Below are 57671 nucleotides of genomic sequence, written 5' to 3' on the forward strand. Positions count from 1 at the left end.
CTGACCAATACCAACGGCAAGCTGGCCAGCGGCGGCCCGCTGGTCATCAGCCGCAGCAACCGGATCGACAACCAGGGCGGGCAACTGGTCAGCCAGGGCCTGTTGAGCGTGCTGACCGGTGGCCTGGATAACCGCAATCGCGGCACCGTCGCGAGTTCCGACAACCTGCTCCTCAACACCTCCGGGGCGGTGCAGAACAGCGGCGACGGCCTGATCTACAGCCAGAACGGCAACCTGCAACTCAACGCCGCGAGCCTGGCCAACGCCAGGGGCACGGTGCAAAGCCAGGGCGCGCTGACCCTGGCGGTGAACGGCGATATCGACAACCAGAGCGGCCGGTTGCTGGCCAGCAACGGCGACCTCGTGGTCACTGCCAACAACCTGGACAACCGTGGCGGAACCCTCGCCAGCCTCAAGGGCGCGCTCGACGTGCGGATCGTCGGGGTACTGAAAAACGGCTACGACCTGGGCAATAACCGCCAGGGCGGCATCGCCCAGGCCGAGCGCCTGAGCCTTAGCGCGCTGGGCGGCATCGATAACTACGGCGGGCGTATTTCCGCCCAGAGCGGCGACGCCCTGGTCACCACCGCCAACTTCGACAACCGCAACGGCGGCCTGTATGCCAAAGGGCTGGTCAAGGTCAGCGCCAATGACTTCGACAACAGCGGCGACAACGACGGCCAGATCGCCGGCAACCGCATCGACCTCAACCTCAATGGGCACCTGAACAACCGCCTGGGCATCATCGAGAGCGACAGCAGCCTCAGCGTGCGCGCGGCCAGCCTCGACAACCAGACCGGCCAGCTGCGGGCCCTGGGCACTAGCGGCAAGACCGACTTGCAGATCGGCGGCCTGTTCGACAACCGCAACGGCACGCTGGAAAGCGCCAACAGCGACCTGACCCTCAACGCCGCGAGCTTGCAGAACCAGGGCGGTAGCGTGCTGCATGTGGGCAGCGGCACCTTCGATATCTCCACCGCCAACCTGACCCAGGCCGGTGGCAGCCTCGTTACCCGTGGCGGGCTGACACTCGCGGCCGACAGCTGGACCAACAGCAGCGTGATCCAGGCCGGGCGCCTGACGATCAATGTCAACCACCTGACCCAGACCGGCAGCGGGCAGTTGCTAGCCTCCACCAGCCTGACGGGCACCGGCGGCAACTGGGTCAACGACGGCCTGATTGCCAGTGACGGCACGGCCAGCCTGACGCTGGGCGGCAGCTACAGCGGCAACGGACGCTACAGCAGCCTGGGCGACCTGGGGCTGGCGGCCGGCTCGGTGGGCCTGGGGCTGGCGGGCAGTGTCGCCAGCGGCGGCACTGCCACGATCAATGTCGGCGGCCCGCTCACCAACTATGGGCGGCTGACCTCGGCGGCGGGGATGCAGCTCAATGCCGGCTCCATCAACAACTTCGGGACCCTGGGCGGCAGTGGCGACCTGCGACTCGGCACGGCGAGCCTGCTGAACCAGAACGGCCTGGTTTTCAGCGGTGGCGACATGAGCTTGAACGTCGCCAACCTGACCAACCAGAACGGCGATCTGTACGGCCTCGGCAACGTGACGATCGGCGGCTATGGCGGCGCGGCCAGGGCCGCGGTGGTGGAAAACATTTCCGGATCGATGGAAAGCCTGGGCAACTTCGCGCTCAACGCCGACGCGTTCCGTAACCGCACCGATGGCGCGGTGGCGTCGGGCAGCCGGAAGCTGAAGTCGGGGTTCATCGCCAACATATGCAATGACTGCAAAGGGGGCAGCTACACCTTCACGCTGTCGGCCCGTGAAATCTACGAAAGCATGGATAACGACACCAGCGCCTCGGCGGTACTGACTGCCGGCAAGGATTTCGTCTTCCAGGGCGGCAGCTTTCTCAACAGCAAAAGCACCATCAGCGCGGGCGGCAATATCAACATCACCGCCGACAGTTTGCAGAACATCGGCGCGCAGAACGGGACCATCGAGCGCACGCGTCTTTACAAGGTCTACGGCATGGGCTCGGGCGCCACCGGGCAGTTTTTCTCCGATGTAGTGATGCCTTACAACCAGCGCAACAACCCCGATTTCCCTTATGTGTATTACCTGGACCTGGCAGACAATATTCATAAGGCGATCCCTAAGTCGACACGTTACAGAGAGGGGGGGCGAGACGGCGAATCGTATGCCGTGGTGTCGCTCAAAGACGCGGACACGGGGGCAACCGTCGATACACGTGGCGTCTATAACATCGTGCTGTCTGGCCTGAAATACGGCTTCGAGAACAACACGCCCTCCCTCTACGACCCGAACAACCTGCTTGAACTGCCGAGTCAGTTGTCCCAGTACACACTGCTCAGCGATGTCGAGGTGGCCAAGGACAGCAGCGGTGCCGCCAGTACGGCAGGCAGCCGCAATGCGGTGATCCAGGCCGGCGGCAACGTTTCGATCACCGCCGCCAAGGATCTGCAGAACAGCGTCATCCACCAGGACTACAGCGTCGCCGGTGGTACCAACAAGGTCGTGGATACCCGGGTGAGCGGTACCGGCACCACGGTGGTCAGGATCAATAGCCAGCTGCCGCCCGACCGGGCCCAGCAACAAGTCAACCCGCTGAGCCTGCCCGGCTTTAGCTTGCCGACGGGAGCAAACGGCCTGTTCCGCCTGAGTGCGCAGGGAGGCGCGGAGCGGCAGGCGACCCAGGCCGCTACCGGCCCGCAGAACTGGACCCTGGGCAGCGCCTCGGTCAGCAGCGTGCAGCGTCAACAGAACCTGCCGGATATCCAGGCGCGCAGCGTGCAGATCGGCGACGCCGCCCAGGTGGCCGCCAGCGATCGGCAATTGACCCGCGTCACCCGCCAGGCCACCGACAGCAGCCTGCGCGCTAGCACCCTCGACGTCAGCGCCCCGGCCGACAACGGCGGCACCCTGGCGTTGCCGGGCCACGAAGGCAATGCGGGGGCGATCACTCAGGTGGCGCCCGTGCAGGTGGCGGGCGCCACCCAGAGCGTGGTCGCCACGGGGCCGGACCTGAGCGTACCGGCACAGCCGCTTGCCCCGCGCGATCCGCTGGCCAGCGTGACTTCGCCGATTGTCGATAGCACGACCGCCACACCCCCAGCGACGACCGCTACGGCGGTGGCCAGCCAGACCGTGGCCCGGGTCCAGGGCCTGCCGGACAGCTCGTTCAAGCCGAGCCCGCAGAAGTACCTGGTCGAGACCAATCCGGTGCTCACCGAACTGAAACAGTTCATGAGTTCGGACTATCTGCTGGCCAACCTGGGCTATGACCCCGACCAGAGCCAGAAGCGCCTGGGGGATGGTTTCTATGAGCAGAAGCTGATCCAGCAAGCGGTGGTCGCCCGCACGGGCCAACGGTTCATCGATGGCCAGACCTCGGACGAAAAACTCTTCAAGTACCTGATGGACAACGCCATCAGCAGCAAACAGCAGTTGGGCCTGTCGATGGGCGTGACGCTGACCTCGCAGCAGGTCGCGGCCCTGACCCACGACATCGTCTGGCTCGAAGAGCACGAAGTGAACGGCGAGAAGGTGCTGGTGCCGGTGGTGTACCTGGCCCAGGCCGAAGGCCGCCTGGGGCCGACCGGTGCCTTGATTGCCGGTAACGATGTGTCGTTGATCGCCGGACAGAACCTCGACAACGTCGGCACCCTGCGTGCGACCCACAACCTGTCCGCCACGGCCGGCAAGGACCTGGTCAACAGTGGGCTGATCGAGGCGGGCAACCGCCTGGACCTGCTGGCGGGCAACGACATCGTCAACAAGGCGGGCGGCATCATCGCCGGGCGCGACGTGACCATGACCGCGATCGGCGGCGACGTGCGCAACGAGCGCAGCGTCACCGCGGTGGACAGCCTGGTCCGCGGCTATTCGCACAAGGATTACGCCGACAGCGCGGCGCGTATCGAAGCTGCCAACGACATGCGCATTTCCGCCGGTCGTGACATCAGCAACCCGGGCAGCGTGCTGCAAAGCGGCCGCGACATGAGCCTGAGCGCGGGGCGTGACGTCAACCTGCTGGCCACCGAGCTCAACAGCAGCCTGGTGCTGGGCCGTAAACACTACAGCAGCGACGTCACCCAGCTCGGCTCCGACGTCAGCGCCGGCCGCGACCTGAGCGTCAGGGCGGGGCGCGACATCAGCGCCATCGCCAGCCAGATCGATGCCCAGCGCGACATCACCATGGCGGCCACCGAAAACCTGACACTGTCCTCGGCGGCCGACGAGCAGCATTCCTACGAAAAGACCAAGAAAGTCACCCGCCAGGAAGACCACGTCAGCCAGGTCGCCACCACCCTCGGCGCCGGGGGCGACATCGCACTCAGCGCCGGCAAGGACATGGCGCTGATCTCCAGCCGCATCACCGCGGGCGATGAAGCCTACCTGGTGGCCGGCGACAAGCTCGAACTGCTGGCAGCGCAAGACAGCGACTACTCGTTGTACGACATGAAGAAAAAGGGCTCCTTCGGCTCGAAGAAAACCAAGCGCGACGAAGTCACCGATGTGAAAAACATCGGCAGCGAAATCAAGACCGGCGGCGACCTGACCCTGGTCAGCGGCGGCGACCAGAAATACCAGGCGGCGAAGCTGGAGAGCGGTGAGGACATCACGCTGCAAAGTGGTGGGCAGATCACCTTCGAGGGGGTGAAGGACCTGCATCAGGAGAGTCACGAGAAGAGCAGCAACAGCCTGTCGTGGACCAGCGCCAAGGGCAAAGGCAACACCGATGAAACCCTGCGCCAAAGTGAACTCGTTGCTCAGGGGCAGCTCGCTATTCGTGCTGCCAACAAGATCAATATCGATATTAAACAGATCGATCAAAAGACCGTCAGCGAAACAATCGACATCATGGTTAAGGCCGAGCCTCAGTTAGCTTGGCTCAAACAGGCCGAAGCCAATGGACAGGTGGACTGGCGGGTGGTCAAGGAAATTCATGACAGCTGGGATTATAAAAACTCCGGATTAGGCGCAGCTCCTGCCCTGATTATCTCCATCGTGGCGAGCTTTTATCTCGGACCATTGGCTGGTTCGTTAGCTAGCAACTTTGCTGTAGGAACCATCAATGGTGGTGGCGATATTGGTGCCGGCCTAAAAGCTGCAACCAGTAAGCAAGCCATCAAGGGCTATGCCACGCAGTGGGTAACAAGCGGAGTCCTGTCTGGAGTAGACAATGCTGTGGGTGGTTGGAATACCGATGGCGCAATGATTCTGAAAGCTGATGGCCTCAACAATCCTGGCTACTCGTCGGGTATGTTGGATTGGAATACGGTCAGTGAGAATGTGCTTCGCAGTGGCGCGCATGCTCTGATCACTGGTGGAGTCAATACGGCGATCAATGGCGGCAGTTTAAAGGACAACCTTGCCACTGCTGCTGTCTCCGAAGGTCTGGATTTAACCGCAGCCTTTGGCAATAAACAGATCGGTGATTTGGCGGACTACCTGAAGGTAAGTCCCGGGTCGGCGCAGAAAATTCTGATGCACGCAGTCTTGGGTGGAGCACTTTCAGCTGCCAAGGGCGGAGACTTTAAAACAGGGGCAATTGCTGGTGCAGCGGCAGAGGGGTTGACGGCAGCAGCTACTGAAGGTCTGGGGAAATATCTGGACTCTCGGTTTACTACCGACGATCAGTTCAAGGTAGGCACCGCGCAGATCATCGGGGTCTTGGCTGGCGCGTTGGCTAATGGTGATCCGGAAACAGCCAGTTGGGTAGCGGGAAATGCTGAGCGATATAATGCCCAAGTCCATCGCGAAGCTGCGGCACGACTAAAAACAGGCTTTGATGCCCTTCACTCCGAGGGTAAATATCTTGACTTGCAACCCCAAGATGTTTTGGTGGATTTGCAAAAAATTGTTGATGGAGAGAAGGATCGCTCTAAACTAAATCCTCGAGTCGTCGAGTTCCTCAACCAGTTTCCACCTGCTCAGTTGCGTGATCTGTTTTTTGAGCCAACAGAAAAAGAGCGGCTTGTGATGTTGGGGATTGAGCTAGGTTTTCCTTCCATTACAGGTAAAGGAAAGGCAGCGGTTACTGTCGGTGAGAAGCTGACGAAGGAAGCGTTAGAAGTAGTTGAGAAAAAGTTTGGAGAGGCTCTTGGGGCAAAAGCTATTAGCGGCGGACTAGGTCCGATGTATAGGAAAGCGGATAGCCCACAACTGGAAAAAATTCTAACGTCATATTTTGGAGCGGATAAGACCGGTACTCGTATAGGGAATGGTGGCTTAGCTGATGCATTGAGATATGAAAAACAGAGTGGAGTACTGTTATCTGATTCAGGGCACGCCCAGAAGGCAGTTGAAATGCAGACCCGACTTAACAATTTTATTAGAAAAGCAGACAATCAACCTCCCGGGTCGTATCCAAACACCCAGAGAGATATTGAGTATGCTCATGAGCTATTGAGGGACTTGAGTAATGCACTTAAGCGCTAAGGTGTTTACTGGTTTTGTGAATTGGCTGCTCTCTTTATGCCTTTTTTCCGAGGATAGACTTCTTGAAGTGCTTGAGGAGTTTGATGGTGTTCAGGGAGTTGTAGAAAGCAATTTATATATATCGGCATATGAGGAGATTGCTCGCTACCTTGCCCATCTTCGATCCCTTGAAGAAATGATTTCCTTTTTTGAGTCGAATAGTGAAATTCTGAGCGAGTTGCCGGGGGAGCAGTATTACTTTGTTGAGGCTGTAGTTGATGTGTATTCTGCCGGTGGACAAAATGTTGCGAGATTGATTAATGCTTCGCCAGAAAGATACAGGGAGTATTTGATTAGGCGCTTTGGGTAGTTAGTAAAAATACATTCCCCGAAAATGACGATGAGTGCCGGTGAGGTTATATTTGACGACTTTGCTGTTGGTACGTCGAGAATTTTTATTGGCTATGGCCCCAGTGGGGGTGCCAAATTAGTGGGGCCGCTTAAAAAGCTTCTGGAATATACTCAGTCTCAAGGAGGCAAGACTATCACCTTTAAAGGTTATTATGCGTCAGAGGAAGGTGCAGCATTAGGGGCGGGAAAAGTAGGGGAGAAGTTCTCCTTGAGTTTCCCTGCTACCAAAGAAGGTCTTAGAGATTTCTTGAAAGGGCTAAAGCAGTGAGTCGTCTAAAGACAGTGAGCAAGCATCTTGGAAGTCTCAATATGTCTGGTTATGGAGACTACATATCTCTCAGTAATGACCCTGATTTGGGTGTGGGGGTATATAGGATCAATCTGGATGGATGTGTCTTGAAACTTTTTGAAAAAGGCTTGGTTATAAAGTTTTATGAGAAAAGTATGCGTATGTTTTATTCCGATATTTCAAAAATTACTAGCCATCTCTCTGCTGCTGTATTTTCAAAAGCTTCGGCAGCCAAAAATGTGAGTATTTCAATTCCATTAGAAATTCATTTCTCGGAGGAGGTTGTGGTTTTTGATGTGCAGTTATTGGTTTGCTCTAGGGTGTTAATTGTTTTGAATGAGCTGTGGCGAGGTTCGAATAATTAAAAAGGCGAGCCTGCTAGGTTAAAAGATGCAAGTGCCGTAGGGGAGGTAGTGCAGGTGCACTTTGCTTTATTTAGATATGATGCTGAATTTTGAAGAGGTTAAGTCCTTGCTAGGGTTAAGGCTTTATTTGCTGAGGCATGAATCGTTTGACTAAGTGTGCTGATTTTTTTTTGGAGTTATGTGCTCTTGATAATTCGATGAGTCCACCTGCTGAGACTACAGAGAATCCTGTTTGGGAAAGAGTTTGTACAGCACTTGAAAATGCGTTTGATAATGGCGGATTTGTCTATCTTAGAGTAGTTGGTTTTGGGGCTTCCTTTGTCAAAGAGTTGTGCATGAAGTCTCTGTCTGGCCAGTATAGGTTAATTGTTCTAACAAATTCTTCTGATCCTAAAGCTGAGCTGCAAGAGTGGTGGGAGCCGGGAGATTCTCCATTTCGTGGGTCCGTTCGTTTTGGTGATGATGATTGGGATGCCCGAACAGTGTGCTCAGATCTTTCAGTGGCGCGGGTTATATTTAGAGAGCTTTTCGATTGTGGTGATCTGCGTACAGGATTGCTACATATGCGTTCTCAGTGGGATCCAAAGCCTTAATCATTAAGTTAAATAAGTATCCCCCAGCATTGCCGGGGGATATTTGCTGTCTAGACTAAAACTACTCTTGTAACCGTCGTCCAGTCACATCCATCAAATCGCACCCATCGCGCAACAAAATGGTGCAGACCAGTGCCAGCTCTTGAAGAGCTACTGGTTTAATGTGTGGTAGTTCAGGATCCGCAAAGTTTTCCAGCAATTGAGTCACCGCACGAATACGGTAGGCCGCTGCATCGTGAAGCACATCGACAGGTGCCTGGGTGTCGATCAGCAGGTGGGGGATGTTGCAGTCGTGGCCGGTAATAGGCATGTAGCGATTCATGGTTTCTATCCTTGTGCCTGTCTGAGTATCGCTACTCATTCGTCGCCAAACGAATGGGTGGCGGCTGTACGCAGGTTGGCGAACCGGCGACACAAGAAACCGGCAGACCCTAAGGTCTCCCACGCACAGCTGCCATAAAGCAAGGGCTGCGCTCGCAGCAGCGTATTCTGCCTGATTGCAGAATACGTAGCCTACTTGTGTCTCTCAGGTCGCCAAACCCGGTCGCCCTCTGGGCGACCAAACGACTGTAAGCCGCGCTGTGGTTGGCAGGAATAAGGCGAGTGCACGTCCGGCTGTAGGGTTTTTCTGATTAGTTAAGCGAGAGGCGACCCAATCTCCCCGCATATCAGTCTTACTGGCCGGTTGCTAAACCTTGCTGTCCTAACAGACGAGTCGAAACTACAAGACTTTCTGAAGCGAAAAGTCAGCACTTTCTGCAAGTCCTGTAAGACTATTCGCGGCCACTCCTAAGCATGCAAAACCCAACTCGGCAAATGACCGTTTCCGGATAAAAGTTGAAGGTTTTTCGACTAACGCGAGCGGAGCGAAGTTCTTAACATCCCGTCCCACCTTGTAATGTCAAAGTGAGATGAATGAAGTGCGTACTCTATTGCTAAAACTGGCTCTGCCAGTCTCCGTTGTTTTGTCGGGCCCGGCCTTGGCGGAATCTTTTACCTTGAGCAGTGCGACTATCGCTCAGGGCAAATCCATGAGTCGTGCGCAGGAGTTCCAGGGCTTCGGTTGCAGTGGCGGCAACCAGTCGCCCCAGCTGTCCTGGAGCGGCGCGCCGGCGGGTACTGAGGCCTTCGCGGTGTTTGCCTATGACCCCGATGCGCCCACCGGGAGTGGCTGGTGGCATTGGCAACTGGTCAACATTCCCAAGACGGTAACCACCCTGGCGGCTGGGGCGGGGGCTGCGGACAAGGCGGCGCCGGCCGGTAGCACCAGCCTCAAGAACGACTACGGCGCTTTCGGCTTTGGTGGCGCTTGCCCGCCTGAAGGCCATGGCGCCCACCGCTATCAGTTCACGGTGTTTGCCTTGTCGAAAAAACTGGAGTTGCCCGAGGGCGCTTCCGCAGCGCTGACCGGGTACATGGTGCGGGCTAACTCCATTGCTTCGAGTACGATCGAAGCACTGTATGAACGTAAGTAATTCCCAACTTTGATCTGATATTTCTGATGTTGCTATTTCAATATTCCGAAGCTGCGCAGGGCTTGTTATCAGAGTCCACATCGCTTTCGGTGGGATAGTAGAAACATATATATCCCTCGGCCTTGCCGGGGGATTTTTTTGGCCGGGGATTATGTGTAAGTGGTTTTCCCAGCTGTGTTGCTGACTCTTCCGAGTAGAGGCGAACCGGGTTTGCCGACTTTGAAGTAGACGATTGACTGCGGGTGGAAGGCGCTGAACCAAAGATGCTGGGTTTCAAGCAGTAGGGAATATCGGTCAATCACTATAAATGACCCTTTTGAAAGGAATTGATTTCAGCATGATCAAGGATGCACCCGCTTCGAGGTTCAGGATTCTGGCGCTGCATGGCCGGGGTAGTAATAACGATGTCACGAGGATGCAGTTGAAGAACCTCGGATTGAACGAGTCCGAGTACGACATTTTTTATTTGAACGGGCCGCTTCCCAGCCACCGGCCAGGACCGGGAATAGAAGAGTTCGAAGACTTGATTGCCGGTCCCTGGTATTCCTGGCTCCCCACCGACGATGGCGAACCGGCCCAGGCCCTGGCCGATGCCCTCTGTGATGCGGTCCTGCATGTACTCTCGGTCCTGGAAAAAGAAGGCCCGTTCGATGGCATTTTCGGTTTCAGCCAGGGCGGGGTGATCGCCAGTCTCGTCGATGGCTTGCCGGCGGACGCGGCGCTGATGGCGGCCTTGCAGAAGCGCACGGGGCGCTTGATCTCGCCGCGGCGGGAGAATGGCGCACTGTTTCGCGCCACCCTGATTGCCTGCGCCGGCGCCTCGTTGTCGCTGTCCGAACTGCGTTCGAGGGCCGGTCTTGGCCCGGTGCCGGCGCCGTCTCCCCAGTCTCGAAGCATTCACCTGATCGGGCGCGAGGACGACTACAAGCCCTGGTCGGAATCCCTGGCGCTGAGTGCCGCGGCGCGCGCGGTCTTCTACCTGGACGGCGGCCACGCCATCGAGCCGGTGCCACGCAATGACAGCGCGATTCGTGACCTTTTTCGCCACTACCTGAAGGGCACCGCTAACGCCTCTGAGCGTTCGCTTGCGCTGCCCGAGCCGCTCTGGCAGCGCTCCAGCGTTCTCAGTTCCCGGGCGATTGCCCGCGATGTGCAAGTGGCCACGGTCGAGATAGAGACCCAGGGGCTGCCGCAGACGCTGACCGGCCTGCTGGCGGCGCAACCCGCCGATGCGCCGCTGTTGCGCCTGGCCCGGGAGCGCGACGCCAGTGTGTGCACCACTTATGGCCAGATGCTCGGGTTCTGCCAGCCGGGCGGCGACGGTGACCTGCGGCGGCTGGCGGTGCAGGCCGGCGAGGTGGTCGCCTACCTGGCGCCCCCTGGAGGCAGCGCGGTGGCGGCCACGGCCTTCCTGTCCATCGCCTCGCAGACCTGTGCCGTCCCGCTGACCCCGACCATGAGCGAGGCCGACACCCTGCTGGCGCTCGAGCAGTACGGAGTCAAGCACATGGTGCTGTTCGAGGAGGTCGCCGCCGCCGGGGTGCGGGCCGCCTTCGACCGCTATGCCGGCAGCGGGCAAGCCCGGCTGCATCGTGCGCAGCAGATCGGGGCCGGCTCGCCAGGGCTGTTCCGCTACCTGGAGTCGGTGCCGGGCTTCCGGGACCTGCCGGCCCTGGTCAACCCGCCGACTGCGCACTGCCTGTTGCTGCGCACCTCGGGCAGCACCTCGGTGCCCAAGGTGGTGCCGCTGCGCCAGCGGGACCTGGTCTGGAACGCCGCCGTCCTGGCCGATGGCATCGGCATCGGTGCCCGCGATGTGACGTACAGCGTCATGCCCCTGGACCATATCGGCGGGCTCAGCGCGTCGCTGCTCTGCAGCGTCGCGGCGGGGGCGTCCGTTACCTGCGAGGGGCTGTACGACCCGCAGGGGATGGTGCAGGCGCTCATGCATTCCAATCCCCGGCCTACCTGGTATTCGGCGGTGCCGACCATCCACAACGCCACGCTCCGTTATCTCCAGGAACACTCGGCCACCTACCTGGACCGCCAGGGTCGCTGGCACGACCACGGCCTGCGGGTGATCCGCTCCGGTGCCGCGGCGCTCAAGGAGCCCGATCGCCTGGTGCTGGAGAAGGTCTTCGGCTGTGAGGTGGTCGCAACCTACAGCATGTCCGAGCAGATGCCGATTTCCCAACCACCCCGCAACGCCGGGGCGTGGCAGCACCGCCAGGGCTCGGTCGGCGTGCCCGTCACGGCCTCCCTGGCGGTGGTCGACCCGGTCACCCTGCGGCCTCTGCCGTTCGGCGAGGCGGGCGAGATCGCGATTTCGGGGCCGACGGTGTTTACCGGCTACCTACACGACCCGACCGCCAACCGGCAGTCGCGCTTCCTGTTGCCATCGCCGGCGGACGGCCAGCTGCGGGACTGGTTCCTGAGCGGCGACCTGGGCGAGATCGACGCCAGCGGCTCGCTGGTGTTGCGCGGACGCCTCAAGGAACTGATCAAGCGCGGCGGCGAACAGGTGTCCCCCTTCGAGGTGGAAAACCTCCTGGTGCAACATCCCTGGGTGGAGACGGCGGTGTGCTTTCCGGTGCCGTCCGAGCTGTATGGCGAGGAGGTCGGCTGCGCGCTGGTCCTGGCGCCGGCTGTCGCGGGGCAGGTGACCCAGCAGCAGGCGGTCAGGGAAATCCGCGGGTTTCTGCGGGAGAAGGGCCTGGCCGCTTTCAAGTACCCGGCGTGGCTGAAGCTGGTCGCCGACGACGACTTGCCCAAGACCGCCAGCCGCAAGTACATCCGCAATGGGCTGGCGCAGGTCCTGGGCATGACCGCGGCGCATGCCGAGCCAGACTCGATCCCGGCGCCTGCCGCGGTATCGCGTACACAGCCGGCGGCGGCCGCGCAAGCGCTGCGCGACGCCCCCAGGGTGGATTGGTCGACCCTGGCCGGATTGCGCTTCCTGCTCGCCTGCTACGTGATGTTCATGCACATCGGTTCGGACGAGTCGTGGGGTGCCGTTGCCAACCTGCGCCAGTTCCCCTGGCATGTGCATGCGTTCTTCGTCGTCGCGGGGTTCTCGCTGGCGGTCTTCATGCCCGCGCTGATCACGCGCAAGGCGGCGTTCTTCTGGTCCCGGGTGTCGGCGATGTATCCGCTTTACGCCTTGGCCCTGTTGTTGGCCTTGATCAATCTGTTGCCTGGTTGCCAGCCCTCGACCTTCTCGGTGGTGTTTCACTGGAATGCGCTGCCGCAGGACATGGGGCGGCTGTTTTGCGAAGGCACGCCGCTGCTGCAGGATTCGTGGCTGGCCAACCTGTTCTCGACAGTGGCGATCCATCTGGCGGGGCTGTCGGCCACGCCGCTGTGGGGCGCTTCCTGGTTCATGGGGTTCTACCTGTGGTTCATCTCGATGTACTTTCAGTGCCTGGTGGTGTTCCCGGTCCTGTACAACGCGCTGTACAAGAGCCGCGGCAACACCCGGCGCCTGCTGGTGCTGACCGCCGCGGGCCTGGCGCTGAACGGGCTGATACTGCTGGGCTTCTGGTACGGCTATGCGGCGGATGCGACTGGCTACGGTTTCTTCGACCCGCTGAGCGGCGACAGACTGATCCCCAGCGCCAGCCAGATGGCCATGGCGGACAAGGACAACGCCGTGATGCTCGGCTTCTACCTGTTCGCCCCGTTCTGGATGGTGTATTTCGTCGCGGGCATGTGCGCAGCGTTCCTGTATGACGCCATCCGGCCTGCGGAACAGGCGCGTGCCTATCGCTGGGGGTATGTGGCCGACGCCATCACGCTGATCGTCATCGCGCTCAGCGTGGCCCATGTGCTGCAGGGCTATATCCCGCATGGAGCCGGCATCGCCCAGGCTTCCCTCGAGACGTTTTTCCTGCGCCCCGAGGCGGCCGACAACTTTGCCGATCCCGGCATCGTCAACCGGATCTGGGACGAAATAAACTCGCGGCTGTTCGCGCCCATCACGCTGCTCTGGGTGTTCGCCCTGAGTACCGGGCAGGGCGTGACCGCGAGGCTGCTGCGGCTCGAGCCCATCTCGCAGACGCTGGCGCCCACCGCCTATGCGTGCTTCCTGTTCCACCAGGTCGTGGGCCAGTGGTACTACGCCGTCACCCGGCACGGCGAGTGGTGGAACTGGTGGAGCTATCGCAAGGACTTCTACTGGTTCAGCCCGCAGCCGGTGCCGGTGGAATGGTACGAGTACTTCTATGTGGTCGGCCTGGTGGTGATCTTCGGCAAGCTGGTGCAACCTCTGGACCCTGTTATCCGGCGTGTGGTCGGCCTGGGGCTGGCATCGCTGAAAAAGGCCGGGGTGGCCGCGGAGCAAGATACCCTGGGCGCGATATTGCAGCTCGTCGAGCGCAGTACCGGGATGGCGGCGCAGCCTGAGTGGAGCCTTGAGGAGTGTGGCCTGGCGTCGCTCGGCGTAGTCCAGTTCACCAACACGCTGCGGGCGCAGTTCTCCACGGCCAACCGCAAGATCACGCTGTCGGTGCCGGACATCATGGCCGCGCGGGATATCCGCGCGATCGCCTTGATCGTGGACGCCGCCAGAGACGCGGCGCCGCAACCGCAGGAGCCGGTGCTGCAGGCGACCTGAGGCGGGTTCGAGCACCGGTAACCGGCCCGGCCTTCATCGCGAAGGCCGGGCCCTGGCCTTTATCGCAAAGGGGGAATGCATGCGGGAAATAACCAGTCTGGTGAAGGAGGCGCTGCGCCAAGGCAGGCCACTGCCATTCTCGGCGTACCTGTCGTTGAAGGAGCAGCGCATTCTCAATGCGCCCATTGCCAAGCCGCTGCTGATCCTTGTCCTGGCGGGGGTCAAGAAGCTGGGGCGCGAGGATGAGATCGTCTGCCCTGCGGGCAGCTTTCTGTTTCTACCGAATACCGCGTCCATCGACATGCGCAATATCCCGGGCGAGGAATACTTCGCGGTGCTGATCGAATTCGATCTTGCCGACTTCGACTCGTTCAGGCACACCCGGAGCGGCGAGGGCAGGCATTTTCAGGGGCCGATCGAGGGCGCCCTGGCGAAGATGCTCAAGCAGTTCGTCGAGTGGTCGCTCTTTGCTCCCAGGGAGCTGTGGCGCCTGCGCCGCCAAGAGCTCCTGCAGCTGTTGTATCTGTCCGGGTATACCGAGGTGAGCCGCCTGGTCGGGCATCCCGCGCTCGGCCATCAGTTGCATGAAATCATCAGCGAAAATATCGCCGAGGACTGGCGTGTCGAGCGCCTGGTCGAAAAGCTCGCGGTCAGCGAGTCCACCCTGCGCCGCAAATTGAAGGCCGAAGGCAGCAGCCTGCGCTCCGTGCTCGACAGGGCCAGGCTGGGCCATGGCCTGTTCCTGGTGCAGACGACCCTGGAGCCGATCGGACGCATTGCCGAGCGTTGCGGCTACCAGTCGCAATCGCGCTTTACCGACAAGTTCAAGCAGCAGTTCGGCATCACCCCCAGCGAGCTGCGCAAAACCCGCCTGTCCGATTAGGGCGCCCGCCCGCCTGCCCATTGCCGCCCGGGGGCAGGGCCGCCACCTCCCTCCCACCTGTGCGGGTCGCCGCGCTGCGGCGCCATGCGGGCGCTGCTTGCCATTCATCGCGATCCCCCGTTTGTGAATGAAGCTTTTGTGACAAAAGTTCGGTAGCACTTCGCCAGTCCCGTCATGCAGATGTGACGCGCTTGAGGGGGCCTTCTGGCCGCTTTTCTGAGCCGAGGCGGGACGCCGGGAGTGAGGTTATGGGGACTATGGAACGCTACGCGAAAGTGGGCATGCAGGAGCTGGACCAGCGGCTGTCGAAGATCGTCGAGGCCGCGCGCAAGAAGCCGGTATCGGTCTATCGCTACGGCGCGCCGTGGGTCTGGATCGTTTCCCAGGATGACTGGCAGGGCGCCTTGAAGGAGCTGTCCAGCTACATCCCGCCGGGCCATTCGCTGGTGTTGCTGCGTCCGCAGATCGATGCCTTGCTCGACCAGCACCGCGACGTTCTCCAGAGCCTGGACGGCGAGCCCGGCATGCTCATCGCGCCGCGCACGGTGATGCACATCCTGCTGTTGCAGCTGCTGTATTCGGTGCCCGGCGAGCAGCAGCTGTACGAGCAGCTCAATTACAACCTGCTGTTCCGCTGGTTCGTCGGCCTGGACCTGAACCAGAAGGTCTGGAACCTCGGCGTCCTGAGCCGGGACATCGCCACGCTGCTGGGCGATGCGCGGGCGGTGCAACTGATCCAGAAAATCATCGGTGAAGTGTTCTGTGGCGCCTTGCTGCACATGCCCGAGTTCTCCCTGAACTTCGCGCTGCTGCACAGCTGGCTGGCCAAGCACGCCACGACATCGACCTTGAGCAATTGATCCGGCCAAACGCCGTACAGACGGCGACGGCGGCGGCGACGCGGTTCGACATTCTTGGAAATCTAGGGGGCGGTGTGGAGCATCTGTTCAAGAGAGGGCGGCCGGGGCCGACCAGGCGCTGGCTGCCGGTGTGCGGCTGGCTGGCGCTGGCCGCGGCGAGCCTGCCGGCGTCGGCCGAGGAGGGCGGCCCGGCGGACGGCGAGCCGGTGCCCGGCAGCGCAACGGCTGCGCGGTTGGTGGACGTGAACGAGTATTTCGTGCGCGGCAATACCGTGCTCGATGCCCGGGCGATCGAAGAAGCGGTGTATCCCTACCTCGGCCCGCAAAAAGCCCTGAGCGATATCGAAGGCGCCCGCGACGCCTTGCAGAAGGTCTACCAGGCGCGTGGCTATCAGTCGGTGTTCGTCGAGCTGCCCGAGCAGAAGGTCGAGGACGGCATCGTCTACCTGCAGGTCAGCGAGACCAAGGTTGGCCGGGTGCGGGTGGTCGGCGCCAAGCATTATTCGCCGGTGGAGATCCGCGACGAGGTGCCGGCGCTCAAGGAAGGCGAAGTGCCGGACTTCGCCAAGGTCCAGGGCCAGCTGGCGGGCCTGAACAAGACGCCCGGGCGCCAGGTCATGCCCCTGGTGCGCGAGGGCCAGCGTCCCGGCACCATGGACGTCGACCTGCAGGTGGAGGACCAGAACCCCTGGCAGGCCAGCATCGGCCTGAACAACGACTACAGCGCCGACACCAAGCACCTGCGGGCGGTGACCAGCCTGGGCTACAACAACCTGTGGCAACTGGGCCACAGCATTTCCCTGACCTACTTCACCGCGCCCGAGGACCAGGACAACGCCAAGGTCTGGTCCGGTTCCTACACCGCGCCGCTGAACGAGCGCTGGAGCCTGCAGTTCGCCGGCTACCAGTCCGACAGCGACGTCGCCACCATCGGCGGCAGCAATGTGCTGGGCAAGGGCCATTCCTACGGCCTGTCGCTGATCTACAGCCTGCCGGCGAGCGGCAGCTGGGCCAACTCGTTCTCGTTCGGGGTGGACTTCAAGGACTTCGAGGAAGAGCTGAGCCTGGGCGGCGAACGCAACAAGGTGCCGCTCAAGTACGCGCCGTTCACCTTCGCCTACAACGGCTTCCGCTACACCGAGACCTCCCAGCTGGGCCTGGGCCTGAGCCTGGTGGCCGGCACCCGCAGCCTGTTCGGCTACAGCAGTTCGGATGAAGACTTCGACAACAAGCGCTACCGCGCCAACCCCAGTTTCGCCGTGCTCAAGGGCGACGCGAGTTACACCTACACCTTCGCCAACGACTGGCAGAGCGCGTCCAAGGCGGCGTTCCAGCTGGCCTCGGGGCCGCTGGTGTCCAACGAGCAGTTCTCCGCCGGCGGCGCCACCTCGGTGCGCGGTTACCTGGCGGCCGAGCGCACCAGCGACGACGGCTTGCTGTTTTCCCAGGAACTGCGCACGCCGTCCCTGGCCAGGTTCCTCGGCGGCTACGTCAACGAATGGCGCTTCTACGCCTTCGCCGAAGGCGCCCGCATGTCCCTGCGCGACGAGCTTCCCGACCAGGAGGCCGACTACAGCCTGGCCAGCGTCGGCCTGGGCACCCGCGCCAGCTTGAGCAAATGGCTTTCCGGCAGCCTGGACTGGGGTTACCCGCTGCTTGACGGACCGAACACCCAGAAACAGGACTCGCGCCTGCACTTCAGCGTGCAGGCGACGTTTTGATCTCTCACGGAGTAACTTTCATGCAGCGCTTACTGATTTCCCTGTTGATCTGCCTGGGCTTCGTGCTCCCGGCGACCGCCCAGGCGTGGTGGCAGGATGACTGGCACTACCGCAAGCAGATCTCGATCGACACCACGCCCCAAGGCGCGGCCATCAACCAGGCCCTGGGTCGCACCGCGCTGCTGGTGCGCCTGCACACCGGCAATTTCAGTTTCGACGGGGTCAAGGAAGACGGCTCCGACCTGCGTTTCGTCAGCGCCGACGACAAGACCGTGTTCAACCACCAGATCGAAAGCTTCGACCCGCTGATGGGCATGGCCCTGGTCTGGGTCGACGTGCCGAACGTGGAGGGCGGCCAGCGCCAGGATATCTGGATGTACTACGGCAACCAGAAAGCCCCGGCCAGCGCCAACGGCCAGCTGACCTTCGACCCGAACTACATCGGCCTCTATCACTTCGACGGCGCCAACGGCACGCCGGCCAAGGACACCACGGCCTACGGCAACCATGCGCAGAACGCCACCGGCGCGAGCATCGACGGGGTGATCGGCCGGGCCTTGCAGTTCAACGGCCAGCCGCTGCTGTTGCCGGCCAGCCCATCGCTGCAGCACAACGCCGACGGCGCCTTCACCTTCAGTGCCTGGCTGCGCCTGGACCAGGCCAGCGGCGAGCAAGTGGTCCTGGCCCGGCGTGAGGGCACCAGCAGCCTGCTGGTCGGGGTCAACCAGGGCGTGCCCTTCGTCGAGGTCGACGGCCAGCGCGGGGTGTCCAGCCAGCCGCTGAACCCGGGGCAATGGCAGCACCTGGCGTTGACCGCCCAGGGCAGCCAGCTGGCGCTGTTCGTCAACGGCCGCGAAAGCGCTCGCTTGGCCGTGGCGCTGCCGGCGTTCAACTCGCCTCTGGCGATCGGTGCCGACCTGCCGCCGGCGGCGGGGGCTGCCGCCAGCGCGTTCTTGCCGTTCAACGGGGCGCTGGACGAGTTGCGCCTGTCCAAGGTGGCCCGGCCCGCGGGCCTGCTGCTGGCCGATGCCGCGGCCCAGGGCGCCGAGTCGAAACTGGTGGTGTACGGCGTCGACGAAGAACAGTCGGGCTTCGGTTTCGGCAGCCTGGGTTTCTTGCTCAAGGCGGTGCCGCTGGACGCCTGGGTGATCATCGCGGTGCTGGTGCTGATGATGGTCCAGTCGTGGATCATCATGTATCGCAAGAACCGCGCGCTCGGCCGCGTCAGCGAGGCCAACCAGGCCTTTCGCGAGCAGTTCGCGCGGGTCGGCACGCGCCTGGAAATGTTCGCCGACGACGCCGAGCTGGGCCAGCTGCTGCGGCACTCCTCGCTGTGGCGCCTGTACCAGGTGGCGGTTCAGGAAATCCGCACCCGTCGCGCCCAGGGCGCCGACACCTCGTCGGTCTCGGCGGCGACCATCGAAGCCATCCGCTGCTCCATGGACGGCGTGCGCACCCGCGAGAACCAGCAACTCGGTTCGAAGCTCTCGACCCTGTCCAACGCCATCGCCGGCGGCCCCTACATCGGCCTGCTGGGCACGGTGCTGGGGATCATGGTGGTGTTCCTCGGCACGGCGATGGCCGGCGACGTCAACATCAACGCCATCGCCCCGGGCATGGCCGCGGCGCTGCTGGCCACCGCCATGGGCCTGTTCGTCGCGATCCCGGCGCTGTTCGGCTACAACCGGCTGGTCACCCGCAACAAGGAAGTCAGCGCCGACATGCGGGTGTTCGTCGACGAATTCATCACCCGCCTGGCCGAACTGCATGGCGCCAGCCAGTCCAGCGAAGCCGCGCCCGCGCGGATGCATAACGCCAGCGTGCCGGCCTGAGGAGAAACGTCATGGCTTCTGTGAACGCCTCCCACGACGATGACGACGACGCGGCGGTCGACAGCATCAACATCACGCCCCTGGTGGACGTGCTGATGGTGGTGCTGGTGATGTTCATCCTCACCGCCACCGCCCAGGTCTCGGGCATCCAGATCAACCTGCCCAAGGCCAGCGCCTCGGTGTCGCTGTCCGAGGCCAAGACCAAGGCCATCTCGGTCAACGACGGCGGCCAGGTGTTCCTCGACGCCTACCCGGTGACGCTGCCGGAGCTGGAAGAGCGCCTGCGCATGGAGAAGGCCCTGAACCCGGACTTCCCGGTGATCGTGCGCGGCGACGCCACGGTGCAGTATCAGAAGGTCATCGAGGTGCTGGACCTGCTGCGCCGGCTGGAACTGTCCCAGGTCGGCCTGGTGACCGGCAAACCGAGCCAGGGCTGATCTCATGACCGCGCAACCATTGATCACACCACCCCCCATCCACCGGCCGCCGGTGAAACAAGCCCTGGCGCCGCGCCTGCTCAAGTGGGGCGCCGGGCTGCTGCTGGCGGCGGGCGCGGCCTGGTTGCTCTGGCAGTGGGCCAACGACATGAGCGGGGTGCGCCGCGAGGCCCCGAAGGTGCCGACCATCATCCCGTTGCCGCCACCGCCACCACCGCCGCCGGAGAAACCCAAGGAGCCGGAACCGAAGGTCGAGGAGAAGGTGCCCGAGCCGGAGCCGACCCCGGAGCCGGAACAGGTCAAGCCCGAGGAAGAAGCGCCGCCGTCGCCGGTGGACGACCTGGCGAACCCCATGCAGATGGACGGCGACGCCCAGGCCGGCAACGACGCCTTCAACATCGGCGCGGGCAAGGGCGGCGGCATGGCCGGTTCCGGCGGTGGGCGCCTGGGCAACGGCACCTACAGCCAGTTCCTGGCCTTCACCTTCCAGCGCGTGCTGCGGGAAAACCCGGACCTGCGCAACCAGGCCTTTTCGCTGCAGACCGACGTCTGGCTGAGCGCTGTCGGCGAGATCACCCGGGTCGAGCTGGTCAAGTCCAGCGGCAACCCGCAAATCGACACCCTGGTGCTGGCCGCCCTGCGCGCCGCGCCGCACTTGACGGAACGGCCCCCGGCCTCCCTGACCCTGCCTGTACGCCTGTCCCTGCAGGGGCGGCGCCCGGGTTAACCGAACGACTGACGCAAGTTTTGCCAAAAGGAGCTGTGTGCACATGATTTCCAACGTGAATCGATTGTCCCTGGCGATCGGCATGGTCATCGCGACCCTGGTGGGACAGGCGGCGGCCGCGCCCGCTGCGCCCTCGGAAAACGCCACGATCAATCTGATCCGTTTGCTGGTGCAGCAGGGCGTGCTGAAACAGGAGCAGGCCGACGGCCTGATCGCCCAGGCCGAGCGGGAAGCCGTGCAGGCGCGCCAGGCCAACAGCGCGGTGGCGGCGGGGCCGGCGGCTGCGCCGGGGGATGTGCGGGTGCAATACGTGCCGGCCATCGTCCGCGACCAGATCCGCGACCAGGTCAAGGCCGAGGTCATGGCCACCGCCAAGCAGGAGAACTGGGCCCAGCCCAATACCTTCCCGGACTGGGTATCGCGCATCAGCTTCGACGGCGACATCCGCCTGCGCGACGAGTCGCGCTACTACTCGGGCAGCAACAGCAACCAGATCGTCGACTTCGCCAAGCTCAACGACAAGGGCCCGTACGACGTCAACCCCAACAGCAGCAGCAACTTGCCGCCCTTGCTCAACACCCGCGAGGACCGCGAGAACCTGTTCCGCCTGCGCGCCCGGCTGGGCATGAAGGCGCAGATCGCCCCGGACTGGACCGCCGGCATCCGCATCGGCACCGGCTCGGACAACAACCCGGTGTCGACCACCCAGACCCTGGGCGGCGGCTTCGGCAAGAAGGATATCTGGCTCGACCAGGGCTACCTGACCTGGAAGGCCACCGACGAGCTGACCCTGACCGGCGGGCGGATCGCCAACCCGTTCTTCTCCACCGACATGCTGTATTCCGGCGACCTGAATTTCGACGGCGTGGCGGCGATCTTCAACCACAAGCTCAACCGCGACTGGGGCCTGTTCGGCACGGTCGGCGCGTTCCCGGTGGAGTACACCAACGACACGTCCACCAGCAACGGCTTCGATAAGGAAGACAGCGACAACAAGTGGCTGTATGGCGCGCAGATCGGCGCCAACTGGGCGATCAACAACCACCACCGGCTCAAGGGCGCGCTGGCCTATTACCGCTTCGACGATATCGAAGGCCAGCGTTCCAGCCCTTGCCAGCCCTGGGCCGGGGCGCCGGGCTGCGACAGCGACGGCAGCCGCGCGGCCTTCATGCAGAAGGGCAACAGTGTGTTCCTGCTGCGCGACATCACGCCCAACCCGGCCAACCCGGCCGCCACCGCGCAGCCGCAGTTCGTCGGCCTGGCCTCGGAGTTCAACCTGTTGGACCTGAACCTGGTCTGGGACGCCGACCTGCCGGAAGACTTCAAGCTGCGCAGCCAGGCCAACTACATCCACAACCTGGGCTACGACGAAGGCGAGATGCGCAAGCGCGCCGCGGGCCAGATCGTCAACAACCTGGACAGCAGCGGCGAGCTGGAAAGCGGCGCCAATGCCTGGATGGTGCAGTTCACCCTGGGCAACAGCCTGGACCTGGCCAGGCAGGGCGACTGGAACCTGTTCGCCGGCTACAAGTACATCCAGCCCGACGCGCTGCCGGACGGTTTCAACGATTCCTCGTTCCACCTCGGCGGCACCAACGCCAAGGGTTATTTCGTCGGCGGCAACTACGGCCTGGCCAAGAACGTCTTCGCCACCGGGCGCTGGCTGAGTTCGGAGGCGGTGTACGGCGCGCCGTTCGACATCGATGTCCTGCAGCTTGAAATCAACACGCGCTTCTAGGGCGCAAGGGTGCATTGCTATGAACAGTACGGGGATCAAGCGGGCCAGGGCGGGCTGCTATCTGTGGTTGGGCCTGCTGGCGGCCGGCGGGGCCAGCGCCGAGGGCATGGAGGAGCGCTTGCGCACCCAGTTGCGCAGCACCACCCAGCAGTTGCAGGCGTTGCAGAGCGAGCAGGCCCAGGCCAGCGCCGCGCGCATCGCCGCCGAAAACCAGGCCAGGGACGCGCAGGCGCAGATCAAGCAACTGAGCGCCGAACTGGCCAAGGCCCGCGGCGTGGCCGAGCAACTGGCCGGCCAGCAGCAGAACCTGCACAGCCAGGCCCAGGCGCAGATGGCCGCCAGCAGCGAGCAGATCGGCAAGTTCAAGAAGGCCTATGACGAGTTGCTGGTCATGGCCCGTGCCAAAGAAGCCGAACGGGCTAAGCTTCAGGCGCAATTGAGCGAACGTGACACACAAGTGCAGCAATGTTCGCTCAAGAATCAGCAGATGTATGGCGTGGCCAAGGAGATTCTCTCGGCCTACGAGAGGATCGATGTGGCCGAGGTGATGAAGATCCGCCAACCCTTCGCCGGCAGTGCCCGGGTCAAGTTCGAGGAACTGGCCCAGGGCTTTGGCGACGATTTGTACAAGACCCAGTTCGATGCCCCGCAGGCAGCGAGCGCCCACTGACTATCAAGGAAGACCGAGCATGACCGAACAAGCGCAATTGATCGCCAGCGTGACCCCGCACAGCCTTACCGAGTTGCTGCAAGGCGCCGGCTACCGCGTCAACCAGACCGACCAGAACGGTGTCGTGCAGTTGCTCAGCGCCAGCCAGGGCATCGGCTACGCCGTGCGTTTCGGTAACCTGGCGGCCGAGCAGGGCAGCTACGTGGACTTCACCTTCAGCTGCGCGCTGCGGGTCCAGGGCGAGCTGCCCGCCGGCCTGGCCGAACTGTGGAACGCCTCGCGGCGTTTTGCCCGGCTGTCGTTGCAGGGCGAATTCCTGGTGATGGAGATGGACGTGGTGGTGGCCGGGGTCGGTCATGACCACCTGCGCCGCCAACTGGAACTCTGGGACCGGCTGTTGCAGGAGTTCATCGTCTACCTGCGCGACTACAGCCAGCATGCCGCGCGCCTGCAGGCCGAGGCCGCGCCAACCGCCCCCGAGGCCGCGGAGGGCACCGCGCAGTGAAAAGACCAAGCCTGATGCTCGGTGCCGGCGCCCTGGCCCTGGTGGCGCTGGCGGTGTGGTTGGGCGTGCGCCCGGGCAGCGACCCGGTGGCGGCGCAGCAGACCGGGCCGGCGGCGGCCAGCCAACCCGCGGCAGCCGCGGTGGCCCGCCTGGGTAGCCAGCAGGTGGCGCCGGAGGAACTCAAGGCGCTGCTCGCGGCGCTGCCGGAGGCGTCCCGGGAGCAGTTGCGCGGCAATCGCCCGGCCCTGGAGAGCTGGATCCGCACGCGCCTGGCGGAGAAGGCGGTGCTCGAACAGGCCGACGCCCAAGGCTGGCGCCAGCGTCCGGACGTGGCCTTGCAGACGCGGGTGGCTACCGAGCAGATCGTGTTTCGCGACTACTTGCGCTCGGTCAGCCAGGTGCCGGCCGGCTACCCGAGCGAGTCTGAGTTGCAGCAGGCCTATGACGCGGGCAAGGCGCAATGGCAGACCCCAGCCCTGTACCGGGTCAGCCAGATCTTCCTCGCGGTCGGCGAGCCGCAGGCGCTGGAGGCGGTGCGCAAGCAGGCCCAGGAACTGAGCAGGAAAGCCCAGGCGGCCCCCGGCGAATTCGCCGCCCTGGCCAGCCAGTACTCCCAGGACCCCGACAGCGCCCAACGCGGTGGCGACTCCGGGTTGCAGCCGTTGCAGCAGTTGCTGCCGGAGGTACGCGGCGCGGTGGCGCGGCTGAAGGTCGGCGCGGTGTCCGACGCGGTGCAGAGCCCGGCGGGCTTCCACATCCTCAAGCTGACCGAGCAGCAACCGGCCCGCAGCGCGACCCTGGACGAGCTGCGCGAACGCCTGACCCAGGCCCTGCGGGCCCAGCGCCAGGAACAGATCGCCAAGGCCTACCTGGAAGGCATGCTCGATACCGCGACCCTGAGTATCGATGGGGCCGAGTTGAACAAGGTGCTGGAGGAGAAATTGTAGGAGCGAAGCTTGCTCGCGATGATCGTCAACGATGACGCGGGCTGCCTGAATGAATGCGTTGTCCATGGGTTCATCGCGGGCAAGCCTCGCTCCTACAGAGATCTTCGAAACACCATGCAATGGATGCAATCAACCACCTGACAGGGAGTCACCCCATGTCTTTTCTGGAACCCGCCCCGACCTCGGGCATCACCCCCTATATCGCCCCCGCCGAGCCCCGGGAAGCCTGGCTGGCCCTGGCCGCGGGGATCGATCCGGAGCTGGCCCAGTATTTCCTGGTCACCGCCCGTTGCGGCTGTTTCATGCAGGCGGCGCGCAGCCTGAACATCAAGTCGACGTTGCTGCGCAAACAGCTGGCGCAACTGGAGGCGCAGCTGCGCCGTTCGCTGTTCCATTTCCAGGGCAGCGCCCTGAGCCTGAGCCGCGAAGGCCAGCAGCTCAAGGCGCAGTTGATCGCCCTGGCCCACGAACGCACCTTGCCGGTGCTCGAACAGCCGCTGATCCGCCTGGCAGTGGCCGAATCGATCCTGCACGACATCCTCGGCCGCGACCTGATCGCCCTGTTGCGCCGCAACGCCAGCGCGCGCCTGGAGATCATCTCGATCGACAGCGAACTGTCGCTGCGGGCCTTGAGCGCCGACGTGGTGGTCTGGCTGGGCGGGGTCGATTCGCCCAACCCGGGACCGAGCTTCGTCACCAGCACCCCGCAACCGCTGGTGCGCCTGCATTACCTGCCGCATATCGCCAAGCGTTACTCGCGGGTCGCCGCGCGCCCCGACAGCCTCGACGACCTGGCCGACTACATGCTGGTGCAGTGGCAGCAGGACCGGCAGGTCGAGCCGCTGCGGCCGTGGAACCAGCTGGTGGAGCAGCGCCTGGCGGGGGTGGTGCAGGTGCATTCCTACGAACTGATGCTGGAGATGATCCGTTGCAGCGCCTGCATCGGCCTGCTGCCTCATTACATGAGCCGCTTCGACCGAGGCCTGACCGCCTTGCCCGGGCTGTTCGGCGACGCCATGTCGCGCCAGGTGTGGATGGCGGTGAACGCCGAGGTCGAGCAGGACGCCGAGGTGCGCACGCTGGTGGAGCTGATCCTCCATACCTTCGATGAGCGCGGGGAGTGGTTTTGCCCATAACCGCCCGTGGGGTTGGTTCTTCTGTAGGAGCGAAGCGTGCTCGCGAAAATAGCCAAGGGCGATGCAGGCGCCCCTGGTCGCACGCAGGAGAATGGTCATGCCGGAACAGGCCTGTTCATGCTCTCGCCAGCGGCATCGCCGGCGTTCTACACTCGACGGCCCTATTGCATGACCAAGGACGCCCCATGCCCGCCGAGACCCCGAACTTCATCATCGAACGCTTCAGCGAAGCCCACGTCGCGGGCGTCACCGCGCTGTACAACGAGCCCGCGGTGGCGCGGCAGGTGCTGCAGATGCCGTTTCAGCCGGCCGAGGTCTGGCGCAAACGACTGTCGCCGGACAACGAGCGATGGGTCGCGCTGGTGGCGGTGCACGGGGAAACGGTGATCGGCAGTTGCACCATCGAGCAGTATTCGCGCATCCGCCGCGCCCACTGCGGCGGTGTCGGCATGGGCGTGGCGCTGGAGTGGCAGGGCCGGGGCGTCGGCAGTCGCCTGTTGGCGGCGGTACTGGATGTGGCGGACAACTGGATGAACCTGCAACGGGTGGAACTGACCGTCTTCGCAGACAACGAGGCGGCCCAGGGCCTGTACCGCAAGTTCGGCTTCGAGCGCGAGGGCCTGCTGCGCGACTACGCAGTGAGGGATGGCCAGTACGTCGACGTCATCAGCATGGCGCGCCTGCGCCGCACCCTGCGCGCCTGACCCAGCCGCTCGCCCGGGGGCGCCCCTGAACTCGCCGCGCCCGTGCCGGGCGATCGCAGCCTCGCCGGGGCTCGGCAGCGGCTACAGGTTTTGCGCTGGATGAAGAATCGAGGCATGCCGCGATTGTTGGGTTCTGGGTTGGGCGACAAACCAAGGCCCGCCACGATTCCCGTAGCCGCTGCCAAGCGCCAGCGAGGCTGCGATCGGCCCGCAGGGCCGCCAAACCTGCCACCGCGCACTCTCTGGAAAAGCGCGGTGCCTACCTTGGCGAGTCCTGCGGCCTCGATCGCAGCCTCGCCGGGGCTCGGCAGCGGCTACAGGTTTTGCGTTGGATGAAGAAACGAGGCATGCCGCGATGGTTGGGTTGTGGGTTGGATAACAAACCAAGGCCCGCGATTCCCGTAGCCGCTGCCAAGCGCCAGCGAGGCTGCGATCGGCAACGCAGTGGCCGCCAGACCTGACCCCGTGGAGGGCCAGGTGGAGCACGGTTCGGGGTCAGGCCGGCTTTTCATCCAGGGCAAACGCCACCGCTGCGCGGGCGTGCAGTTCGGTGGTGTCGAGCAGGGGCAGGGGGCTGTGTTCGGGCTTGAGCAGCAGGCCGATCTCGGTGCAGCCGAGGATGATGGCCTGGGCGCCGCGTGCCATCAGGGTCTGGATCACCTGCTGGTAGCGCTGGCGCGAGGTGTCGCTGATCACCCCCACGCACAACTCCTCGTAGATGATCCGGTGCACGGCCTGGCGGTCTGCCGTGTCCGGCACCAGGACGCTGAGGCCCCGGTCGATCAGGCGCTGCTTGAGAAAATCCTGCTCCATGGTGAAGGCCGTGCCCAGCAGGCCCACGGTCAGGGTATCGGCATTGCGCGCCGCCTCGGCGGTCGGGTCGGCGATATGCAGGAAGGGCACCGACAACACGGCCCGAATCTCCCCGGCCACCTTGTGCATGGTGTTGGTACAGAGCACCACGCACTCGGCGCCAGCGGCTTCCAGGCGACGCGCGGCATCCACCAGGATCTGCGCCGCCAGGTCCCAGCGCCCGGCATGCTGGGCCTGTTCGACAGGCCCGAAGTCGACGCTGTACATTAGCAGGCGCGCCGAGCGCAGGGGCCCGAGGCGGTCCCGGACCTGCTGGTTGATGAGGCGGTAATACTCGGCGCTGGACTCCCAGCTCATGCCGCCGATAAGGCCGATGGTGCGCATAGTCAGACTCCTGTGCTGGCAACCTTGAATGTCGAGAGTGTCCCGTGATGCAGCCCAGCGATCTATCAGGAAATTTCACATGCCCGGCCCAGTGAGCCGACGGTTGCTGGGCGCTACCCTCGAGCTGCAACTGCTGCCGCGCGCGGCCTACAGCGCGCGCGACCCGCTGCAATGGCAAAGCCTGGGGGTGACCCTGGAGCGCCAGCAGGGCGTGCATGCCATCGCCAGCGACCGGCGTGAGGACTTCGACAGCTGGCCGGGGACCCTGGCCTTGACGCCGGCCGGGGTCGAGGTGTTTTCCGAGTCGCCGCAAGGCGGTGAATACCTGCTGTTGCGCTGGTTGACCGAACCTCGGCCAGGGCGTTGCGGCGAGCGCCGCCTGCAGGCGCCCGGCCACGCCCGGGCCCTGTCGCTGGGGCGTGAAGCGCGGCGGCTGTTGTTGCAGCCACAGGCCGACCCACTGGCGCTGGAGGAATGCGCCGTGCAATTCGCCGCGCTGGGCGTTGCCGATAAGACGCACAAGGCGCCGACGCGTGCGGCGTTCGGCCGGGTGCTGACGCTGATCGACGAGCAGTATGCCGAGCCATTGTCGCTCGGGGAGTTGGCGGCCTGTTGCGGCTGCAGCGAACTGCGTTTCCTGCGCGACTTCAGCCGGGCCATCGGCATGACGCCCCATGCCTGGCTGGTGGAAGTGCGGGTGCAGGCGGCCCGGCGGCTGATCGAGCGCGGCGACCTGCCGCTCGCCGCCATCGCCCTGGAAACCGGCTTCGCCCATCAGTCCCACATGGGCAGCGCCTTCCGCAAAATCCTCGGCATGACCCCCAGCCAGTACCGTACCCGTCTTTAGACACCCCCATCCCTGTAGCCCTGTAGCCGCTGCCGAGCCCCAGCGAGGCTGCGATCGCCCGGAACGGGCGCAGCGATCTTCAGATTGTCGAGGTCCTGCGGACCTATCGCAGCCTCGCTGAGGCTCGGCAGCGGCTACAGGGTGGGTAGGGCGACGCATCGAGGCGCGGCTCGGTTCATGTAGCCGCTGCCGTAGGCTGCGATCGCCCGGAACGGGCGCAGCGATCTCAAGAGAGCCGAGGTCCTGCGGACCTATCGCAGCCTCGCCGGAGCTCGGCAGCGGCTACAGGGTGGGTAGGGCGACGCATCGAGGCGCGGTTACAGGAAGCGCTGGGGATTGGCCGGGGCTCAAACCTCCAGGTTGCCCCAGCCGGGCCTGGCTTGTTGCGGTTCCGGCGCCACGGCGTCGATCTTCTTGCCGGTGGCCACTTCCACCCGCCGCGCCACCTCGGGATCGTCGGCGAAGGGGATCAGGCTGGCGTCGTCGAGGCTCTTGGCGGTTTGATGGCGCAGGCAGTAGCCGATGCTGAGGTAGAGAAAGGTCACGCCGAGCAGATCAAGCATGAGATCGATCATCGGGGAGTTCCTGGGATAAGGGGCGCGGGCCGCAGCCGGCCCGCGTCGTAGGCCTGGGCGATCAGGCGATCTGCGCTTCGCTGGCGGCCAGGCGCGGGTCGGCCACACGCACGGTGCGCCAGGTGTTGTAGGCCATCAGCAGCATGCCGCTGAGGAAGAACACGCCGCCGGCGAAACGCACGATAAAGCCCGGGTGGCTGGCCTGCAGGGCCTCGACGAAGGAGTAGGTGAGGGTGCCGTCGTCGTTGACCGCGCGCCACATCAGGCCCTGGGTGATGCCGTTGACCCACATCGAGGCGATGTACAGCACGGTGCCGATGGTCGCCAGCCAGAAGTGCAGGTTGATCAGCGGCACGCTGTGCATCTGCTCGCGGCCGAAGACCTTGGGCACCATGTGGTAGATGGCGCCGAAGGTGATCATCGCCACCCAGCCCAGGGCGCCGGCATGCACGTGGCCGATGGTCCAGTCGGTGTAGTGGGACAGGGCGTTGACCGTCTTGATCGCCATCATCGGCCCCTCGAAGGTCGACATGCCGTAGAACGCCAGGGACAGCACCAGGAAGCGCAGGATCGGGTCGGTGCGCAGCTTATGCCAGGCCCCCGAGAGGGTCATCATGCCGTTGATCATGCCGCCCCAGCTCGGTGCCAGGAGGATCAGCGACATGGCCATGCCCAGCGACTGCGCCCAGTCCGGCAGCGCGGTGTAGTGCAGGTGGTGCGGGCCGGCCCAGATGTACAGGGTGATCAGCGCCCAGAAGTGCACGATGGACAGCCGGTAGGAATACACCGGGCGCCCGACCTGCTTGGGCACGAAGTAATACATCATCCCCAGGAAGCCCGTGGTGAGGAAGAAGCCCACGGCGTTGTGGCCGTACCACCACTGGACCATGGCGTCGGTGGCGCCGGAATACACCGGATAGGACTTGAACCAGTCCACCGGGATCGACAGGTGATTGACCACGTGCAGCATGGCGATCACCACGATGAAGGCGCCGAAGAACCAGTTGCCGACATAGATGTGCTTGCTCTTGCGCTGCACCACGGTGGTGAAGAACACGATGCCGTAGGCCACCCAGACCACGGCCATCCACACCGCGCCGGAGAATTCGATTTCCGCGTATTCCTTGGTGGTGGTGTAGCCCAGGGGCAGGGTGACCAGCATGATCACGATCACCGCCTGCCAGCCCCAGAAGGTGAAGGCGGCGAGTTTGTCGGAATACAGCCGCACCTGGCAGGTGCGCTGTACTGCGTAATAACTGGCGGCGAACTGCGCGCTGCCGGCGAAGCCGAAGATCACCAGGCTGGTGTGCAGCGGGCGCAGGCGGCCGAAGCTGGTCCAGGGCAGGTCGAGGTTCATTTCCGGCCAGACCAGCTGGGAGGCGATCCACACGCCCATGGCCATGCCGATCACGCCCCAGGCCACAGTGGCGATCACGAATTGGCGCACCACCTTGTAGTTGTAGGCCGGTTCCATTGTTGCTGTGCTCATGGTCAATGCTTCCACGGTTGCAAAGGCTGCCGGGCCACCCGGCCAGGCATGCTGCGCACTGTAGAAAGCAGCGCCGAAACAAAACAGGCTCAGAAAAACTGCATTAATACGGATCAGATTTTCATGCCTGCCTGCACGGCCCAAAGGCCTGCTGATACGGTTTTTTAGTTTTTACCTGAATCTGTAACGCTCTGAGCCGTAAGTGCATAGTCACCGCCACACCAAGAACCTGGTTGGCCCCTATATCTCCATAATCCTGTGACCTGTAGCCGCTGCCGAGCGCCAGCGAGGCTGCGATCGGCTGCGAAGCAGCCGCAAAACCGCCACATGCGTTCCGACTGCTCGACCGTATTGTCCGGATTGCGAGCGCTGCGCGCTCGATCGCAGCCTCGCTGGTGCTCGGCAGCGGCTACAGGGCCACAGGGCTACGAGTAGGGGAGTGGGGCAGCGATCCAGGTCAGCACCGATGAGGCCGTGACATGTATATCTACGACGAGTACGACCAGGCCCTGGTCAGCGAGCGAGTGGCGCAGTTTCGCGACCAGGTCGAGCGCTTCATGGCGGGCGAGTTGAGCGAAGAGGAATTCCTGCCGCTGCGGCTGCAGAACGGCCTGTACCTGCAGAAACACGCCTACATGCTGCGGGTGGCGATTCCCTACGGCACCCTCAGCGCGCGGCAGATGCGCACCCTGGCCAGCATCGCCCGCGACTACGACCGCGGCTACGGCCACTTCACCACCCGGCAAAACCTGCAGTTCAACTGGATCGAACTGGCCCAGGTGCCGGACATTCTCGAACGCCTGGCCGAGGTCGAGATGCATGCGATCCAGACCTCCGGCAACTGCGTGCGCAACATCACCACCGAAGCCTTCGCCGGGGTCGCCGCCGACGAACTGATGGACCCGCGCCCGCTGGCGGAGATCTTGCGCCAGTGGTCGACCATCAATCCGGAATTCCTGTTCCTGCCGCGCAAGTTCAAGATCGCCATCTGCTCGGCCCGCGAGGACCGGGCGGCGATCATGATGCATGACATCGGCCTGTACCTGTACCGCGACTGGCGCGGGCAGATGCGGCTGCGGGTGATGGTCGGCGGCGGCCTGGGGCGCACGCCGATCCTCAGCCAGCAGATCCGCGACGACCTGCCGTGGCAGCACCTGCTGTCTTATGTGGAAGCGGTGCTGCGGGTCTATAACCGCCATGGCCGACGCGACAACAAGTACAAGGCGCGGATCAAGATCCTGGTCAAGGCGCTGGGCATCGAGGCGTTCGCCCGGGAAGTGGAGGAGGAGTGGCAGCACCTCAAGGACGGCCCGGCGCAGCTGACCGAGGCCGAATACCAGCGGGTCGCCAGTGCCTTCGTCCCGCCGCTGTATGAACACCAGCCGGCCACCGACCTCGATTACGGCAGCCGCCTGGCCGAGCACCCGGCCTTCGCCCGCTGGGTGGCGCACAACGTCAAGCCGCACAAGGTGCCGGGCTACGCCAGCGTGGTGCTGTCGACCAAGCCCGGGATCGCCGCGCCCCCCGGCGACGTGACGGCAGCGCAGATGGAGTCGGTGGCCGACTGGTCCGAGGACTTCGGTTTTGGCGAGATCCGCATCGCCCACGAGCAGAACATCGTCTTGCCGGACGTGCCCAAGTCCGCGCTGTACCGGCTGTGGCAACTGGCCGGCGAGCAGGGCCTGGGCAGCGCCAACGCCGGCCTGCTGACCGACATCATCGCCTGCCCCGGCGGTGACTTCTGCGCCCTGGCCAACGCCAAGTCGATCCCCATCGCCCAGGCGATCCAGGCGCGTTTCGACGACCTCGACTACCTGCACGACCTGGGCGACATCAGCCTGAACATCTCCGGCTGCATGAACGCCTGCGGCCACCACCACATCGGCAACATCGGCATCCTCGGCGTCGACAAGAGCGGCAGCGAGTGGTACCAGGTCACCCTCGGCGGCGCCCAGGGCAAGCACAGCGCGCTGGGCAAGGTCATCGGCCCGTCGTTCAGCGCCGAGGAAATCCCCCAGGTGATCGAACGCATCATCGCCACCTTCGTGCGTTACCGGGAAAGCGAGGAGCTGTTCGTCGACACCGTGCAGCGCATCGGCCTGGAGCCATTCAAGGAGCGGGTCTATCCGAAGGTAATGGAGGTACAGCCATGAGCGGGCGCTACAGCCTTGAGCCAGTTATCGCAGGCCAGGACGGGAGGGCAAAGCCATGAACAATCTGTTGCGCCTGCACGATGGCGAGGCCGGGCGGGTCGATAACGATCCCTGGACCCTGGTGCGCGAGGCCGATGGCGAACTGCCCGCCGGGCCGTTGCTGCTGCCGCTGGCGCGCTGGCTGATCCGCCGCATCGAGCACCAGCCGGCGCGGGACGGGGTCTGGCTAGGCCCGGACGACGAAGTGGAAAGCCTGCGCCCCTGGCTCAAGCTGATTCCGCTGATTGCCCTGGATTTCCCCAGCTTTCGCGACGGCCGCGCCTACAGCCAGGCGTACCTGCTGCGCACCCGGCTGGGCTGGATGGGCGAGTTGCGGGCCGTCGGCGACGTGCTGCGCGACCAGCTCAGCCATATGCGCCAATGCGGTTTCGACAGCTTCGCCATTCGCGAGGACAAGTGCGCCGACGACGCCCTCAAGGGACTGGCGGGCATGAGCGTGCTCTACGGGCGCTCGGCGATCGAGCCGCGGCCCCTGTTCCGCCGGCGCTGAAGACGGCGGCGCAGACGTCGAAGGAGGGTAGTGAAGAGGCGCCGCACGCAGCCGTCGCGGGCCGGGGCGCCGTTGACTGGCGTCGGTGGCGCGGCGGCAAGGTATTTGTCCTTGGGCCGATGATGGCACTTTGGTAGAGTCGCACTCCTTGAACAGGAGCCAGGGAACGGCGTCCGGCGCTCGGTCGCAGGCGTGCCTGGCATGAGCCATCCATGGAAGAGAGTCGCGGCTGTGAGCGTTGCCAAAAAGATACTCGGGTTGTTTTCGTTATTGCTGATCCTGACCCTGTGGGTCGGCTATTTCTACGTCTACCAGGACGCGCGCAGCGGACGCCTGGGCGACACGTTCGACAGCTACGGCCAGTGCGGGGGCGACTGGGGCAGTCCGAGCAACTTCTTTGCCCGTGACTACCTGATGCTCAGGGTGACCAACAGCACCCAGGGCGAGTTCAGCGTGTCGGGGGTGGTCAATGTGTCCGAACGCACCTACAACCGCTACGAACTGGGGCGTTATCCCCTGAAGCTGCGCCTGGAGCCGCTGCAGGCGTCCTACAGCGTGCCGCCGCTGTTCTTCGAAGAGGTCAAGGTCAAGCCGCTGAACCGCAACTTCAATTCGCCCCACAAGAATGCCTACGCCGACCTGGAAAGCCGGCCGATCTGGGTCGTGGGCGAGTCCACGCGGTTTCCCCTGGAGGTTTACCGTTACGGCTACAAGCCGGTGCTGTACATCCTCAAGGGCAACGAGCAGGTCGACCTGCCGTTCAAGCGCATCGCCACCAAGCTGGACCTGTCCAATACCTTCACCCCGACCCGGGTCTACAACCCCACCGACTACATCGACGAAGCGAACAGCCTGGTGCAGCCCGGCGATTATCCGGCCTATGGCGCCAGCGAGTGCGCGTTCACCATCGAGCGCAAGGGGACGTTCAAGATCATCGTCCTGCTGCTGTTGCTGGTGCTTTGCCTGCCGCTGTTGATGGTGGTGTACCGCGACGAGCCCGCCATCGATTTCCTCGCCACGCTGCTGGGCGTGGCGGCGGTGCGGGTATTCCTGCTCGGGCCGCTGCAGGACTACCAGCTCTACGGCATCGACTTCGTGTTCGGCGCGGTGATTATCCTGGGGGGCACGCTGTCCCTGCTCAAGGCCATGCGGATCAACGCCTTGCGCGAGGCGGCGGCACGCCGGGGGACGACCTGGTAGCGGGTGGCGGCCCGGGGTTTTTCAGGGCGGTCGCGGGACGGCTGTGTCTGTCAAATCTGATGAGATTTCTTCCGGTTTTCTCACCGATTAATCTGGTTTTTCTGTACTGATACGTCGGTAATTGGCTATACCTACAACTCCTAAAGTCGGCATTGCGTCCGGCTTTTCTTACAGGAGTTACCTTATGAAGCTTGCACGAATCACTGGCGCGCTATGTATCGTCTCTCTTGGGTTGGCGGGCTGTTCCAGCAACGTCACCCAGCCAGACGAATACTCCGGCTTTCTCGGCGACTACAGCCAGCTCAAGGAGGCCAAGTCGCCATCGGGCGTCGAGGTGATGCGTTGGGTCGATCCCAAGCTGGACCTGAAGCGGTACCGCAGCGTCTATATCGAGCCCACCCAGTTCTATCCCAAGCCGCAACCGACGGCGAAGATCCCGCAGAACACCCTCAACGGCATCAACCGTTACTACGACGAGGCGCTCAAGCGTGAAATCGGCAAGGACCTGCCGCTGGCTACCGGCCCGGGGCCGGGGGTCATCGTGGTGCGCGCGGCGATCACGGCAGTGAGCAGCAAGACCCAGGGCCTGAAACCCTATGAAATCATTCCGGTGGCCCTGGTGGCGGCGGCGGTGAGCACCGCCAGCGGCATCCGCGACCAGGAAACCACCCTGGGCACCGAGGCGCAGTTCATCGACGGCGGCACCAACAAGGTGCTCGCCCAGGTGGTGCGCAAGGGCAGCGGCAAGGCCCTGGAAAACGATACCCAGGTGATGCAGCCTTCGGACGTCAAGAACGTCATCGACGGTTGGGCCTCGGACCTGCACCAGTCCTATCTGCGGATAAAGAAGTAAGCGCGTTCGCAAGCCTTTTCCGAACGTTTCCGGTTAGCCCGGTCGGGGTCGGGGCTGCTGCCCGACCCCTTCGCCGGGCCTCCCATCCAGCGTTCCAAGCAGACCGCTCATGTGGCCGGGGCGAGGGCGCAGGGGCGCGTTTTCAGCACCATCATCCTGTACAGAGCCTGCTCGCAAGCGCCAGCGGCGAGCGGCACCGAGGCTCTGGCCGGTTTTTCGTATTCAAGTAGATTGTGATTATTTCCATGTACTTTAAGTGGTTAAGTTAATGTGATTTATAAAAAGTAATAAATTCAATAAAAACAATGATTTGAATAAGTATATTAATGTGAATTGTCATAAATTTTCGGTGTCATCAGGGAGTTTTTCGGCATGCCCGTGGTTGAACGCACGACTTTCATCGCCGGCCGCAGCCCGGCCCAGGTCCTGGATTTCTGCCTGGAAGGCGCCAATTTTCCGAAGGTCTTTCCCGAGCCCGTCACTCCCCTGGGTGCGCTCGACCTCGACAACCTGCGTATCAGCGCCGGGCGCGAGTTCAGCTTTCGGCACTGGATGTGGGGCGTCATACCGGCGACCTGGACCGTGGTCATCCGCGAGGTCGGCGACCGGCATTTCATCGACGAGATGCTCAAGGGGCCGCTGCGTGCCTTTCGCCATGAACACCGGGTCGAGGCCGCCGACGGGGGGACCCTGTACACCGACCGGGTGACGTATCGGGCGCTGGGCGGTGCCCTCGTGGAGCGGCTGCTGGTCAATGCCTATATGGCGCGCATCTTCGAGGCCCGGCACCGCAATATGGTGCGCCTGCTGCGCTGATGCCGGGCCGAGGGACAAATTGCAGCTCAGGCATAGGTGGCCGAGGTATTTCATGGTTAACTTCGGCCTCTCGATTTTTTTTAAGCTGTTCAACGACAACCGTTCAAAAGGACTCCGTTCATGGCTCAAGTCACTCTTAAAGGCAACCCGGTTCAAGTCAACGGCCAACTGCCCCAGGCCGGCACCAAGGCCCCGGCCTTTTCCCTGGTGGGCGCCGGCCTTGCCGACATCACCCTGAGCAGCTTTGCCGGCAAGCGCAAAGTGCTGAACATCTTCCCGAGCGTCGACACCCCGACCTGCGCCACTTCCGTGCGCAAGTTCAATGCCCAGGCCAGCGGCCTGAACAACACCGTGGTGCTGTGCATTTCCGCCGACCTGCCGTTCGCCCAGGCGCGCTTCTGCGGTGCCGAAGGCCTGGACAACGTGCAGAACCTGTCGACCCTGCGCGGCCGCGAATTCATCGAGAACTACGGCGTGGCCATCGCCGACGGCCCGCTGGCCGGCCTGACCGCACGCGCGGTGGTGGTGCTGGATGAGAACGACAACGTGCTGCACAGCGAACTGGTCAAGGAAATCGCCGAAGAGCCCAACTACGAAGCGGCCCTGGCCGTTCTCAAGTAACAGCTTTTACAATTATTCACGGCCTGGCCCTGCCCAGGCCGTTTTCATTTGTGCTTCAGTGGCTTAGCCGATATTGGCGAACGTAAGCCCAAGGTAAATTGCCGGTAAAGGCGCTTTGCTAAATACCGGCCAGTGCTTATCTTTCAGCCACCTGAAAAAGATCCCCTCGCGCCCAATGGTTGATCACTCCATGCAATCCTCCGTTTCCCGCAACTCCCGTCGCTGGCTGCTCGGCCTGCTTGTCCTGGTGGCTGTCGCCGGCCTGTGCTGGAAATTCTGGCCGGCCTCGAGCAGCCACAAGGATGCCGCCGGACAGAAGGCCGCCACCGGGCATGCCGGTCGCAGCGGGGTGATGCGCCCGGGGTTCGGTGGCGCCAGCGGGCCGATTCCGGTGCGGGTGGCGCCGGCCACGCGCGGCGACTTCCCGCTGTATTACAAGGCGCTGGGCACGGTCACCGCGCTGAACACCATCAATGTGCGCAGCCGCGTGGCCGGTGAGCTGGTCAAGGTGGCCTTCGAGGAAGGGCAGATGGTCAAGGCCGGCGACCTGCTGGCGGAAATCGATCCGCGGCCGTACCAGAACGCCTTGCTCCAGGCCGAAGGCACGCTGTTGCAGAACCAGGCGCAACTGAAAAACGCCCAGGTCGACTACGAGCGTTATCGCGGCCTGTTCGCCCAGGACAGTATCGCCAAGCAGACCCTGGACACCGCGGCGGCGCTGGTCGGCCAGTACCAGGGCACGGTCAAGACCAACCAGGCGGCGGTCAACGACGCCAGGCTCAACCTCGAATTCACCAAGATCCGCGCGCCGATCACCGGCCGCGTCGGCCTGCGCCAGCTGGACGTGGGCAATCTGGTCGCGGCCAACGACACCACGGCACTGGCGATCATCACCCAGACCCAGCCGATCAGCGTGGCGTTCACCCTGCCGGAGAACAGCCTCGCCACGGTGCTGGAGCGCTATCGCAGCGGCGCCAGGCTGCCGGTGGAAGCCTGGGACCGCGGCGACCAGAAGCTGCAGGCCAGCGGCGTGCTGCAAAGCCTCGACAACCAGATCGACACCACCACCGGCACCCTGAAGTTCAAGGCACGCTACGAGAACCGCGACCAGGCCCTGTTCCCCAACCAGTTCGTCAATGTGCGGCTGCTCGCCGACACTCTGAAGAACGTGGTGCTGGTGCCGTCGGCGGCGGTGCAGTTCGGCACCAACGGCACCTTCGTCTATGCCCTGGACGGCGACAACAAGGTCAAGGTCCGGGCGTTGCAGATCGGCGACAGCAACGGCGATTCCACCGTGATCAAGTCTGGCCTGGACGCCGGCGACCGGGTGGTGCTCGAAGGCACCGACCGCCTCAAGGACGGCAGCGCGGTGGAGGTGGTCAACACCCCCGAGGAAGTCCCGACCAGCCCGACCCAGCACCTGCAAGGCCAGCCGGCCAGCTCGGCGACCACGCCTGCCACAGCCCCGGCGGCTGACGCGGCGGCGAACAAGGCCGGCGCATGAACCTCTCGCGGCTGTTCATCCTCCGTCCGGTAGCCACCACCCTGAGCATGCTGGCCATTGTCCTGGGCGGCCTGATCGCCTATCGGCTGCTGCCGGTCTCGGCGCTGCCCCAGGTCGACTACCCGACCATCCGCGTCATGACCCTGTATCCCGGCGCCAGCCCGGATGTGATGACCAGCGCGGTCACCGCGCCCCTGGAGCGCCAGTTCGGGCAGATGCCCGGCCTGACCCATATGGCGTCCACCAGTTCCGGTGGCGCCTCGGTGCTGACCCTGCGCTTCAACCTCGACATCAATATGGATGTCGCCGAGCAGCAGGTGCAGGCCGCGATCAACGCCGCCACCAACCTGCTGCCCACCGATCTGCCGGCACCGCCGGTGTACAACAAGGTCAACCCGGCGGACACCCCGGTGCTGACCCTGGCCATCACCTCCAAGACCATGCTGCTGCCCAAGCTCAACGACCTGGTCGATACCCGCATGGCGCAGAAGATCGCGCAGATCAGCGGCGTGGGCATGGTCAGCATCGCCGGTGGCCAGCGCCAGGCGGTGCGGATCAAGGTCAACCCCGAGGCCCTGGCGGCCGCCGGCCTGAACCTGTCGGACGTGCGCAGCCTGATCGGCGCCTCCAACGTCAACCAGCCCAAGGGCAACTTCGACGGACCGACCCGGGTGTCGATGCTCGACGCCAACGACCAGCTGACCTCGCCCAAGGATTACGCCGAGCTGATCCTGGCCTACAAGAATGGTGCGCCGCTGCGCCTGAAGGACGTCGCCGAGATCGCCGACGGCGCCGAGAACGAGCGCCTGGCGGCCTGGGCCAATGAAAACCAGGCGGTGCTGCTGAACATCCAGCGCCAGCCCGGGGCCAACGTGATCGAAGTGGTGGACCGGATCAAGGCGCTGTTGCCGAGCATCACCGACAACCTGCCGGCCGGCCTCGACGTCACCGTGCTCACCGACCGCACCCAGACCATCCGCGCCTCGGTCACCGACGTGCAGCACGAGCTGCTCATCGCCATCGCCCTGGTGGTGATGGTGACGTTCCTGTTCCTGCGCCGGGCCAGCGCCACGGTGATTCCGTCGATCGCCGTGCCGCTGTCGCTGATCGGCACCTTCGGCGTGATGTACCTGGCGGGGTTCTCGGTCAACAACCTGACCCTGATGGCCCTGACCATCGCCACCGGGTTCGTGGTCGACGACGCCATCGTCATGCTGGAGAACATCTCGCGTTTCATCGAGGAGGGCGACAGCCCGATGCAGGCCGCGCTCAAGGGCGCCAAGCAGATCGGCTTCACCCTGGTGTCGCTGACCCTGTCGCTGATCGCGGTGCTGATCCCGCTGCTGTTCATGGCCGACGTGGTCGGCCGCCTGTTCCGCGAGTTCGCCATCACCCTGGCGGTGGCGATCCTGATTTCCCTGGTGGTGTCCCTGACGCTGACGCCGATGATGTGCGCGCGCCTGCTCAAGCGTGAACCCAAGGAGCAGGAGCAGGGGCGTTTCTACCGCGCCAGCGGCGCCTGGATCGACTGGCTGATCGAAAGCTACGGGCGCAAGTTGCAGTGGGTGCTCAAGCACCAGCCGCTGACCCTGCTGGTGGCCATCGGCACCCTGGCGCTGACCGTGTTCCTTTATATGGTGGTGCCCAAGGGCTTCTTCCCGGTGCAGGACACCGGGGTGATCCAGGGCATTTCCGAGGCGCCGCAGTCGGTGTCCTTCGCCGCCATGAGCCAGCGCCAGCAGGAACTGGCGAAGATCATCCTGGCCGACCCGGCGGTGCAAAGCCTGTCGTCCTATATCGGCGTCGACGGCGACAACGCCACGCTCAACAGCGGCCGGCTGCTGATCAACCTCAAGCCGCATCGCGAGCGCGACCTGAGCGCCGCCGAAGTGATCGCGCGCATCCAGCCGCAGGTTGACAGGCTGGTGGGGATCCGCCTGTTCATGCAGCCGGTGCAGGACCTGACCATCGAAGACCGGGTCAGCCGCACCCAGTACCAGTTCAGCCTGTCGTCGCCGGATGCCGACCTGCTGGCGCTGTGGAGCGGGCGCCTGGTGGATGCCCTGGTGCAGCGCCCGGAACTCATCGACGTCGCCAGCGACCTGCAGGACAAGGGCCTGCAGGTGTACCTGGTGATCGATCGCGACGCCGCCGCGCGGGTCGGTGTGTCGGTGTCGAACATCACCGACGCGCTGTACGACGCCTTCGGCCAGCGGCAGATTTCTACCATCTATACCCAGGCCAGCCAGTATCGCGTGGTGCTGCAGGCCCAGGCCGGCGAGACCATCGGCCCGCAGGCGCTGGAGCAGATCCATGTGAAGACCACCGACGGCGGCCAGGTGCGGCTGTCGAGCCTGGCGCGGGTCGAGGAGCGCCAGGCGCAACTGGCGATCGCCCATATCGGCCAGTTCCCGGCGGTGATGATGTCGTTCAACCTGGCGCCCGGCGTGGCCCTGGGGCAGGCGGTGGAAGTCATCGAGCAGGTGCAGCGCGACATCGGCATGCCGGTGGGCGTGCAGACCCAGTTCCAGGGCGCCGCGCAGGCGTTCCAGGCGTCGCTGTCGAGCACGCTGCTGCTGATCCTGGCGGCGGTGGTGACCATGTACATCGTGCTCGGGGTGCTCTACGAGAGCTACATCCACCCGATCACCATTCTCTCCACCTTGCCCTCGGCGGCGGTGGGGGCCTTGCTGGCGCTGATCCTCAGCGGCAACGACCTGGGCATGATCGCGATCATCGGCATCATCCTGCTGATCGGCATCGTCAAGAAGAACGCGATCATGATGATCGACTTCGCCCTCGACGCCGAACGCAACCAGGGCGTGCCCCCGGAGCAGGCGATCTACCAGGCGGCGCTGCTGCGTTTCCGGCCGATCCTGATGACCACCCTGGCCGCGCTGTTCGGCGCCGTGCCGCTGATGCTGGCTACCGGTTCCGGCGCCGAGCTGCGCCAGCCCCTGGGCCTGGTGATGGTCGGCGGGCTGTTGCTGAGCCAGATCCTGACGCTGTTCACCACCCCGGTGATCTACCTCTACTTCGACCGCCTGGGCCGGCGCTGGCGCTCGACGCCTGAGCGCGCGGAGCCGGTAGAGCAGCCATGAACCTGTCCGGCCCCTTTATCCGCCGGCCGGTGGCGACCATGTTGCTGAGCCTGGCGATCATGCTGCTGGGCGGCGTCAGCTTCGGTTTGCTGCCGGTGGCGCCGCTGCCGCAGATGGACTTCCCGGTGATCGTGGTCCAGGCCAGCCTGCCGGGGGCCAGCCCCGAGGTCATGGCGTCCACCGTGGCCACGCCCCTGGAACGCTCGTTCGGCGCGATCGCCGGGGTCAACACCATGAGCAGCCGCTCCAGCCAGGGCTCGACCCGGGTCATCCTGCAGTTCGACCTGGACCGCGATATCAACGGTGCGGCGCGGGAAGTGCAGGCGGCCATCAACGCGTCGCGCAACCTGCTGCCCAGCGGCATGCGCAGCATGCCCACCTACAAGAAGGTCAACCCGTCGCAGGCGCCGATCATGGTGCTGTCGCTAACCTCCGACGTGCTGGAAAAGGGCCAGTTGTACGACCTGGCCTCGACCATCCTGTCGCAGAGCCTGTCCCAGGTCGCCGGGGTCGGCGAGGTGCAGATCGGCGGCAGCTCGCTGCCGGCGGTGCGCATCGAGCTCGAGCCGCAACTGCTCAACCAGTACGGAGTGGCCCTGGACGATGTTCGCAAGACCATCGCCGAGGCCAACGTGCGCCGGCCCAAGGGCTCAGTGGAGAACAGCGAGCAGCTGTGGCAGGTACAGGCCAACGACCAGTTGGAGAAGGCCAAGGATTACGAGCCGCTGATCATCCACTACAAGGACGGCGCGGCCCTGCGCCTGAAAGACGTGGCCAGGGTCAGCGACGGCGTCGAGGACCGCTACAACAGCGGGTTCTTCAACGACGACGCGGCGGTGCTGCTGGTGATCAACCGCCAGGCCGGGGCCAACATCATCGAGACCGTCAACGAGATCAAAGCGCAGTTGCCGGCGTTGCAGGCGGTGCTGCCGGCCAGCGTCAAGCTCAACCTGGCGATGGACCGCTCGCCGGTGATCAAGGCCACGCTGCACGAGGCCGAGATGACCCTGCTGATCGCCGTGGCCCTGGTGATCCTGGTGGTCTACCTGTTCCTCGGCAATTTCCGCGCCTCGCTGATCCCGACCCTGGCGGTGCCGGTGTCGCTGGTGGGCACGTTCGCGGTGATGTACCTGTATGGGTTTTCCCTGAACAACCTGTCGCTGATGGCGCTGATCCTCGCCACCGGGCTGGTGGTGGACGACGCCATCGTGGTGCTGGAGAACATCTCCCGGCATATCGACGAAGGCGTGCCGCCGCTGAAGGCGGCGTACCTGGGGGCCAAGGAAGTCGGTTTCACCCTGTTGTCGATGAACGTCTCGCTGGTGGCGGTGTTCCTTTCGATCCTGTTCATGGGCGGCATCATCGAAAGCCTGTTCCGCGAATTCTCCATCACCCTGGCGGCGGCCATCGTGGTGTCGCTGGTGGTGTCCCTGACCCTGACCCCGATGCTCTGCGCGCGCTGGCTCAAGCCTCATGTGCCGGGCCGGGAGAACCGCCTGCAGCGCTGGAGCCAGCGCACCAACGACTGGATGGTGGGCAAGTACGCCAGCAGCCTGGACTGGGTGCTGCGCCACAAGCGCCTGACCCTGCTCAGCCTGTTGCTGACCATCGGGGTCAATGTCGCGCTGTATGTGGTGGTGCCCAAGACCTTCATGCCGCAACAGGACACCGGCCAGCTGATCGGTTTCGTGCGCGGCGACGACGGCCTGTCGTTCAGCGTGATGCAGCCGAAGATGGAGATCTTCCGCCGCGAGGTGCTCAAGGACCCGGCGGTGGAAAGCGTGGCCGGCTTCATCGGGGGCAGCAACGGCACCAACAACGCCTTCATGCTGGTGCGCTTGAAACCCATCAAGGAACGCAATATTTCCGCGCAGAAGGTCATCGAGCGCCTGCGCAAGGAAATGCCCAAGGTGGCGGGGGCCCAGCTGATGCTGATGGCCGACCAGGACCTGCAGTTCGGCGGCGGTCGCGAGCAGACCACCTCGCAGTACTCCTACATCATCCAGAGCGGCGACCTGGGGGCCCTGCGCGAGTGGTACCCGAAGGTGGTCACCGCGCTGCGCGCCTTGCCCGAGCTGACCGCCATCGACGCCCGCGAAGGGCGGGGCGCCCAGCAGGTGACCCTGGTGGTCGACCGCGACCAGGCCAAGCGCCTGGGGATCGACATGAACATGGTCACCGCGGTGCTCAACAACGCCTACAGCCAGCGGCAGATCTCGACCATCTACGACAGCCTCAACCAATACCAGGTGGTGATGGAGGTCAACCCCAAGTACGCCCGCGACCCGGTCACCCTCAACCAGGTGCAGGTGATCACCGCCGACGGCGCGCGGGTGCCGCTGTCGACCATCGCCCATTACGAAAACAGCCTGGAAAACGACCGCGTCAGCCACGAAGGCCAGTTCGCCTCGGAGAGCGTGTCCTTCGACATGGCCGAAGGGGTGACGGTGGAGCAGGGCACGGCGGCCATCGAGCGTGCCCTGGCCAAGCTGGGCATACCGGAAGAGCTGATCATCAAGATGGCCGGCACCGCCGACGCCTTCGCCGCGACCCAGAAGAGCCAGCCGTTCATGATCCTCGGCGCGCTGCTGGCGGTGTACCTGGTGCTGGGCGTGCTGTACGAAAGCTATATCCACCCGTTGACCATCCTGTCGACCCTGCCGTCGGCCGGGGTCGGCGCCTTGCTGTCGATCTATGTCCTGGGCGGCGAATTCAGCCTGATCTCGCTGTTGGGGCTGTTCCTGCTGATCGGCGTGGTGAAGAAGAACGCGATCCTGATGATCGACCTGGCGTTGCAACTGGAGCGGCACCAGGGCATGGGCCCGCTGGAGTCGATCCGCAGCGCCTGCCTGCTGCGCCTGCGGCCGATCCTGATGACCACCCTGGCGGCGATCCTCGGCGCCTTGCCGTTGCTGCTGGGCAGCGCCGAAGGCGCGGAAATGCGCCAGCCGCTAGGCCTGACCATCATCGGCGGCCTGGTCTTCAGCCAGATCCTGACCCTTTACACCACCCCGGTGGTCTACCTCTATCTCGATCGCTTGCGCCATGCATTCAACCGCTGGCGTGGGGTTCGTACCGATGCCGCTCTGGAAACGCCGCTATGACTGACTGTTCGCCTCGCCACTTTCCCCAGTGCCTGGCCCTGGCCCGCGGTTCGCGGCTGCTGAGCCTGGGCTTGAGCCTGACGCTGCTCAGTGCCTGCGCCATCGGCCCGGACTACCAGCGCCCGCAGGTCGCGGAACCTGAGCATTACAAGGAAGCCGCGGGCTGGCGCCAGGCCAACCCCAGCGATGCCCTGGCGCGTGGCGCCTGGTGGGAGCTGTACGGCGATGCCCAGCTCAACGGCCTGGTCGACAAGCTCAACAGCGCCAACCAGAGCGTGGCCCAGGCCGAGGCGCAGTACCGCCAGGCCCAGGCTCTGGCGCGCAGCGCCCGTGGTGCGTTGTTCCCCACGGTCGACCTGAGCGCCGGCAAGACCCGCGCCAGCCAGGGCACCGGCAGCAGCAATTCGGCGTTGAGCAGCTCGTCCAGCGGTATCCGCGACACCTACAACACCCAGCTCGGCGTGAGCTGGGAGGCCGATGTCTGGGGCAAGCTGCGCCGCAGCCTGGAAGCCAACGAGGCCAGCGCCGAGGCCAGCTTCGCCGACCTGGCGGCGATGCGCCTGAGCCAGCAGTCCGAGTTGGTGCAGAACTACCTGCAACTGCGGGTGATGGACCAGCAGAAGCGCCTGCTCGAAGCCACGGTGGCGGCTTACCAGCGTTCGTTGACCATGACCGAGAACCAGTACCGCGCCGGTGTCGCCGGCCGGGATGCCGTCGCCCAGGCGCGGACCCAGCTGAAAAGCACCCAGGCCGACCTGATCGACCTGATCTGGCAGCGCGCCCAGCTGGAAAACGCCATCGCGGTGCTGATCGGCCTGCCACCGGCCGAGTTCAGCCTGGCCGAGACCCAGGACATCCCGACCTTGCCCCAGGTGCCGCTGGGCTTGCCGTCGCAGTTGCTGGAACGGCGTCCGGACATCGCTTCGGCCGAACGTTCGGTGATCTCCGCCAATGCCAATATCGGCGTGGCCAAGGCCGCCTATTACCCGGACCTGACCCTGAGCCTGGCGGGCGGCTACAGCAGCAGTACCTACGCCGACTGGATCAGCCTGCCGAACCGTTTCTGGTCGGTGGGGCCGAAACTGGCCATGACCCTGTTCGACGGTGGCCAGCGCTCGGCGGAGGTCGATCGCACCGAGGCGGTCTATGACCAGACCGTAGCCAAGTACCGCCAGACCGTGCTCGACGGTTTCCGCGAGGTGGAAAACTACCTGGTGCAGCTCAAGGTCCTGGCCGACGAGGCCGTGGTCCGCCAGGAAGCGCTGGACGCCGCGCGCGATTCCCAGCGCCTGACCGAGAACCAGTACAAGGCCGGGCTGGTGGCCTACCTGGACGTGGTGACAGTGCAGGCCACGGCGTTGAGCAACGAACGCAGCGTGCTGACCCTATTGCAGAGCCAGCTGGTGACCAGCGTCCAACTGATCGCCGCCCTCGGCGGCGGCTGGGACGGCCAGCTCCAGGCCAGCGCCAACCCCTAGCGGGCACACCCGACGCCGCATCGAGGCCCACCACGATTCCCGTAGCCGCTGCCGAGCACCAGCGAGGCTGCGATCGGCAACGCAGTTGCCGCCAAGCCTGACGCCGCGGTATGCCAGGTGGAATGCGTTGGCCGGGTTTGCGCCTGCTTTGCAGGCGATCGCAGCCTCGCTGGGGCTCGGCAGCGGCTACAAATGCGCCGGACGACACACCGAGGCTCGCCACGATTCCGTAGCCGCTGCCGAGCACCAGCGAGGCTGCGATCGGCAACGCAGTTGCCGCTAAACCGGACGCCGCGGTGCGCCAGGAATAACGCGCCGCGTGGGTTTGCCTTTATCCGCCCACTGCTTTTTGTCCGGCTGATGGCTTTCTGCTTACTTTGTGAGTGCGTTCCTACGCGCAATCAGTACAATTGCGCCTTTTAGCGCCGGGTAGGGAAGCCTCCGGCTAACAGTCCAAGAGACGTCCATGCTCACCGGTACCTACTCTTCCGCGTTGGTTCTGATTTCCCTGTTCGTGGCGATCCTCGCCTCTTACACCGCCCTCGACATGACCGGCCGCATCGCCACCACCCGTGGCCGCGCGGCGTTTTTCTGGATGCTCGGCGGCGCCCTGGCCATGGGCATCGGCGTGTGGTCGATGCACTTTATCGGCATGCTGGCCTTCAGCCTGCCGATCAACCTGGGCTACGACCCCGGCATCACCGCGCTGTCGCTGCTGATTTCCGTGCTGTCCTGCGGTTTCGCCCTGTGGCTAGTGAGCCAGCCGAGCCTGCCGCTCTGGCAGCTGGCCTTCGGCGCGCTGATCATGGGCGCCGGGATCAGCGCGATGCATTACACCGGCATGGCGGCGATGCGCATGCAGCCGGGCATCGACTACGACCCGACCCTGTTCGGCGCCTCGCTGCTGATCGCCGTCGGGGCTTCGGCCGCGGCGCTGTGGATCGCCTTTCGCCTGCGCCACAACACCCCCCATGTCCGCCTGGCCCGTTGCGGCGCCGCGGTGGTGATGGGCATCGCCATCGTCGGCATGCATTACACCGGCATGGCCGCGGCGCGTTTCGCCGATGGCAGTTCCTGTGGCGCGTCGGTGGATGGCCTGAGCGGCAAGGGCCTGGACAACCTGGTCCTGATCACCACCCTGGCGGTGCTGGTGATCGCCCTGTTGACCTCGGTGCTCGACGCGCGCCTGGAAGCGCGCACCGCGGTGCTGGCCGAATCGCTGACCGTGGCCAATCGCGAGCTCACCCAGCTGGCGCTGCACGACACCCTGACCGGCCTGCCGAACCGCACGCTGCTGGCCGACCGGATCGACCAGGCGATGCAGTGGGTCACGGAGCAGGGCGGCTGTTTCGCGCTGATGTTCATCGACCTCGATGGCTTCAAGCCGGTCAACGATGCCTTCGGCCATCACATGGGCGACCAGTTGCTGCGCGAGGTGGCGCTGCGCCTGCGCGAAGACTTGCGCAGCCAGGACACCCTGGCGCGGATCGGCGGCGACGAGTTCGTGCTGCTGGTGCAATTGAGCGAGCCGGACGACGCCCTGCGCCTGGCCGCACGCCAGGTCGGCCTGATTTCCCAGGCGTTCCGGGTTGCCGAGCATGAGTTGCAGATTTCCGCCAGCGTCGGTATCGCGGTGTACCCGGGCAACGGCCTGACGCCCCAGGAACTGCTGATGAACGCCGATGCGGCGATGTATCACGCCAAGGGCACCGGCAAGAACGGCTACAGCTTCTTCGACGCCTCGATGAACAGCGATGCGCGCCGTCAGCTGCAACTGTTGCAGGACCTGCGCCACGCCCTCGAACACAACGAATTCCAGCTGTACTACCAGCCCAAGTTTGATGCCGCCAACGGCACGCCGGTGGGGGCCGAGGCCCTGTTGCGCTGGGAGCACCCGCAATTGGGGTTGCTGCTGCCGGACAAGTTCATCGACCTGGCGGAGAAGACCGGCCTGATCATCCCCATCGGCGAGTGGGTCCTCAACGAGGCCTGCCGGCAGATGCGCGAGTGGTACAGCCAGGGTTATGAAGGCTGGCGGATCGCGGTCAACATTTCCGCCTTGCAGTTCTGCCATGCCGGGCTGGTCGACAGCGTGGCCCGGGCGCTGGTCCTGCACCGCTTGCCGGCCAACAGCCTGACCCTGGAAATCACCGAAACCACGGCCATGAGCGATGCCGACGCGAGCATGACCGTGCTCAAGCAACTGGCGGACATGGGCGTGGACCTGTCCATCGACGATTTCGGCACCGGCTATTCGAGCCTGATGTACCTCAAGCGCCTGCCGGCCAACGAACTGAAGATCGACCGCGGCTTCGTCCGCGACCTGGAGCACGACAGCGACGACGCGGCGATCGTTTCGGCCATCGTCGCCCTGGGCCAGGCGCTGGGCCTGCGCATCGTCGCCGAAGGGGTGGAGACCGACGTGCAACAGGACTTCCTCACCCAGTTGGGCTGCGATTCGCTGCAAGGCTACTTCCTCGGCCACCCGCAGCCGGCCGCGCGTTTCATGCAAAGCATCCACCAGGCCGAACGCCAGCCCCTGTAACCACGACCCGCCCGGACCCACCCGGCGCCGCTGCCGGGCCTGCGAGGCGGCGATCGGCGCTGCAGCCGCCGTCAGATCCGCGCCCGGATCCGCCGGCGCAAGCCCCTCGATCCACCCTCGGTCAAGGCGCCAACCCGCGTCTCGAGAAGGTTTGCAACGCTGGCCGCAGGGTGTTTAATGGCACGCGTTCAACGATCAGCGAGGGGCTTGGCAGCATGGACAAGGTCATTCTCATCACCGGCGGCGGTCGCGGGATCGGCGCGGCTACCGCGCTGCTGGCGGCACAACGGGGCTACCGCATCTGCATCAATTACCAGGCCGACGAGCAGGCCGCCTTCCAGGTGCTGGCGCAGGTCCGTGCACTGGGCGCCGAGGCGATTGCCGTGCGCGCCGACGTCAGCATCGAGGACGAGGTGATCGCCCTCTACCAGCGGGTCGATGCCGAACTGGGCCGGGTCACCGCACTGGTGAACAACGCCGGGACCGTCGGGCAGAAGTCGCGGCTCGATGAGATGTCCGAATTCCGCATTCTCAAGATCATGAAGACCAATGTGCTCGGGCCGATCCTCTGCGCCAAGCACGCGGTGCTGCGCATGTCGCCACGGCATGGCGGGCAGGGCGGCAGCATCGTCAACGTATCGTCGGTCGCCGCACGCCTGGGCTCGCCCGGCGAATACGTCGACTACGCCGCCTCCAAAGGCGCGCTGGACACCTTCACCATCGGCCTGTCCAAGGAAGTCGCCGGCGAGGGCATCCGGGTCAATGGTGTACGGCCGGGCTACATCTATACCGACTTCCATGCCCTGAGCGGCGATGCCGACCGCGTCAGCAAACTGGAATCCGCGATCCCCATGGGCCGCGGCGGCCGCCCCGACGAAGTGGCGGAGGCGATCATCTGGCTGCTCTCGGACAAGGCCTCGTATTCCACCGGCACCTTCATCGACCTCGGCGGCGGCCGCTAATACAGCCGCCGCCGTAGCCGTTGTAGCCGCTGCCGAGCGCCAGCGAGGCTGCGATCGGGCGCGCAGCGGCCGTAAACCCTGAATCCGCAATCTGCCTGGATAAATACGCCAGCCGCCTTTGCGACTGCTGCGCAGTCGATCGCAGCCTCGCTGGTGCTCGGCAGCGGCTACAGGGCGCAGGGCGCACGGTGTCTGGTTTCAGAACGAGCGCACGATCCTGCCCAGGGTTTCCATGGCCTTTTCCGCCGCTTCGTTCCACGGGCTGCCGTAGTTGAGGCGGATGCAGTTACGAAAGCGCTGGGTCGGCGAGAAGATCGGCCCCGGGGCGATGCTGATGCCCTGGGCCAGGGCCATCTGGAACAGTTTCAGCGAATCCATCTGCGCCGGCAGTTCCAGCCACAGGAAGTAGCCGCCGGCCGGCTGGCTGACCCGGGTCTGCGCCGGAAAGTAGCGGGCAATCGCCGCCAGCATGGCGCTCTGCTGTTCTTCCAGGGCATAGCGCAGTTTGCGCAGGTGGCGATCGTAACCGCCGTGTTGCAGGTAGTCGGCGATGGCGGCCTGGGCCGGCATCGAGGCGCACAGCGAGGTCATCAGCTTCAGCCGTTCGATCTTCTGCGCGTAGCGCCCGGCAGCGACCCAGCCGATGCGGTAGCCCGGCGCCAGGCTCTTGGCGAACGAACCGCAATGCATCACCAGGCCTTCGGTGTCGAAGGCCTTGGCCGGTTTCGGCGCCTGCTGGCCGTAATACAGCTCGGCGTAGACGTCGTCCTCGATCAGCGGCACCTGATGCGCGCGCAGCAACTCCACCAGCTCCTGCTTCTTCGCCTCGGGCATGGTCGCGCCCATGGGGTTCTGGAAGCTGGTCATGCACCAGCAGGCCTTGATCGGGTGGCGCTCCAGGGTCTGCGCCAGCACGCCCAGGTCGATGCCGTCCCGCGGGTGCACGGGGATTTCCACCGCCTTGAGCTTCAGCCGTTCCAGCACTTGCAGGCTGGCGTAGAAGGCCGGCGCCTCGATGGCCACCAGGTCGCCGGGCTCGGTCACGGCCTGCAGGCACAGGTTCAGGGCTTCGAGGGCGCCGTTGGTGATCAGCAGTTCCTCCATGGGCAGCATCAACCCGCCGACCATGTAGCGCAGGGCGATCTGCCGGCGCAGTTGCGGGTTGCCCGGCGACATGTCGGTGACCACCACCCGCGGGTCCATCTCGCGGCTGGCGCTGGCCAGGGAGCGGGACAGGCGTTGCAGCGGAAACAGGGTGGGGCTGGGGAAGGCCGAGCCGAAGGGCACGGTGGACGGGTCCTTGATCGACTCCAGCACCGAGAACACCAGTTCGCTGACATCGACTTCGGTGGACTCGTTGACCTGGCTGCTGATCACCGGCTCCGAGAACGGGCTCGGCGCATGGGTGTTGACGAAATAGCCGGAGCGCGGCCGGGCGCGGATCAGCCCGCGGCGCTCCAGCAAGTAATAGGCTTGGAACACCGTGGACGGGCTGACCCCGTAGGTCTGGCTGGCGTAACGCACCGAGGGCACGCGCTGGCCGGGGCCGAGTACCCCGGAGCGGATCAGTTCTGCGATGTCGTCGGCGAATTTTTCGTAGCGTTTCATGGGCGCTCGGAATAGGCAGTGAGGGGGCCGGTGCCATCGCCCCCTTTATTGTAGGAGCGAGGCTTGCCCGCGATGAGGGCTGCGCGGTCTATCAGCTAGAACGCGGATGCAGATCTGGGGCCGCTGCGCAGCCCATCGCGGGCAAGCCTCGCTCCTACGGGGAGGCGAGGCGGGCCCAGTCTAAGGGATCAACGGTTCAAGGGCGCAACAAAGCGGCTTTTCGCCACGCTGTAGATCGCCGGCTCGTCGCTGTCGACCACCTTGAAGCTCAGCGTCTGGGAGCTGCTCTGCGGCTTGTCGGCGACCAGCGCCACCGACACCGGCAGGTCGACGATCTCGCCGGCGGCCAGGCTGACTTCGTTGCGGCCCTGCAGCTGGAAGCCGTCGCCGTCCACCAGTTGCAGGCGGTAGTCCTGGCGCTGCTGGGTCTTGTTGATGATCTTCAGGCTGTAGATGTTCTCGATCTGGCCCAGGGCGTTCTCGCGGAACAGCCCGCGGTCCTTGGTGACGTCCAGCGAGACCATCGGCCGCTCCACCAGCGCCAGGGTCAGGGCGCCGATCATCACCAGCAGTACCGCGCTGTAGCCCACCAGGCGCGGGCGCAGCAGGTGAGTCTTGCCGCCCTGCAACTGGTGTTCCGAGGTGTAGCTGATCAGGCCGCGGGCATAGCCCATCTTGTCCATGATCGAGTCGCAGGCGTCGATGCACGCGGCGCAGCCGATGCATTCCATCTGCAGGCCGTCGCGGATGTCGATGCCGGTCGGGCAGACCTGCACGCACAGCTGGCAGTCGATGCAGTCGCCGAGGCCGACTTCGGCCGGCTTCACGTCGCGCTTGCGCGGGCCACGGCTTTCGCCACGGGCCGGGTCATAGGAAATGGTCAGGGTGTCCTTGTCGAACATCACGCTCTGGAACCGCGCATAAGGGCACATGTGCATGCACACCGCCTCGCGCAGCCAGCCGGCGTTGAGGTAGGTGGCGCCGGTGAAGAACAGCACCCAGAACAGGCTCACGCCGCCGATCTGCAAGGTCAGCAGTTCCTGGGCCAGCGGCCGGATCGGGGTGAAGTAGCCGACGAAGGTCAGGCCGGTGAGCAGGCTGATGGCCAGCCACAGGGTGTGCTTGGCCGAGCGCCGGGCCAGCTTGTTCAGGCTCCAGGGCGCGGCCGCCAGCTTGATGCGCTGGTTGCGCTCGCCCTCGGTGACTTTCTCGCACCACATGAACAGCCAGGTCCAGGAACTCTGGGGGCAGGTGTAGCCACACCAGACGCGGCCGGCGAATACGGTGATGGCGAACAGGCCGAAGGCGCAGATGATCAGCAGGGCCGAGAGCAGGATGAAGTCCTGCGGCCAGAAGGTCGCGCCGAAGATGTGGAACTTGCTGTGCGCCAGGTCCCAGAGCACCGCCTGGCGGCCGCCCCAGTCCAGCCACACGGTGCCGAAGAACAGCAGGAACAGGAACCCCGCGCCGCTCATGCGCAAGGTGCGGAACAAACCGGTGAAGCTGCGGGTGTGGATCAGGTTGTCGCTGGATTTGGCCTTCGTCTTTGGGCGCGCAGGCTCGAATGTTTCTACTAATCGGACGGGGATTCTTTCGCTCATGGTCGTTCGCTCATCAGCCTCCATCAGGCGGATGAACTATGCCCAGCGATCTGTTTGCATAACAGACTCAGGTATCGCAATAAAAAGCAGATCAGATGACCTTCGACAGCGCCCCTGCGACAACTTGCCATACCCCGGCGAACAGCCGGCGGCGGGCGGCGCAGGCGTCTGGCACAGGCCCGTTCGAGCTGTTGTGATGCAGATCAGTCAAATCACCGAATCACCGCCGCTGGCCTTCAGGTGGCGCCGGCCGTCGGTGGCGCCTGCTACGGTCAATGCGTCGGCTTCTGCTTCGGTGATGTAGATGCGCTGACCCTCAAGGTCGACCGCCGACATCGAGCGGGCAGCGTCGGTGACGATGGTCACGGCGCTGGCCGGCACCCGGACATCGACCTGTTCGGTGTGGAAGTGACAGATGCGGTCTTCGATGTGCAGGCTCATGGCGGTCTCCTGTTATCGACTGATGAAGCCTTGTCTGGCCTATGAATTTAGGGGGCGATCCGTGCCCGGGGTTCGCGGCCGCCGATCAATGGTCGCGGCGAGCCGGATCGCACCTTTTGCCCGGCGCCGCTGTCCACCTTTTGAAAGGGCTGTCGCCCGTACACAGGACTGGCTTATGAATGCGTGGTGGCACGAAGCCTGGGTGACCCTGCAAGCGGAGTTCGCCGATATCGGCGATGCCCGGCAACTCACCCAGATCACGGTAAGACTGCTGCTGGCCGCGCTGCTGGGCGGCATCCTCGGCTTCGAGCGCGAGCAAAAGGGCAAGGCCGCCGGGGTGCGCACCCACATGCTGGTGGCGCTGGGCGCGGCGCTGTTCGTGCTGGTGCCGCAGATGTCCGGGGCCCAGGCCGATGCCCTGAGCCGGGTGGTGCAGGGGGTGGTCGCCGGTATCGGTTTTCTCGGTGCCGGGACCATTCTCAAGGGCAAGACGGACGAGGAAAGTCACGTCAAGGGCCTGACCACCGCGGCCGGGCTGTGGATGACCGCGGCGATCGGCGTGGCGGTGGGCGTCGGGCGCGAGTCCACCGCGGTGCTGAGCACCTTGCTGGCGCTGGCGGTTTTCAGCGTGATGCCCTGGATCGTGCGCAAGCTGGAGAAGGACGAACCGGCGCAATGACGGCCGCCTGCGGGCGCGCCTGTCATCGTCCTGGCGCATCGCTCGTTCAGGCTGTGACGGGCGCCGGATCGCTCGGAGGGTCGCCCTTGGGCGGCGGGGTGCTGCCGGGTGGTTCCTGTTCCGGCACCGGGGGCGGCGTGGTGGGCGGCAAGGGTGGCGGCAGGTTCGGGTGGTCGATGTTCGGATCGGGCGTTTCGGCCGGGATCGGGATACTCATCGGTGTGGCCTCCTTTGTGCTTGGCTTTCTATAGCCGTCGTGGGGTGGACCACCGTCGCGGCGAATCGATCCCTGGCGCGGCAAGCGGCAAATCGGGCTGAACTTTTCCCGCCGCCCGCGTCTCGGAACCTAAGTGTCGCGCTGATCCCCGGGCCGGGCTCGCCGGGGCACCGATTGAACCGTTACGGAGCGTCCATGGGGGCGTAAGGAGTGATGCTCGATGACTGCCGAAAAACCGACCGAACCGCACGACAACCCGCTTCTGCCGCTGTCCCAGGCCTTGCTGTTGCCGCGCATCGCCATCGAGGACACCCGGCCGCAGATCGACGGTGGCCAGTTCGCGGTCAAGGCGGTGGCGGGGCAGGTCATCGAGGTTGGCAGCAAGGTCTTCGCCGATGGCCACGACATCCTGGCCGTGCGCCTGCGCTGGCAGGCCGACCACGACCACCACTGGCACAGTGAAACCATGCAGGACCTGGGCAACAATGCCTGGCAGGGCCGATTCCGCGTGCCCGACGCGGGCCGCTACCGCTACTGCATCGAGGCCTGGATCGATCAATTCGCCAGCTTCTGCTACGAGCTGCGCAAGAAGCACCAGGCCGGGGTGGCGGTCAGCCTCGAATTGCAGGAGGGCCGCAACCATGTGCGGCAGGCCGCCGAACGCAGCGAGGGGCCGTTGCGCGAGCAGTTGCTGGCGCTGCACCACGAACTGGCGACCTTGCTCGAAGCCGAGCAGGTGGCGCTGTTCCTGCACGAACGCAGTGCACGGCTGATGGCCGAGGCCGATCACCGTCCCTACCTGAGCCTGAGCCCCGAGTACCCGTTGGACGTGGAGCGCGAGCGCGCCGGATTCGCCAGCTGGTACGAACTGTTTCCCCGCTCGATCACCGACGATCCGGCCCGCCACGGCACTTTCAATGACGTGCATTCGCGCCTGGCGATGATCCATGACATGGGTTTCGACGTGCTGTATTTCCCGCCGATCCACCCGATTGGCCGGCGCTTTCGCAAGGGCCGCAACAATGCCTTGAGCGCCGGGCCCGACGATCCGGGCAGCCCCTATGCGATCGGCAGCGAGGAGGGCGGCCACGAGGCGATCCATCCGCAGCTGGGCAGCCGTGAGGATTTCCGCCGCCTGGTGGCCGCCGCCGCCGAGCATGGCCTGGAGATCGCCCTGGATTTCGCCATCCAGTGTTCCCAGGACCACCCCTGGCTCAAGCAGCACCCGGGCTGGTTCAACTGGCGCCCGGACGGCAGCATCAAATACGCCGAGAACCCGCCGAAGAAATACCAGGACATCGTCAACGTCGACTTCTACGCCGTCGACGCCATTCCCGCGCTGTGGCTGGAGCTGCGCGACATCGTGGTCGGCTGGGTCGAGGAGGGGGTGAAGATCTTTCGCGTGGACAACCCCCACACCAAGCCACTGCCGTTCTGGCAATGGCTGATCGCCGATGTGCGGGCGCGCTACCCGGAGGTGATCTTCCTGGCCGAGGCCTTCACCACCCCGGCGATGATGGCGCGCCTGGGCAAGATCGGTTACTCCCAGAGCTACACCTATTTCACCTGGCGCAACACCAAGAGCGAACTGGCGAGCTACTTCACCGAGCTGAACCAGTCGCCGTGGCGCGAATGCTACCGGCCGAACTTCTTCGTCAATACCCCGGACATCAACCCGTTCTTTCTCCATGAGTCGGGTCGCCCGGGATTTCTTATCCGCGCCGCGCTGGCCACCATGGGCTCGGGGCTGTGGGGCATGTATTCGGGCTTCGAGCTGTGCGAGGCGGCGCCGATACCGGGCCGCGAGGAATACCTGGACTCGGAGAAATACGAGATCCGCCCGCGGGATTTCAACGCTCCCGGCAACATCATCGCCGAGATCGCCCAGCTCAATCGCATTCGCCGGCAGAACCCGGCGCTGCACAGCCACCTGGGCCTGCAGCTGTACAACGCGTGGAACGACAACATCCTGTATTTCGGCAAGCGCACCGCCGACCGCAGCAACTTCATCCTGGTGGCGGTCAGCCTCGACCCGGTCAACGCCCAGGAGGCGCATTTCGAGTTGCCGCTGTGGGAGCTGGGCCTGCCCGACGACGCGCAGACCCGCGGCGAAGACCTGATGAACGGGCACCGCTGGACCTGGTACGGCAAGGTCCAGTTCATGCGCATCGAGCCCTGGCGACAACCCTTCGGGATCTGGCGCCTGAGCGTCGAATGAGCCGTAGCCGCTGCCCGTAGCCGCTGCCGAGCGCCAGCGAGGCTGCGATCGGCTCCGAAGGAGACGCGCTCTTGAGGGCCTCAGAAGGCCCTGCGGGCCTTATCGCAGCCTCGCTGGTGCTCGGCAGCGGCTACAGGACGGCAGCGGTCAGGGGACAGCGTTGAGAAGTGACAGGGCTACAGGTGAGTAGCCGCCGGTTTTGGGGGCTGTGGCCCCGCGAATGTTCAGGAGTGTGCAATGGCGAAAAAATCCAGGTCAGCCACCTTTATCAAGGACCCGCTCTGGTACAAGGACGCGGTGATCTACCAGGTTCACGTCAAGTCCTATTTCGACTCCAACAATGACGGGATCGGCGATTTTCCCGGACTGATCGCCAAGCTCGACTACATCGCCGAACTGGGCGTGAACACCATCTGGCTGTTGCCGTTCTATCCCTCGCCACGGCGCGACGATGGCTACGACATCGCCGAGTATCGCGGGGTCAGCCCCGACTACGGGACCCTGGCCGACGCCCGGCGCTTTATCGCCGAGGCCCACAAGCGCGGGTTGCGGGTGATCACCGAACTGGTCATCAACCACACCTCGGACCAGCACCCCTGGTTCCAGCGGGCACGCAAGGCCAAGGCCGGCTCGGCGGCGCGGGACTTCTACGTGTGGTCCGACGACGACCAGAAATACGACGGCACCCGCATCATCTTCCTCGACACCGAGAAGTCCAACTGGACCTGGGACCCGGTGGCCGGCCAGTACTTCTGGCACCGTTTCTACTCCCATCAGCCGGACCTCAATTTTGACAACCCGCAGGTGATGAAGGCGGTGCTCTCGGTGATGCGCTACTGGCTGGACATGGGCATCGACGGTCTGCGCCTGGACGCCATTCCCTACCTGATCGAGCGCGACGGCACCAACAACGAGAACCTGCCCGAGACCCACGACGTGCTCAAGCGGATCCGCGCCGAGATCGATGCGCATTACCCGGACCGCATGCTGCTGGCCGAGGCTAACCAGTGGCCGGAAGACACTCAGTTGTACTTTGGTGACTTCAAGGGCGACCACGGCGACGAATGCCACATGGCCTTCCACTTCCCGCTGATGCCGCGCATGTACATGGCGCTGGCTCAGGAGGATCGCTTCCCGATCACCGATATCCTGCGCCAGACCCCGGAGATTCCCGCCAACTGCCAGTGGGCGATCTTCCTGCGCAACCACGACGAGCTGACCCTGGAGATGGTCACCGACCGCGAGCGCGACTACCTGTGGAACTACTACGCCGCCGACCGCCGCGCGCGGATCAACCTCGGCATCCGCCGGCGCCTGGCGCCGCTGATGGAGCGCGACCGGCGCCGCGTCGAGCTGCTCAACAGCCTGCTGCTGTCGATGCCGGGCACACCGACCCTGTATTACGGCGACGAGATCGGCATGGGCGACAACATCTACCTGGGCGACCGCGACGGCGTGCGCACGCCGATGCAGTGGTCGATCGACCGCAACGGCGGCTTCTCCCGGGCCGACCCGGCAAGCCTGGTCCTGCCGCCGATCATGGACCCGCTGTACGGCTACCTGTCGGTGAACGTCGAGACCCAGTCCGGCGACCCTCATTCGCTGCTC

At 64.4% G+C, this 57671-nt stretch carries 43 protein-coding genes (2 of these 43 cut by a window edge); 35 read left to right on the top strand and 8 right to left on the bottom strand.

Features of this window, described 5'->3' with window-relative positions:
• From TO66_RS14135 to TO66_RS33365, 5 genes are all read left to right on the top strand, one after another.
• On the top strand, window positions 1–6420 hold the 3' end of the coding sequence (locus TO66_RS14135; protein ID WP_082061083.1) for a filamentous hemagglutinin N-terminal domain-containing protein. The gene continues 7500 nt to the left of window position 1, outside the view; 6420 of the gene's 13920 nt are visible here — the last part of the coding sequence; its start codon lies beyond the left edge, outside the window; the stop codon is at window positions 6418–6420.
• Complete coding sequence (locus tag TO66_RS33350) at window positions 6404–6769, top strand: hypothetical protein (RefSeq protein ID WP_148558654.1); 366 nt, start codon at window positions 6404–6406, stop codon at window positions 6767–6769. Before TO66_RS14135 ends, TO66_RS33350 begins: the two co-directional genes overlap by 17 nt.
• Before the next feature lie 30 nt (window positions 6770–6799).
• Window positions 6800–7078: a hypothetical protein gene (locus TO66_RS33355; RefSeq protein WP_148558653.1), complete on the top strand. Its 279-nt coding sequence runs from the start codon at window positions 6800–6802 to the stop codon at window positions 7076–7078.
• A gap of 41 nt (window positions 7079–7119) precedes the next feature.
• Window positions 7120–7464, top strand: a complete 345-nt coding sequence (locus tag TO66_RS33360; protein WP_148558652.1) for a hypothetical protein — start codon at window positions 7120–7122, stop codon at window positions 7462–7464.
• A gap of 137 nt (window positions 7465–7601) precedes the next feature.
• A complete protein-coding gene (locus tag TO66_RS33365) occupies window positions 7602–8057 on the top strand; it encodes a DUF6911 family protein (protein WP_148558651.1) in 456 nt (151 codons plus the stop codon).
• Window positions 8058–8118: 61 nt separating this feature from the next.
• Here TO66_RS33365 and TO66_RS14140 read toward each other — a convergent pair whose 3' ends face one another.
• Entirely contained in the window at window positions 8119–8379 is a 261-nt protein-coding gene (locus TO66_RS14140; RefSeq protein ID WP_044462906.1) for a hypothetical protein, read from the bottom strand.
• Between the two features lie 589 nt (window positions 8380–8968).
• Here TO66_RS14140 and TO66_RS14145 point away from each other — a divergent pair.
• From TO66_RS14145 to TO66_RS14210, 14 genes are all read left to right on the top strand, one after another.
• Window positions 8969–9532: a YbhB/YbcL family Raf kinase inhibitor-like protein gene (locus TO66_RS14145; protein WP_044462907.1), complete on the top strand. Its 564-nt coding sequence runs from the start codon at window positions 8969–8971 to the stop codon at window positions 9530–9532.
• A gap of 337 nt (window positions 9533–9869) precedes the next feature.
• Window positions 9870–14144: an AMP-binding protein gene (locus TO66_RS14150; RefSeq protein ID WP_044462908.1), complete on the top strand. Its 4275-nt coding sequence runs from the start codon at window positions 9870–9872 to the stop codon at window positions 14142–14144.
• Window positions 14145–14223: 79 nt separating this feature from the next.
• A complete protein-coding gene (locus TO66_RS14155; RefSeq protein ID WP_044462909.1) occupies window positions 14224–15027 on the top strand; it encodes a helix-turn-helix transcriptional regulator in 804 nt (267 codons plus the stop codon).
• A gap of 257 nt (window positions 15028–15284) precedes the next feature.
• A complete protein-coding gene (locus tag TO66_RS14160; RefSeq protein WP_044462910.1) occupies window positions 15285–15887 on the top strand; it encodes a transposase in 603 nt (200 codons plus the stop codon).
• Between the two features lie 74 nt (window positions 15888–15961).
• Window positions 15962–17608, top strand: a complete 1647-nt coding sequence (locus TO66_RS14165) for a ShlB/FhaC/HecB family hemolysin secretion/activation protein (protein ID WP_409077172.1) — start codon at window positions 15962–15964, stop codon at window positions 17606–17608.
• 20 nt (window positions 17609–17628) lie between these two features.
• Window positions 17629–19440, top strand: coding sequence for a DUF2341 domain-containing protein (locus tag TO66_RS14170; protein ID WP_044462911.1), 1812 nt, complete (start codon window positions 17629–17631; stop codon window positions 19438–19440).
• Window positions 19441–19451: 11 nt separating this feature from the next.
• Window positions 19452–19877 (top strand): biopolymer transporter ExbD, encoded by a 426-nt coding sequence (locus tag TO66_RS14175; protein ID WP_009048781.1) that lies wholly within the window; start codon window positions 19452–19454, stop codon window positions 19875–19877.
• A gap of 4 nt (window positions 19878–19881) precedes the next feature.
• Complete coding sequence (locus TO66_RS14180; protein WP_044462912.1) at window positions 19882–20604, top strand: TonB C-terminal domain-containing protein; 723 nt, start codon at window positions 19882–19884, stop codon at window positions 20602–20604.
• Between the two features lie 43 nt (window positions 20605–20647).
• Window positions 20648–22342: a putative porin gene (locus TO66_RS14185; protein ID WP_044462913.1), complete on the top strand. Its 1695-nt coding sequence runs from the start codon at window positions 20648–20650 to the stop codon at window positions 22340–22342.
• A 19-nt stretch (window positions 22343–22361) separates the two neighbouring features.
• On the top strand, window positions 22362–23012 hold the full coding sequence (locus tag TO66_RS14190) for a hypothetical protein (protein WP_044462914.1): 651 nt from the start codon (window positions 22362–22364) through the stop codon (window positions 23010–23012).
• Between the two features lie 19 nt (window positions 23013–23031).
• Window positions 23032–23517, top strand: a complete 486-nt coding sequence (locus tag TO66_RS14195; RefSeq protein ID WP_044462915.1) for a YbjN domain-containing protein — start codon at window positions 23032–23034, stop codon at window positions 23515–23517.
• Complete coding sequence (locus TO66_RS14200; protein ID WP_044462916.1) at window positions 23514–24464, top strand: peptidylprolyl isomerase; 951 nt, start codon at window positions 23514–23516, stop codon at window positions 24462–24464. The genes TO66_RS14195 and TO66_RS14200 overlap by 4 nt, the downstream gene beginning before the upstream one ends.
• A 155-nt stretch (window positions 24465–24619) precedes the next feature.
• Complete coding sequence (locus tag TO66_RS14205; protein ID WP_044462917.1) at window positions 24620–25600, top strand: LysR family transcriptional regulator; 981 nt, start codon at window positions 24620–24622, stop codon at window positions 25598–25600.
• 185 nt (window positions 25601–25785) lie between these two features.
• Entirely contained in the window at window positions 25786–26304 is a 519-nt protein-coding gene (locus TO66_RS14210) for a GNAT family N-acetyltransferase (RefSeq protein WP_044462918.1), read from the top strand.
• 495 nt (window positions 26305–26799) lie between these two features.
• Here TO66_RS14210 and TO66_RS14215 read toward each other — a convergent pair whose 3' ends face one another.
• Window positions 26800–27501 carry an aspartate/glutamate racemase family protein gene (locus TO66_RS14215; protein ID WP_044462919.1) on the bottom strand — a complete coding sequence of 234 codons (702 nt, stop codon included), beginning with the start codon at window positions 27499–27501 and terminating at the stop codon, window positions 26800–26802.
• Window positions 27502–27580: 79 nt separating this feature from the next.
• Here TO66_RS14215 and TO66_RS14220 point away from each other — a divergent pair, with 79 nt between their 5' ends.
• Window positions 27581–28348 carry a helix-turn-helix domain-containing protein gene (locus TO66_RS14220; RefSeq protein ID WP_044462920.1) on the top strand — a complete coding sequence of 256 codons (768 nt, stop codon included), beginning with the start codon at window positions 27581–27583 and terminating at the stop codon, window positions 28346–28348.
• 347 nt (window positions 28349–28695) lie between these two features.
• On the opposite strand, the gene TO66_RS14225 is transcribed toward TO66_RS14220, so the two are convergent.
• Window positions 28696–28923 (bottom strand): hypothetical protein, encoded by a 228-nt coding sequence (locus TO66_RS14225; RefSeq protein WP_044462921.1) that lies wholly within the window; start codon window positions 28921–28923, stop codon window positions 28696–28698.
• Window positions 28924–28984: 61 nt separating this feature from the next.
• Window positions 28985–30412 (bottom strand): cytochrome-c oxidase, cbb3-type subunit I, encoded by a 1428-nt coding sequence (gene ccoN, locus TO66_RS14230; RefSeq protein WP_044462922.1) that lies wholly within the window; start codon window positions 30410–30412, stop codon window positions 28985–28987.
• A 479-nt stretch (window positions 30413–30891) separates the two neighbouring features.
• Between ccoN and TO66_RS14235 the strand changes: the two genes are divergently transcribed.
• From TO66_RS14235 to TO66_RS14290, 12 genes are all read left to right on the top strand, one after another.
• On the top strand, window positions 30892–32565 hold the full coding sequence (locus TO66_RS14235; RefSeq protein WP_044462923.1) for a nitrite/sulfite reductase: 1674 nt from the start codon (window positions 30892–30894) through the stop codon (window positions 32563–32565).
• A gap of 55 nt (window positions 32566–32620) precedes the next feature.
• Window positions 32621–33115 (top strand): DUF934 domain-containing protein, encoded by a 495-nt coding sequence (locus TO66_RS14240; protein WP_044462924.1) that lies wholly within the window; start codon window positions 32621–32623, stop codon window positions 33113–33115.
• Window positions 33116–33346: 231 nt separating this feature from the next.
• The gene (locus TO66_RS14245) at window positions 33347–34315 is read left to right on the top strand and encodes a hypothetical protein (RefSeq protein WP_044462925.1); all 969 of its coding nucleotides are present in this window, start codon (window positions 33347–33349) and stop codon (window positions 34313–34315) included.
• A 184-nt stretch (window positions 34316–34499) separates the two neighbouring features.
• Window positions 34500–35168 (top strand): DUF3313 domain-containing protein, encoded by a 669-nt coding sequence (locus TO66_RS14250; protein ID WP_044462926.1) that lies wholly within the window; start codon window positions 34500–34502, stop codon window positions 35166–35168.
• A gap of 372 nt (window positions 35169–35540) precedes the next feature.
• Window positions 35541–35984, top strand: a complete 444-nt coding sequence (locus TO66_RS14255) for an SRPBCC family protein (RefSeq protein WP_044462927.1) — start codon at window positions 35541–35543, stop codon at window positions 35982–35984.
• A gap of 120 nt (window positions 35985–36104) precedes the next feature.
• Window positions 36105–36605, top strand: a complete 501-nt coding sequence (tpx, locus tag TO66_RS14260) for a thiol peroxidase (RefSeq protein WP_044462928.1) — start codon at window positions 36105–36107, stop codon at window positions 36603–36605.
• 175 nt (window positions 36606–36780) lie between these two features.
• Window positions 36781–38109, top strand: coding sequence for an MdtA/MuxA family multidrug efflux RND transporter periplasmic adaptor subunit (locus tag TO66_RS14265; protein WP_044462929.1), 1329 nt, complete (start codon window positions 36781–36783; stop codon window positions 38107–38109).
• The gene (locus TO66_RS14270) at window positions 38106–41210 is read left to right on the top strand and encodes an MdtB/MuxB family multidrug efflux RND transporter permease subunit (RefSeq protein ID WP_044462930.1); all 3105 of its coding nucleotides are present in this window, start codon (window positions 38106–38108) and stop codon (window positions 41208–41210) included. The genes TO66_RS14265 and TO66_RS14270 overlap by 4 nt, the downstream gene beginning before the upstream one ends.
• Entirely contained in the window at window positions 41207–44314 is a 3108-nt protein-coding gene (locus tag TO66_RS14275) for an efflux RND transporter permease subunit (protein ID WP_044462931.1), read from the top strand. Before TO66_RS14270 ends, TO66_RS14275 begins: the two co-directional genes overlap by 4 nt.
• Window positions 44311–45792 (top strand): efflux transporter outer membrane subunit, encoded by a 1482-nt coding sequence (locus TO66_RS14280; protein WP_044462932.1) that lies wholly within the window; start codon window positions 44311–44313, stop codon window positions 45790–45792. The genes TO66_RS14275 and TO66_RS14280 overlap by 4 nt, the downstream gene beginning before the upstream one ends.
• 466 nt (window positions 45793–46258) lie before the next feature.
• Window positions 46259–48337, top strand: a complete 2079-nt coding sequence (locus TO66_RS14285) for a bifunctional diguanylate cyclase/phosphodiesterase (RefSeq protein ID WP_044462933.1) — start codon at window positions 46259–46261, stop codon at window positions 48335–48337.
• A gap of 215 nt (window positions 48338–48552) precedes the next feature.
• Window positions 48553–49299 carry an SDR family oxidoreductase gene (locus tag TO66_RS14290; protein WP_044462934.1) on the top strand — a complete coding sequence of 249 codons (747 nt, stop codon included), beginning with the start codon at window positions 48553–48555 and terminating at the stop codon, window positions 49297–49299.
• 198 nt (window positions 49300–49497) lie between these two features.
• Here the strand turns inward: TO66_RS14290 and mapR are convergent, their stop codons facing one another.
• The 3 genes from mapR to TO66_RS14305 all read right to left on the bottom strand — a co-directional run bounded on the left by mapR (window position 49498) and on the right by TO66_RS14305 (window position 52949).
• Window positions 49498–50907 (bottom strand): GntR family transcriptional regulator MpaR, encoded by a 1410-nt coding sequence (gene mapR / locus TO66_RS14295; RefSeq protein WP_044462935.1) that lies wholly within the window; start codon window positions 50905–50907, stop codon window positions 49498–49500.
• Window positions 50908–51095: 188 nt separating this feature from the next.
• Window positions 51096–52508: a cytochrome c oxidase accessory protein CcoG gene (gene ccoG / locus TO66_RS14300; protein WP_044462936.1), complete on the bottom strand. Its 1413-nt coding sequence runs from the start codon at window positions 52506–52508 to the stop codon at window positions 51096–51098.
• 207 nt (window positions 52509–52715) lie between these two features.
• Window positions 52716–52949, bottom strand: a complete 234-nt coding sequence (locus tag TO66_RS14305) for a DUF3203 family protein (RefSeq protein WP_044462937.1) — start codon at window positions 52947–52949, stop codon at window positions 52716–52718.
• Window positions 52950–53124: 175 nt separating this feature from the next.
• On the opposite strand from TO66_RS14305, the gene TO66_RS14310 reads away from it, so the two are divergent.
• Window positions 53125–53628: an MgtC/SapB family protein gene (locus TO66_RS14310; RefSeq protein ID WP_044462938.1), complete on the top strand. Its 504-nt coding sequence runs from the start codon at window positions 53125–53127 to the stop codon at window positions 53626–53628.
• Window positions 53629–53674: 46 nt separating this feature from the next.
• Here TO66_RS14310 and TO66_RS33660 read toward each other — a convergent pair whose 3' ends face one another.
• Window positions 53675–53845 (bottom strand): hypothetical protein, encoded by a 171-nt coding sequence (locus tag TO66_RS33660; RefSeq protein WP_171820055.1) that lies wholly within the window; start codon window positions 53843–53845, stop codon window positions 53675–53677.
• Between the two features lie 220 nt (window positions 53846–54065).
• Between TO66_RS33660 and TO66_RS14315 the strand changes: the two genes are divergently transcribed.
• Entirely contained in the window at window positions 54066–56063 is a 1998-nt protein-coding gene (locus TO66_RS14315) for an alpha-1,4-glucan--maltose-1-phosphate maltosyltransferase (RefSeq protein ID WP_044462939.1), read from the top strand.
• A 237-nt stretch (window positions 56064–56300) separates the two neighbouring features.
• Window positions 56301–57671, top strand: partial view of a maltose alpha-D-glucosyltransferase gene (gene treS / locus TO66_RS14320; protein WP_044462940.1) — the 5' portion only. It continues 1971 nt past the right edge of the window; 1371 of the gene's 3342 nt are visible here — the first part of the coding sequence; the start codon lies at window positions 56301–56303; its stop codon lies off the right edge, out of view.

It is taken from the genome of Pseudomonas sp. MRSN 12121 (assembly GCF_000931465.1).
Taxonomy (GTDB): Bacteria; Pseudomonadota; Gammaproteobacteria; order Pseudomonadales; family Pseudomonadaceae; genus Aquipseudomonas.

What these genes read in the sequence shown, in the direction of transcription:
- TO66_RS14280 (WP_044462932.1), top strand. Translation starts at nt 44,311, where the DNA reads ATGACTGACTGTTCGCCTCGCCACTTTCCCCAGTGCCTGGCCCTGGCC.
- TO66_RS14210 (WP_044462918.1), top strand. Translation starts at nt 25,786, where the DNA reads ATGCCCGCCGAGACCCCGAACTTCATCATCGAACGCTTCAGCGAAGCC.
- TO66_RS14225 (WP_044462921.1), bottom strand. Translation starts at nt 28,923, where the DNA reads ATGATCGATCTCATGCTTGATCTGCTCGGCGTGACCTTTCTCTACCTC.
- ccoN (WP_044462922.1), bottom strand. Translation starts at nt 30,412, where the DNA reads ATGAGCACAGCAACAATGGAACCGGCCTACAACTACAAGGTGGTGCGC.
- TO66_RS14185 (WP_044462913.1), top strand. Translation starts at nt 20,648, where the DNA reads ATGATTTCCAACGTGAATCGATTGTCCCTGGCGATCGGCATGGTCATC.
- TO66_RS14150 (WP_044462908.1), top strand. Translation starts at nt 9,870, where the DNA reads ATGATCAAGGATGCACCCGCTTCGAGGTTCAGGATTCTGGCGCTGCAT.
- TO66_RS14175 (WP_009048781.1), top strand. Translation starts at nt 19,452, where the DNA reads ATGGCTTCTGTGAACGCCTCCCACGACGATGACGACGACGCGGCGGTC.
- TO66_RS14205 (WP_044462917.1), top strand. Translation starts at nt 24,620, where the DNA reads ATGTCTTTTCTGGAACCCGCCCCGACCTCGGGCATCACCCCCTATATC.
- TO66_RS14305 (WP_044462937.1), bottom strand. Translation starts at nt 52,949, where the DNA reads ATGAGCCTGCACATCGAAGACCGCATCTGTCACTTCCACACCGAACAG.
- TO66_RS14195 (WP_044462915.1), top strand. Translation starts at nt 23,032, where the DNA reads ATGACCGAACAAGCGCAATTGATCGCCAGCGTGACCCCGCACAGCCTT.
- TO66_RS14220 (WP_044462920.1), top strand. Translation starts at nt 27,581, where the DNA reads ATGCCCGGCCCAGTGAGCCGACGGTTGCTGGGCGCTACCCTCGAGCTG.
- TO66_RS14255 (WP_044462927.1), top strand. Translation starts at nt 35,541, where the DNA reads ATGCCCGTGGTTGAACGCACGACTTTCATCGCCGGCCGCAGCCCGGCC.
- TO66_RS14250 (WP_044462926.1), top strand. Translation starts at nt 34,500, where the DNA reads ATGAAGCTTGCACGAATCACTGGCGCGCTATGTATCGTCTCTCTTGGG.
- ccoG (WP_044462936.1), bottom strand. Translation starts at nt 52,508, where the DNA reads ATGAGCGAAAGAATCCCCGTCCGATTAGTAGAAACATTCGAGCCTGCG.
- TO66_RS14285 (WP_044462933.1), top strand. Translation starts at nt 46,259, where the DNA reads ATGCTCACCGGTACCTACTCTTCCGCGTTGGTTCTGATTTCCCTGTTC.
- TO66_RS14180 (WP_044462912.1), top strand. Translation starts at nt 19,882, where the DNA reads ATGACCGCGCAACCATTGATCACACCACCCCCCATCCACCGGCCGCCG.
- TO66_RS33355 (WP_148558653.1), top strand. Translation starts at nt 6,800, where the DNA reads ATGAGTGCCGGTGAGGTTATATTTGACGACTTTGCTGTTGGTACGTCG.
- TO66_RS14310 (WP_044462938.1), top strand. Translation starts at nt 53,125, where the DNA reads ATGAATGCGTGGTGGCACGAAGCCTGGGTGACCCTGCAAGCGGAGTTC.
- TO66_RS33360 (WP_148558652.1), top strand. Translation starts at nt 7,120, where the DNA reads ATGTCTGGTTATGGAGACTACATATCTCTCAGTAATGACCCTGATTTG.
- TO66_RS14275 (WP_044462931.1), top strand. Translation starts at nt 41,207, where the DNA reads ATGAACCTGTCCGGCCCCTTTATCCGCCGGCCGGTGGCGACCATGTTG.
- TO66_RS33350 (WP_148558654.1), top strand. Translation starts at nt 6,404, where the DNA reads ATGCACTTAAGCGCTAAGGTGTTTACTGGTTTTGTGAATTGGCTGCTC.
- TO66_RS14190 (WP_044462914.1), top strand. Translation starts at nt 22,362, where the DNA reads ATGAACAGTACGGGGATCAAGCGGGCCAGGGCGGGCTGCTATCTGTGG.
- TO66_RS14235 (WP_044462923.1), top strand. Translation starts at nt 30,892, where the DNA reads ATGTATATCTACGACGAGTACGACCAGGCCCTGGTCAGCGAGCGAGTG.
- TO66_RS14270 (WP_044462930.1), top strand. Translation starts at nt 38,106, where the DNA reads ATGAACCTCTCGCGGCTGTTCATCCTCCGTCCGGTAGCCACCACCCTG.
- TO66_RS14215 (WP_044462919.1), bottom strand. Translation starts at nt 27,501, where the DNA reads ATGCGCACCATCGGCCTTATCGGCGGCATGAGCTGGGAGTCCAGCGCC.
- mapR (WP_044462935.1), bottom strand. Translation starts at nt 50,907, where the DNA reads ATGAAACGCTACGAAAAATTCGCCGACGACATCGCAGAACTGATCCGC.
- TO66_RS14145 (WP_044462907.1), top strand. Translation starts at nt 8,969, where the DNA reads ATGAATGAAGTGCGTACTCTATTGCTAAAACTGGCTCTGCCAGTCTCC.
- TO66_RS14170 (WP_044462911.1), top strand. Translation starts at nt 17,629, where the DNA reads ATGCAGCGCTTACTGATTTCCCTGTTGATCTGCCTGGGCTTCGTGCTC.
- TO66_RS14265 (WP_044462929.1), top strand. Translation starts at nt 36,781, where the DNA reads ATGGTTGATCACTCCATGCAATCCTCCGTTTCCCGCAACTCCCGTCGC.
- TO66_RS14315 (WP_044462939.1), top strand. Translation starts at nt 54,066, where the DNA reads ATGACTGCCGAAAAACCGACCGAACCGCACGACAACCCGCTTCTGCCG.
- TO66_RS14240 (WP_044462924.1), top strand. Translation starts at nt 32,621, where the DNA reads ATGAACAATCTGTTGCGCCTGCACGATGGCGAGGCCGGGCGGGTCGAT.
- TO66_RS14160 (WP_044462910.1), top strand. Translation starts at nt 15,285, where the DNA reads ATGGAACGCTACGCGAAAGTGGGCATGCAGGAGCTGGACCAGCGGCTG.
- tpx (WP_044462928.1), top strand. Translation starts at nt 36,105, where the DNA reads ATGGCTCAAGTCACTCTTAAAGGCAACCCGGTTCAAGTCAACGGCCAA.
- TO66_RS14290 (WP_044462934.1), top strand. Translation starts at nt 48,553, where the DNA reads ATGGACAAGGTCATTCTCATCACCGGCGGCGGTCGCGGGATCGGCGCG.
- TO66_RS33660 (WP_171820055.1), bottom strand. Translation starts at nt 53,845, where the DNA reads ATGAGTATCCCGATCCCGGCCGAAACGCCCGATCCGAACATCGACCAC.
- TO66_RS33365 (WP_148558651.1), top strand. Translation starts at nt 7,602, where the DNA reads ATGAATCGTTTGACTAAGTGTGCTGATTTTTTTTTGGAGTTATGTGCT.
- TO66_RS14155 (WP_044462909.1), top strand. Translation starts at nt 14,224, where the DNA reads ATGCGGGAAATAACCAGTCTGGTGAAGGAGGCGCTGCGCCAAGGCAGG.
- TO66_RS14140 (WP_044462906.1), bottom strand. Translation starts at nt 8,379, where the DNA reads ATGAATCGCTACATGCCTATTACCGGCCACGACTGCAACATCCCCCAC.